General features: G+C 55.2%; 54 protein-coding genes, 1 tRNA gene and 5 pseudogenes (1 of these 60 running past the window's edge). 33 read left to right on the top strand and 27 right to left on the bottom strand.

The annotated features are described in order from the left end of the window. From ACIP1G_RS19295 to ACIP1G_RS19265, 7 genes are all read right to left on the bottom strand, one after another. On the bottom strand, positions 1–973 hold the 5' portion of the coding sequence (locus ACIP1G_RS19295; RefSeq protein WP_400740043.1) for a glycosyl transferase family protein. Its footprint begins 29 nt before the window's first position; the window shows 973 of its 1,002 coding nt (coding positions 1–973); it begins with the start codon at positions 971–973; its stop codon lies beyond the left edge, outside the window. An 11-nt stretch (positions 974–984) separates the two neighbouring features. Then, positions 985–1,320: a TusE/DsrC/DsvC family sulfur relay protein gene (locus ACIP1G_RS19290; protein ID WP_400739950.1), complete on the bottom strand. Its 336-nt coding sequence runs from the start codon at positions 1,318–1,320 to the stop codon at positions 985–987. Next, positions 1,317–1,613 (bottom strand): sulfurtransferase complex subunit TusB, encoded by a 297-nt coding sequence (gene tusB, locus ACIP1G_RS19285; protein WP_400739947.1) that lies wholly within the window; start codon positions 1,611–1,613, stop codon positions 1,317–1,319. Before tusB ends, ACIP1G_RS19290 begins: the two co-directional genes overlap by 4 nt. Beyond that, positions 1,613–1,972 (bottom strand): sulfurtransferase complex subunit TusC, encoded by a 360-nt coding sequence (gene tusC, locus ACIP1G_RS19280; RefSeq protein WP_400739946.1) that lies wholly within the window; start codon positions 1,970–1,972, stop codon positions 1,613–1,615. Before tusC ends, tusB begins: the two co-directional genes overlap by 1 nt. Before the next feature lies 1 nt (position 1,973). Then, on the bottom strand, positions 1,974–2,366 hold the full coding sequence (tusD, locus tag ACIP1G_RS19275; protein WP_110676046.1) for a sulfurtransferase complex subunit TusD: 393 nt from the start codon (positions 2,364–2,366) through the stop codon (positions 1,974–1,976). 213 nt (positions 2,367–2,579) lie between these two features. Continuing rightward, a complete protein-coding gene (locus tag ACIP1G_RS19270) occupies positions 2,580–3,959 on the bottom strand; it encodes a nucleobase:cation symporter-2 family protein (protein ID WP_400739943.1) in 1,380 nt (459 codons plus the stop codon). Positions 3,960–4,290: 331 nt separating this feature from the next. After that, a complete protein-coding gene (locus ACIP1G_RS19265; protein WP_003251184.1) occupies positions 4,291–4,962 on the bottom strand; it encodes a Bax inhibitor-1/YccA family protein in 672 nt (223 codons plus the stop codon). 254 nt (positions 4,963–5,216) lie between these two features. On the opposite strand from ACIP1G_RS19265, the gene ACIP1G_RS19260 reads away from it, so the two are divergent. Continuing rightward, positions 5,217–5,306 (top strand) — tRNA-Ser (locus tag ACIP1G_RS19260). Positions 5,307–5,670: 364 nt separating this feature from the next. Here the strand turns inward: ACIP1G_RS19260 and ACIP1G_RS19255 are convergent. Then, positions 5,671–6,135 (bottom strand): helix-turn-helix domain-containing protein, encoded by a 465-nt coding sequence (locus ACIP1G_RS19255; protein WP_400739941.1) that lies wholly within the window; start codon positions 6,133–6,135, stop codon positions 5,671–5,673. A 226-nt stretch (positions 6,136–6,361) separates the two neighbouring features. Here ACIP1G_RS19255 and ACIP1G_RS19250 point away from each other — a divergent pair, with 226 nt between their 5' ends. The 5 genes from ACIP1G_RS19250 (at position 6,362) to ACIP1G_RS19230 (ending at position 9,298) form a co-directional block, all read left to right on the top strand. Further along, positions 6,362–6,751 (top strand): hypothetical protein, encoded by a 390-nt coding sequence (locus ACIP1G_RS19250; RefSeq protein WP_400739939.1) that lies wholly within the window; start codon positions 6,362–6,364, stop codon positions 6,749–6,751. 320 nt (positions 6,752–7,071) lie between these two features. After that, positions 7,072–7,602: a hypothetical protein gene (locus ACIP1G_RS19245; protein WP_400739937.1), complete on the top strand. Its 531-nt coding sequence runs from the start codon at positions 7,072–7,074 to the stop codon at positions 7,600–7,602. A gap of 59 nt (positions 7,603–7,661) precedes the next feature. Continuing rightward, complete coding sequence (locus tag ACIP1G_RS19240; protein WP_400739935.1) at positions 7,662–7,901, top strand: hypothetical protein; 240 nt, start codon at positions 7,662–7,664, stop codon at positions 7,899–7,901. 255 nt (positions 7,902–8,156) lie between these two features. After that, the gene (locus ACIP1G_RS19235; protein WP_400739932.1) at positions 8,157–8,885 is read left to right on the top strand and encodes a metallophosphoesterase family protein; all 729 of its coding nucleotides are present in this window, start codon (positions 8,157–8,159) and stop codon (positions 8,883–8,885) included. 53 nt (positions 8,886–8,938) lie between these two features. Continuing rightward, positions 8,939–9,298: a hypothetical protein gene (locus tag ACIP1G_RS19230; RefSeq protein ID WP_400739930.1), complete on the top strand. Its 360-nt coding sequence runs from the start codon at positions 8,939–8,941 to the stop codon at positions 9,296–9,298. Between the two features lie 37 nt (positions 9,299–9,335). Here the strand turns inward: ACIP1G_RS19230 and ACIP1G_RS19225 are convergent, their stop codons facing one another. Then, positions 9,336–9,614 (bottom strand): hypothetical protein, encoded by a 279-nt coding sequence (locus ACIP1G_RS19225; protein WP_400739928.1) that lies wholly within the window; start codon positions 9,612–9,614, stop codon positions 9,336–9,338. A gap of 131 nt (positions 9,615–9,745) precedes the next feature. On the opposite strand from ACIP1G_RS19225, the gene ACIP1G_RS19220 reads away from it, so the two are divergent. Further along, positions 9,746–10,087 carry a hypothetical protein gene (locus ACIP1G_RS19220; protein WP_400739925.1) on the top strand — a complete coding sequence of 114 codons (342 nt, stop codon included), beginning with the start codon at positions 9,746–9,748 and terminating at the stop codon, positions 10,085–10,087. A 405-nt stretch (positions 10,088–10,492) separates the two neighbouring features. Here the strand turns inward: ACIP1G_RS19220 and ACIP1G_RS19215 are convergent, their stop codons facing one another. Next, on the bottom strand, positions 10,493–11,434 hold the full coding sequence (locus tag ACIP1G_RS19215; RefSeq protein ID WP_400739922.1) for an aromatic alcohol reductase: 942 nt from the start codon (positions 11,432–11,434) through the stop codon (positions 10,493–10,495). A 94-nt stretch (positions 11,435–11,528) separates the two neighbouring features. Between ACIP1G_RS19215 and ACIP1G_RS19210 the strand changes: the two genes are divergently transcribed. The 4 genes from ACIP1G_RS19210 to ACIP1G_RS19195 all read left to right on the top strand — a co-directional run bounded on the left by ACIP1G_RS19210 (position 11,529) and on the right by ACIP1G_RS19195 (position 15,334). Continuing rightward, on the top strand, positions 11,529–11,978 hold the full coding sequence (locus ACIP1G_RS19210; protein WP_400739919.1) for a winged helix-turn-helix transcriptional regulator: 450 nt from the start codon (positions 11,529–11,531) through the stop codon (positions 11,976–11,978). Between the two features lie 280 nt (positions 11,979–12,258). Next, positions 12,259–13,080, top strand: a complete 822-nt coding sequence (locus ACIP1G_RS19205; protein WP_309673689.1) for an ABC transporter substrate-binding protein — start codon at positions 12,259–12,261, stop codon at positions 13,078–13,080. Next, complete coding sequence (locus tag ACIP1G_RS19200; RefSeq protein ID WP_400739916.1) at positions 13,077–13,922, top strand: amino acid ABC transporter permease; 846 nt, start codon at positions 13,077–13,079, stop codon at positions 13,920–13,922. The genes ACIP1G_RS19205 and ACIP1G_RS19200 overlap by 4 nt, the downstream gene beginning before the upstream one ends. Positions 13,923–13,957: 35 nt before the next feature. Further along, a complete protein-coding gene (locus ACIP1G_RS19195; protein ID WP_400739913.1) occupies positions 13,958–15,334 on the top strand; it encodes an LLM class flavin-dependent oxidoreductase in 1,377 nt (458 codons plus the stop codon). A 473-nt stretch (positions 15,335–15,807) separates the two neighbouring features. Here ACIP1G_RS19195 and chrA read toward each other — a convergent pair whose 3' ends face one another. Together chrA and ACIP1G_RS19185 are read right to left on the bottom strand one after the other, a co-directional pair. Beyond that, entirely contained in the window at positions 15,808–17,178 is a 1,371-nt protein-coding gene (chrA, locus tag ACIP1G_RS19190; RefSeq protein ID WP_400739910.1) for a chromate efflux transporter, read from the bottom strand. Continuing rightward, a complete protein-coding gene (locus tag ACIP1G_RS19185; protein ID WP_400739908.1) occupies positions 17,171–18,112 on the bottom strand; it encodes a chromate resistance protein ChrB domain-containing protein in 942 nt (313 codons plus the stop codon). The genes chrA and ACIP1G_RS19185 overlap by 8 nt, the downstream gene beginning before the upstream one ends. Positions 18,113–18,235: 123 nt before the next feature. On the opposite strand from ACIP1G_RS19185, the pseudogene ACIP1G_RS19180 reads away from it, so the two are divergent. After that, a pseudogene (locus ACIP1G_RS19180) lies at positions 18,236–18,525 on the top strand (transposase); the annotation flags it as partial. Positions 18,526–18,549: 24 nt separating this feature from the next. On the opposite strand, the gene ACIP1G_RS19175 reads toward ACIP1G_RS19180, so the two are convergent. The 5 genes from ACIP1G_RS19175 to ACIP1G_RS19155 form a co-directional block, all read right to left on the bottom strand. After that, positions 18,550–19,794, bottom strand: a complete 1,245-nt coding sequence (locus ACIP1G_RS19175) for a multidrug effflux MFS transporter (protein ID WP_400739906.1) — start codon at positions 19,792–19,794, stop codon at positions 18,550–18,552. Continuing rightward, entirely contained in the window at positions 19,791–21,083 is a 1,293-nt protein-coding gene (gene fabF / locus ACIP1G_RS19170) for a beta-ketoacyl-ACP synthase II (RefSeq protein ID WP_400740041.1), read from the bottom strand. Before fabF ends, ACIP1G_RS19175 begins: the two co-directional genes overlap by 4 nt. Positions 21,084–21,156: 73 nt before the next feature. Continuing rightward, positions 21,157–24,249: an efflux RND transporter permease subunit gene (locus ACIP1G_RS19165; protein WP_400739903.1), complete on the bottom strand. Its 3,093-nt coding sequence runs from the start codon at positions 24,247–24,249 to the stop codon at positions 21,157–21,159. Next, complete coding sequence (locus tag ACIP1G_RS19160) at positions 24,246–25,349, bottom strand: efflux RND transporter periplasmic adaptor subunit (RefSeq protein WP_400739900.1); 1,104 nt, start codon at positions 25,347–25,349, stop codon at positions 24,246–24,248. Before ACIP1G_RS19160 ends, ACIP1G_RS19165 begins: the two co-directional genes overlap by 4 nt. A 76-nt stretch (positions 25,350–25,425) precedes the next feature. Beyond that, positions 25,426–26,040: a TetR/AcrR family transcriptional regulator gene (locus ACIP1G_RS19155; RefSeq protein WP_400739897.1), complete on the bottom strand. Its 615-nt coding sequence runs from the start codon at positions 26,038–26,040 to the stop codon at positions 25,426–25,428. Positions 26,041–26,123: 83 nt separating this feature from the next. Here ACIP1G_RS19155 and ACIP1G_RS19150 point away from each other — a divergent pair, with 83 nt between their 5' ends. From ACIP1G_RS19150 to ACIP1G_RS19140, 3 genes and pseudogenes are all read left to right on the top strand, one after another. Beyond that, positions 26,124–27,575, top strand: a complete 1,452-nt coding sequence (locus tag ACIP1G_RS19150) for an efflux transporter outer membrane subunit (RefSeq protein ID WP_400740039.1) — start codon at positions 26,124–26,126, stop codon at positions 27,573–27,575. Positions 27,576–27,675: 100 nt separating this feature from the next. Further along, a pseudogene (locus tag ACIP1G_RS19145) lies at positions 27,676–28,046 on the top strand (LysR family transcriptional regulator); the annotation flags it as partial. Between the two features lie 51 nt (positions 28,047–28,097). After that, positions 28,098–28,184, top strand: a pseudogene (locus ACIP1G_RS19140) (hypothetical protein); the annotation flags it as partial. A 257-nt stretch (positions 28,185–28,441) separates the two neighbouring features. On the opposite strand, the gene ACIP1G_RS19135 reads toward ACIP1G_RS19140, so the two are convergent. The 4 genes from ACIP1G_RS19135 to ACIP1G_RS19120 all read right to left on the bottom strand — a co-directional run bounded on the left by ACIP1G_RS19135 (position 28,442) and on the right by ACIP1G_RS19120 (position 32,464). After that, the gene (locus ACIP1G_RS19135) at positions 28,442–29,449 is read right to left on the bottom strand and encodes a transketolase family protein (RefSeq protein ID WP_400739896.1); all 1,008 of its coding nucleotides are present in this window, start codon (positions 29,447–29,449) and stop codon (positions 28,442–28,444) included. Beyond that, the gene (locus ACIP1G_RS19130) at positions 29,446–30,294 is read right to left on the bottom strand and encodes a transketolase (RefSeq protein WP_400739893.1); all 849 of its coding nucleotides are present in this window, start codon (positions 30,292–30,294) and stop codon (positions 29,446–29,448) included. Before ACIP1G_RS19130 ends, ACIP1G_RS19135 begins: the two co-directional genes overlap by 4 nt. 18 nt (positions 30,295–30,312) lie before the next feature. After that, the gene (locus ACIP1G_RS19125; RefSeq protein WP_400739890.1) at positions 30,313–31,614 is read right to left on the bottom strand and encodes an MFS transporter; all 1,302 of its coding nucleotides are present in this window, start codon (positions 31,612–31,614) and stop codon (positions 30,313–30,315) included. A gap of 100 nt (positions 31,615–31,714) precedes the next feature. Next, positions 31,715–32,464 (bottom strand): SDR family NAD(P)-dependent oxidoreductase, encoded by a 750-nt coding sequence (locus ACIP1G_RS19120; RefSeq protein WP_400739887.1) that lies wholly within the window; start codon positions 32,462–32,464, stop codon positions 31,715–31,717. 190 nt (positions 32,465–32,654) lie between these two features. Between ACIP1G_RS19120 and ACIP1G_RS19115 the strand changes: the two genes are divergently transcribed. After that, positions 32,655–33,572, top strand: a complete 918-nt coding sequence (locus ACIP1G_RS19115) for a LysR substrate-binding domain-containing protein (RefSeq protein WP_400739885.1) — start codon at positions 32,655–32,657, stop codon at positions 33,570–33,572. 533 nt (positions 33,573–34,105) lie between these two features. Here the strand turns inward: ACIP1G_RS19115 and ACIP1G_RS19110 are convergent. After that, positions 34,106–34,291 carry a hypothetical protein gene (locus ACIP1G_RS19110; RefSeq protein WP_400739883.1) on the bottom strand — a complete coding sequence of 62 codons (186 nt, stop codon included), beginning with the start codon at positions 34,289–34,291 and terminating at the stop codon, positions 34,106–34,108. A 200-nt stretch (positions 34,292–34,491) separates the two neighbouring features. Here ACIP1G_RS19110 and ACIP1G_RS19105 point away from each other — a divergent pair, with 200 nt between their 5' ends. Then, a complete protein-coding gene (locus ACIP1G_RS19105; RefSeq protein WP_400739880.1) occupies positions 34,492–35,259 on the top strand; it encodes an SDR family NAD(P)-dependent oxidoreductase in 768 nt (255 codons plus the stop codon). 35 nt (positions 35,260–35,294) lie between these two features. Here the strand turns inward: ACIP1G_RS19105 and ACIP1G_RS19100 are convergent, their stop codons facing one another. Continuing rightward, positions 35,295–36,173, bottom strand: coding sequence for a LysR substrate-binding domain-containing protein (locus ACIP1G_RS19100; protein ID WP_400739877.1), 879 nt, complete (start codon positions 36,171–36,173; stop codon positions 35,295–35,297). Positions 36,174–36,351: 178 nt separating this feature from the next. On the opposite strand from ACIP1G_RS19100, the gene ACIP1G_RS19095 reads away from it, so the two are divergent. The 7 genes from ACIP1G_RS19095 to gpmI all read left to right on the top strand — a co-directional run bounded on the left by ACIP1G_RS19095 (position 36,352) and on the right by gpmI (position 45,239). Beyond that, positions 36,352–37,629 carry a ribulose-bisphosphate carboxylase large subunit family protein gene (locus ACIP1G_RS19095; protein ID WP_400739874.1) on the top strand — a complete coding sequence of 426 codons (1,278 nt, stop codon included), beginning with the start codon at positions 36,352–36,354 and terminating at the stop codon, positions 37,627–37,629. 3 nt (positions 37,630–37,632) lie between these two features. Next, a complete protein-coding gene (locus tag ACIP1G_RS19090; RefSeq protein WP_400739872.1) occupies positions 37,633–39,024 on the top strand; it encodes a four-carbon acid sugar kinase family protein in 1,392 nt (463 codons plus the stop codon). Between the two features lie 60 nt (positions 39,025–39,084). Beyond that, positions 39,085–40,428: an MFS transporter gene (locus tag ACIP1G_RS19085; protein WP_064328530.1), complete on the top strand. Its 1,344-nt coding sequence runs from the start codon at positions 39,085–39,087 to the stop codon at positions 40,426–40,428. 140 nt (positions 40,429–40,568) lie between these two features. Beyond that, positions 40,569–42,005 (top strand): pyruvate kinase, encoded by a 1,437-nt coding sequence (gene pyk, locus ACIP1G_RS19080; RefSeq protein WP_400739869.1) that lies wholly within the window; start codon positions 40,569–40,571, stop codon positions 42,003–42,005. Positions 42,006–42,166: 161 nt separating this feature from the next. After that, a complete protein-coding gene (locus ACIP1G_RS19075) occupies positions 42,167–42,340 on the top strand; it encodes a hypothetical protein (RefSeq protein WP_400739866.1) in 174 nt (57 codons plus the stop codon). Further along, entirely contained in the window at positions 42,333–43,601 is a 1,269-nt protein-coding gene (gene eno / locus ACIP1G_RS19070) for a phosphopyruvate hydratase (RefSeq protein ID WP_400739864.1), read from the top strand. Before ACIP1G_RS19075 ends, eno begins: the two co-directional genes overlap by 8 nt. Before the next feature lie 108 nt (positions 43,602–43,709). Continuing rightward, positions 43,710–45,239 carry a 2,3-bisphosphoglycerate-independent phosphoglycerate mutase gene (gene gpmI / locus ACIP1G_RS19065; protein WP_400739861.1) on the top strand — a complete coding sequence of 510 codons (1,530 nt, stop codon included), beginning with the start codon at positions 43,710–43,712 and terminating at the stop codon, positions 45,237–45,239. A gap of 133 nt (positions 45,240–45,372) precedes the next feature. Here the strand turns inward: gpmI and ACIP1G_RS19060 are convergent, their stop codons facing one another. Then, the gene (locus tag ACIP1G_RS19060; protein WP_400739860.1) at positions 45,373–46,275 is read right to left on the bottom strand and encodes a LysR family transcriptional regulator; all 903 of its coding nucleotides are present in this window, start codon (positions 46,273–46,275) and stop codon (positions 45,373–45,375) included. A 130-nt stretch (positions 46,276–46,405) separates the two neighbouring features. Here ACIP1G_RS19060 and ACIP1G_RS19055 point away from each other — a divergent pair, with 130 nt between their 5' ends. The 3 genes from ACIP1G_RS19055 (at position 46,406) to ACIP1G_RS19045 (ending at position 48,762) form a co-directional block, all read left to right on the top strand. Then, positions 46,406–47,152, top strand: coding sequence for an SDR family oxidoreductase (locus ACIP1G_RS19055; protein ID WP_400739857.1), 747 nt, complete (start codon positions 46,406–46,408; stop codon positions 47,150–47,152). Between the two features lie 102 nt (positions 47,153–47,254). Continuing rightward, complete coding sequence (locus ACIP1G_RS19050) at positions 47,255–47,935, top strand: glutathione S-transferase family protein (RefSeq protein WP_400739855.1); 681 nt, start codon at positions 47,255–47,257, stop codon at positions 47,933–47,935. Positions 47,936–48,012: 77 nt separating this feature from the next. Continuing rightward, the gene (locus tag ACIP1G_RS19045) at positions 48,013–48,762 is read left to right on the top strand and encodes a YkgJ family cysteine cluster protein (protein WP_400739853.1); all 750 of its coding nucleotides are present in this window, start codon (positions 48,013–48,015) and stop codon (positions 48,760–48,762) included. Between the two features lie 522 nt (positions 48,763–49,284). Here the strand turns inward: ACIP1G_RS19045 and ACIP1G_RS19040 are convergent. Continuing rightward, the gene (locus ACIP1G_RS19040; RefSeq protein ID WP_400739850.1) at positions 49,285–49,839 is read right to left on the bottom strand and encodes a TetR/AcrR family transcriptional regulator; all 555 of its coding nucleotides are present in this window, start codon (positions 49,837–49,839) and stop codon (positions 49,285–49,287) included. An 81-nt stretch (positions 49,840–49,920) separates the two neighbouring features. On the opposite strand from ACIP1G_RS19040, the gene ACIP1G_RS19035 reads away from it, so the two are divergent. The 6 genes from ACIP1G_RS19035 (at position 49,921) to ACIP1G_RS19010 (ending at position 55,522) form a co-directional block, all read left to right on the top strand. Continuing rightward, positions 49,921–50,808, top strand: coding sequence for an alpha/beta fold hydrolase (locus ACIP1G_RS19035; RefSeq protein ID WP_400739847.1), 888 nt, complete (start codon positions 49,921–49,923; stop codon positions 50,806–50,808). An 89-nt stretch (positions 50,809–50,897) separates the two neighbouring features. After that, complete coding sequence (locus tag ACIP1G_RS19030; RefSeq protein WP_400739845.1) at positions 50,898–51,980, top strand: alkene reductase; 1,083 nt, start codon at positions 50,898–50,900, stop codon at positions 51,978–51,980. 36 nt (positions 51,981–52,016) lie between these two features. Next, entirely contained in the window at positions 52,017–52,850 is an 834-nt protein-coding gene (locus ACIP1G_RS19025; protein ID WP_400739842.1) for an alpha/beta fold hydrolase, read from the top strand. Positions 52,851–52,876: 26 nt separating this feature from the next. Next, the gene (locus ACIP1G_RS19020; RefSeq protein WP_400739839.1) at positions 52,877–53,620 is read left to right on the top strand and encodes an SDR family NAD(P)-dependent oxidoreductase; all 744 of its coding nucleotides are present in this window, start codon (positions 52,877–52,879) and stop codon (positions 53,618–53,620) included. A gap of 96 nt (positions 53,621–53,716) precedes the next feature. Next, complete coding sequence (locus ACIP1G_RS19015) at positions 53,717–54,718, top strand: NADP-dependent oxidoreductase (protein WP_400739837.1); 1,002 nt, start codon at positions 53,717–53,719, stop codon at positions 54,716–54,718. A 438-nt stretch (positions 54,719–55,156) separates the two neighbouring features. After that, positions 55,157–55,522, top strand: coding sequence for a histone-like nucleoid-structuring protein, MvaT/MvaU family (locus ACIP1G_RS19010; protein WP_400739834.1), 366 nt, complete (start codon positions 55,157–55,159; stop codon positions 55,520–55,522). 42 nt (positions 55,523–55,564) lie between these two features. Here ACIP1G_RS19010 and ACIP1G_RS19005 read toward each other — a convergent pair. Both ACIP1G_RS19005 and ACIP1G_RS19000 read right to left on the bottom strand, forming a co-directional pair. Beyond that, positions 55,565–55,719 (bottom strand): annotated as a pseudogene (locus ACIP1G_RS19005) (IS4 family transposase); the annotation flags it as partial. Further along, positions 55,703–55,834: pseudogene (locus ACIP1G_RS19000) on the bottom strand (transposase domain-containing protein); the annotation flags it as partial. The pseudogenes ACIP1G_RS19000 and ACIP1G_RS19005, both read right to left, overlap by 17 nt. Positions 55,835–56,207 lie beyond the last annotated feature (373 nt).

The following is a 56,207-nucleotide window of genomic DNA, read 5'->3' as shown; positions in this document are numbered from 1 at the left end:
AGCCTTGGGCTGTCGCGAACGCCTGCTCGCGGTCCTGTCCCAAGCCGCGCAGGGCCAGGGCCATGGTCGCGATCAGGGCCTTCTCGCCGTAGCTGTCTTCCACTTCACCCCGCCAGAACGCCAGCAAGTGTTCGGGCTGCAGGCTTGGCGGTTTGACATGGCGGCGTTCGCTCAGCGCCGGCCACTCTTCATCCCACGCTTCGCCCGCCGTCGTGCCGTAAAGGTGGCTGATGACATCGGGGTTGACCTCGATCTCGCCGCCATCGCCCTTGATCACCACGGCATGGTCGCCCAGCAGGCGGCTGGCCTCGCGGTGCACTGCCTGGTAACCGGGGTGGAAGATGCTCTGCAGGCCACAGCGTGCGCCCAGCGGGTTGAGCACCCGGGCCAGCGAGTGGATCGGCGAGCGCAGGCCGAGGGTGTTGCGCAGGTCGATCATGCGCTGCAGCTGCGGTGCCCAGTCGTGCAGCGGGAAGAACGCCAGCTGGTGCTGGTCCAGCGCGTTGCCGACCGCAGCCCAATCACGGCACAGCGGAATCTGCAGCAGGTCAAGCAGCTGCTCGGTGTACATGCGCCCGGCGGTATGCGCGCCGCCGCCGTGCATCAGGATGCGCACGCCATTGCCGGCCAGGCACTTGGCGGCCAGCAGGTACCAGGGCAGGTGGCGCTTCTTGCCGGCGTAGGTAGGCCAGTCCAGGTCCACGGCGATGCGCGGCGCCTGCAGGTGCGCACGCAGGGCCTCGGTGAAGCCGGCCAGCTCTTCGGCGCTTTCTTCCTTGTGCCGCAGCAGCATCAGGAAGGCACCCAGCTGGGTGTCTTCGACCTTGCCTTCCAGCAGCAGGGTCATGGCCGCGCGGGCTTCCTCTCGGGTCAGGCCGCGCGCGCCGCGCTTGCCTTTGCCGAGAATGCGCACGAATTCGGCAAACGGGTGTTCGGCCGGGGTTTCCAGGGTAAGCGGGCGAGCTTCATTCAAGGATGGCTGGGTCATATGCAATTGGTCGGCTTGGGCAGGCCCGCCAGCTTGGCGGCAAGTTTGGCGGGGGTGCCATTGAACAGACGGTTCAGGTGCGGGCTGTTGCCCTTGTCCGGGCCCAGCTTCAGGGCGGTGTACTTGATCAGCGGGCGCGTGGCCGGGGACAGCTGGAATTCCTGGTAGAACTGGCGCAGCAGTTCGAGGATTTCCCAGTGGTCCGCCGTCAGCGGAATACCTTCGCGCTCGGCCAGGGCCTCGGCGGCGGCGTGGGACCAGTCTTGCAGGTCGACCAGAAAGCCGTCCTTGTCCAGGGCGATCGCCTGATCGCCAACGGTGAGCGTATTCATAACCAGCTATTGACCTTATCGTAATGCAGCGACAACTCGACGAAACCGGCGTAGTCCACGGCCTTGGCCAGGTCGTTGCCGACAGCGCGGGCCTGTATGTCCTCGTCCAGGGCGAACAGGCGTTGGGCCAGGCCGGCCGCTTGCAGCTGGCGGTACGGTTCGCTGCCGCTACGCAGGCCATACACCGCATCGCCGCACAGCAGCACGGCGTCTTCGGCACCGAGCAGGCGTAGGCAGCTGGCCAGGCGCTCGTCGCCGAACGGGGAGTGGGCAATTACATGCAGGGTCGTCATCAGAGCGTTACCACCTGGTCGAAACGGGCGATCAGCGCAGTCAAAGCCGCGTCATCCAGCACTTGCACCGGCAGCGCCAGGCTGTCGGCGGCCAGACCACGACGGGCGAGGCTGTGGTTGCAGGCGAATAGTTCTTCGACGCCGAACATCGGCAGCGCCTGCAGGTTGGCGGCCAGGTTCTTCTGTTGCACGGCGGCAGGTTGCTGGTCTGGGGCGAGCTGGAGCACACCATCGTCGAGGAACAGCATGCCCAGCGGCAGATCGAACGCGCCGCCGGCCAGGGCGATGTCCAGGGCCTCGCGGGCCGATGGGCCATTCCACGGTGCCTGGCGGCTGATGATCAACAAGGATTTGGCCATTTCAGTCGCCTCCAAAGCAGACAAGGCGGTCGGCAACTTGCGCGGCCTCATGCAATTGGCCCAGGCCGGACAGCTCCCACGGTTTGGGCAGGTTCACGGCCGGGCGCTGGTAGCGGTTGGCCTCGGCCTCGTCGAGCACGCCACGGCGCAGGGCGGCGGCGATGCACACCACGGCGTCCAGCTGGTGGGTCTCGATAAAGGCACGCCACTGGGCGGCCACGTCCACTTCATCCTGGGGCGCGACCACGTTGGCCGAGGCACTGTGTACCCCGTCCTGATAGAAGAACAGCCGGGCAATCTCATGCCCGCCGGCCAGCACCGCCTCGGCATAGCGCAAGGCGCGCCGCGAGGAGGGCGCATGGGCCGGGGAGAACACCGCGATAGCGAATTTCATGGATAACTCATGCAAAGGAATGCTGCCATGATAAAGCAAAAAAGCCCGCGCCCGCTTGTGCATGCGGGTGCGGGCTTTCTATTCATCCGTCAAGCTGGCGCGCTCCTACAGGGATAGCGCAACGCCTGAAGCTTACGCGCTCGGTGTAGGAGCTGGCTTGCCTGCGAAGGGCTGCGTAGCAGCCCCATTGGCCCTACCAGAATAAATCTGGCCTCAAGCCTGCTCCTTACCCTCCGGCAAGAACCAGTTCAGCACCAGCGCACAAATCCCCCCGGTAGCCACCCCCGACTCCAGCACATTGCGAATCGCCGCCGGCATATGCGCCAGGAACTCCGGCACCTGCGCCACACCCAGGCCCAAAGCCAGGGAAACAGAGATAATCAGCAAAGCACGACGATCCAGCCGAGTACTGGCCAGAATATTGATCCCCGAAGCCGCAACCGCCCCGAACATCACCATGGCCGCACCACCCAGCACAGGCTCCGGCACTGCCTGAATCACCCCGGCAACACTCGGGAACAGCCCCAGCAGCACCAGCATCACGGCAATCCACATACCGATATGGCGGCTGGCAATACCGGTCAGCTGAATCACCCCATTGTTCTGGGCAAAGATCGAGCTAGGGAAGGTATTGAACAAACCCGCCAGCAGCGAGTTGGCGCCGTTGACCAGCACACCGCCCTTGATCCGCTGCATCCACACCGGCCCTTCGACCGGCTGGCGCGACACCTTGCTGGTGGCAGTCACGTCACCAATGGCTTCCAGCGAAGTCACCAGGTAGATCACCAGCATCGGAATGAACAGCGCCCACGAGAAGCTCAGGCCAAAGTGCAGTGGCGTCGGCACCTGGAACAGCGCGGCTTCGTGCATGCCGGTGAAGTCCAGGCGGCCCATGTAGCCAGCCAGTGCATAGCCGACCGCCAGGGCGATAACGATGGCGCAGCTGCGCATCCACACCACCGGAATGCGGTTGAGGATGACGATAATCGCCAGCACCACACCCGACAGCAGCAGGTTTTCGCCGTTGGCGAAGGTGCCATTGGCCATGGCGCCGAAGCCGCCGCCCATGCTGATCAGGCCGACCTTGATCAGCGTCAGGCCGATCATCAGCACGACAATGCCGGTCACCAGCGGGGTGATCAGGCGTTTGACGAAGGGCAGGATGCGCGAAACGCCCATCTCGACGAACGAGCCGGCAATCACCACACCAAAGATGGCCGCCATCACACCTTCAACCGGCGTGCCTTGCTTGACCATCAGCGCACCACCGGCAATCAGCGGACCGACGAAGTTGAAGCTGGTGCCCTGCACGATCAGCAGCCCGGCGCCAAATGGCCCGAAGCGCTTGCACTGCACGAAGGTGGCGATACCCGAGATCACCAGCGACATGGATACGATCAGGTTGGTATCCCGCGCCGAAACGCCCAGCGCCTGGCAGATCAGCAAGCCTGGTGTAACGATCGGCACGATGATCGCCAGCAGGTGCTGCAGGGCAGCCAGCAGGCCGATCAACAGCCGTGGCTTGTCCTCAAGTCCAAGCACCAGTTCATTGGCAGGCGCCGCCGCGCCTGGGCTGTGTTCGTGTGAGCTCATTACTGAAAGCTGCCCCGGAAGAAAAAAGGAGCGCATTCTACGGGGTGATGGCGGATTGGGGTAGAGAAAAGCACGATAGCGGCATGATCGGCGACCATTTGCTCAACTATCTGACTTTATGGTCAATTATTAGGCAGCATGTGCCGGAAATGACAAATTCATGAGCTGTGCCGCCGCCGCTCAGTGTAGGAGCGGGTTCACCCGCGAAGAATCCAGCGCGGAGCATGCCACCGGCTACGCCGGTGTTCGCGAGCAATCCCTCACACCCCAACCCCATTTCCAACACCCACAAAAAAGCCCGCCGAAGCGGGCTTTCCCAAACACCAATCAATCAGTCATCACGACCCATAATGCCAAACAGCTGCAGCAGGCTGACAAACAGGTTGTAGATCGACACATACAGGCTGATCGTCGCCATGATGTAGTTGCGCTCGCCACCATGAATGATCGCGCTGGTCTGGAACAGGATGCACACCGACGAGAACAGCACAAAGCCAGCGCTGATCGCCAGTTGCAGGCCGCTGATCTGGAAGAAGAAGCTGGCCACTACCGCACCCAGCAGCACAAAGAAGCCAGCAGTGATGAAGCCACTGAGGAAGCTCATGTCCTTGCGGGTAATCAGCACGTAAGCCGACAGACCACCAAACACCAGCGCCGTCATGGCAAACGCCGAGCTGACCACTTCAGCGCCACCGGCCATGCCCAGGTAACGGTTGAGGATAGGGCCGAGGATGAAGCCCATGAAGCCGGTGAGGGCAAAGGTAGACACCAGGCCCCAGGCCGAATCACGCAGTTTGTTGGTAAGGAAGAACAGCCCGTAGAAGCCGATCAGCACCACGAACACGTTCGGGTAGCCAACACGCATCTGCTGGGCAACGAAGGCCATGACACCGCTGAAGGCGAGGGTGAGCGCCAGCAGGCTGTACGTGTTGCGCAGGACCTTGCTGATCTCCTGCTGCTCGACCTGCTGGCCGTGGTGTACGGCGTAATCCTGTTCGCGCATGGCGACACTCCTTGGGTAAACCTGTGGTTTCGAACGTTCAGATGCTAGGAGTCTATCAGAGCCGCCGCAACCCGCGACACAGAGAGTTTGACAGCGTGTTTCATTACGGTATTATGGCGACCGCAAACGAGCTGGAAGCGTGGCCGAGTGGTTTAAGGCAACGGTCTTGAAAACCGTCGATGGGCAACTATCCTAGAGTTCTTATCTAAGGTAGTTCCCAGATGCATGCTTAAGGTCAGACCAGCGGATACATCGGGGAATTGGCAGAGTGGTTGAATGCACCGGTCTTGAAAACCGGCGAACGTGAGAGCGTTCCCAGGGTTCGAATCCCTGGTTCCCCGCCAGAATCAGTAAAGAAAGGGCTTGGAGAATATCTAAGCCCTTTTTTTGTGCTTGCGTAATGCGTTTTTGAGATGACGGTGGCAGCGATAGGCTCAGCATGCATTCCATTGGATGCCTTCTACTGCAAACTACTGCACGCTTCGTGGAGTGGGAAAGCCAACTGCATGCTTGGTGAGGGCCACTGAGATGTGTGCCCCTGGCCTCTAGAGCATCTGCATAGGATGTGAGCTTGGGGCGATTAGGTGGGGCGTTCATACGCCTAAGAGTTCTGGTTCGCCCGTAGCCGTTCCAGTCGTGTCAGCCCTGTACCCTCACAAGCCCACTACTTTCGAGGATCTGTGTGGGCAGTCAGGTCAACTTGAAACCTCAAACCTCTTGCCAGTAGCGTTGAACTGTAGATTTAGGCAGGCCTAGCGCACGTGCAGTTTCCGCTTGCGTCATGCCTTGACGCTTGAGGTCAATCACCGCACTGATCCTCTCTGCATTCGCTCGAATGCCTCGCTCGCGCTTCTTCAGAACGCCATTTTGGGTTTGAGCCTCCATGAGTTCCAGACCGCCTGACTCCATGAAGCTCTGGAGCTCAGCTTGCGCATCTAGCAATTCGCGCTCGGGTGTCTTGTGGTCACGGATCGCCAAGCACAATGCCATTATGGTCAAAAGGCTGACATCGAGCGTGTTGGCTATTTTGAGAAGGGTCGGCAACGTCGCCTGGATTTTCCCTTGCTCAAGCAAGCTTAGGTTGCTCTGGCTAATAGTCCCAGCGAGGGATTCATAGCCCATTCCTTTCATTCGGCGAATGGCACGCAGAGTAATAGCTAGCTCTTCCTTCACGGTCAGCCTTTCCAAAAGGAAGGATAGAGCCACAGTTGCGGCGACCCACTAAATATCATCTATTGTTATTGGTGGGCCTCTTGCTTATGATGTCATTTCAGCGGCCGGCATGCTGCCCCATGGATTGCATACACCTAGGCAGTGAGACTTCTCGACTGCAGAGGCATGTGCGGCGTTGATCGTTTGGGCTTGGCCGATCTCGGGATGGGCTAGAGATGGATAGGGTTTGACCACAGTGTTTGTGACCTATAGCAGCAATTTGCAGGGCCAGTTTAGGGCTCCAGAGAGTGTTCGGATGCTCTGGAATTCAGTTGACATTAGTCGGTGTGAATATTCGTTTCTGATCGAGGGTATGGGGTTGGAGGATGGCGACATTGGCCCGGTTGCACACGTTGTTAGTGATGTTGCCAGTCTCCAGATGATGCGCTCTGCGGAGCGAGGTAATTTCCTGAGCGTGAGTAATATTCACATCATCCTGTCGCCTGGAAAAAGGGAGCAAGGGGCTTACGCAATGGAGCTGCTTTCAGAGATTCGCATTCAAGCCGGGACAGCAGACAACCCTGTGTACGAGTTTGTCACCAGCGAAGGCCACGTCTATACGAGCGCTCCTAGCTGACAGATCAAATTCTGGAGGCCACGTGGTGACAGCTATAGGAGAGGCTGCTCAGCCTCGCCGACCAAGCTATCCCCGGGTAATCCTTTTGCCTCGTACCTCAGTTTCGCATGACCACCATTTCATGTTTGAGATCAACAGCACCGTCTGGCTACTGCTAGGTGATGGTCTTGGGAAGCAAGCGACACTGAATACCGTTTTTTTGTTTCGCGCGTAGCTGTCTCTGCACCTTAAGCACGCCGCCCTTCAGGTGGTGCGGTTGACTGCGCGCTCAATAATTGGAGCATATTTTGATTAGATTTGATTGCAGGCAGGTAACTGGGGTGATCGACAAGGTTCGTGTCACCGCTACCGAGCAGGGTACCGTAACTGCTCACGTGACCATCGATGGCCAGGTGCTGCCGAATATGCTTTTGCCAGGGAAGGTCTACGAAGAGATGGAGCCAGGGCAGCGCGTGACCCTATATGGCTTCTTCACCAAAAAGAAGAACAAGATGGAGAACAAGGCCACCATCTACGCCATGAAAGGTGAGAGTGGGCTGCTTATCGCGGCGAAGGAGCTTCAGGTCAAGGTGCCGATCTTGATCATGGTTTCCGCGATTCCTCTGATGATCCTCACCTTCGTCATTGGCTGCTTCGCGTCTCCATATTTGATCTATCTGGTGACGGGCAGCGAGGATCCGGACTACCTGGTGCCGACCACCTTCATCTGGGCATTCTGGGAAGGTATCGCTGCAGGCGTGTTTATGATCGGGTGTGCGATCAACTTCATCCGGAAGAGCAACGACCTTGAGAGCTGGGCGCCAATCGGAGTTGCTGAGCTTGCTCAGCGTTTCAGCAAAGCCCTCAAGTAAGGCTTGATAACCAGGCTTCCATTCCGATGGAGGCTTTGGCTAACCGACGTGGAGGTGCCATGGAGATTGATGAAATCGAGCGCGAGCGCCGTCGTGAAGCCGTGGCAGCAGAAATCGCTTGCCTAGCTCTCGATGGAGGGAAGCTTGCCGCTGAACGTCTGGCTCAGTTACAGGGCTATGTAGACGGCCACGTTAGTCTCGAAGAGCTTCGAGCAGAGCTAATTGAACGTATGCGACACGATACCTGGGGCATCGCAGACGAGGACGAAATGCGCCGAGCCTGGGGTGACTCGGAGTGACTTGAATCTTCCACCGCTAGCCGGCTAAAGCCGAATGAGCGAGCTTTTCTCCGGCGGCCCCACTTGGACTTCTCTTCTGGAAGCTCCGATCCTTCTCCAGTCGTTTGATCGGTGTTGAACAGCCGCACCATATTTCGATGGTTAACGCCGCTGCTCTTACCAGCGCTTCGCAAACCTTCCAGTACATATCAGTGGCCGGACTCCATGGAAGTACCGGAGGCATGATCAGCTCTCGAACAGGACTCTGCTGACTCGATGAAAATTTTGATTTACTCAGATCTGCACCTGGAGTTCGCGGACTTCCAGCCGCCCGCGAAAGAGTGCGATTTGGTCGTTCTAGCCGGCGACATCTCGGTGCGTGGGCGGGGAGTGACATGGGCGAACGACACCTTCGAATCCCCAGTGATCTACGTCTGCGGGAACCATGAGTTCTACAAGGGCCACATCGATCGGACGCTCACCAAAATGCGTGACGCCGCTGCTGAGCACGTGCACATCTTGGATAACCAGATCCTCATCATCGGTAACACGCGCTTTCTGGTAGCAACAGCCTGGACGGATTACACCGCTACTGGTGACTACAAGGCTGCGATGAGGGTATGTGCGGAGGGGATGAACGACTTCAAGCGTATCCGTATCGGAGAAGGCTACAGCAAGCTTCGTCCTGCTGACCTCATCGCTCGAAACATTACCACTCGTGATTTTCTGATGGCCGAGCTCGCCAGGGATTTCCAGGGAAAGACCGTGGTGATCACGCATCACTGTCCGATCCGAGAGGTTGCGGGTGACGGCCACGAAGGCCACCTAGGTGCAGCCTACTTCAATGAATGGCACGACCTGGTTGCCCAGGCTGACGTTTGGATTTTCGGTCATACGCATCATGCAGTCGACACAATCGTCTCGGGCTGTCGGGTCATTTCGAATCCGAGAGGCTATCCAGGAGAGCGCACTGGTTTTTCGCCGGATTTCACCTTAGCGCTTTGACAGGGTCACGCCTGCAGAGGCGGGCAATGTCAGTTTTGTAAAAGGAAGCACTGATGTCCTCTGAGATCAACATCGATTACCACTGCAAGAGCCCTTCCGATTTCCAGCTCAAACGGATCATACGAGCGATGGCTTATAGATACTCGCCACCTGTCACCGGCTACCTGAGTGATGTCTTCATCACATCGGAGTGCTCTGCCGGCATCGTTTTTGGTCACACCGATCCTGGGCAGTTTGAACAACGGGCGGATGGGCACATTCTGCGGACGTCTCGCATCGAGCATCTGAAGAAGGTAGGGCGTTACTGGGTGGTCACTACAGCAGAGGGACGGTTTGTGTTGACGTCGTTCAAGCGGGTATTGGGAAGGGCAAGTTTACGAGCGCTTATGGGAGCATTGATTAAGACAACGTAGCCAAGCGCTTCCGTGCGCTGGATGAACGATGCTGCGATCAAGCGTCCGAAAGCAATCTTCGGCGTCGGTGAATGCTACTCAGTATTATGAAATCGCGAATCCGGTCGTTGGATAGATGGCCGGCATCAACCAGTCCTCGAATGTAGCCTTCCGCTTTTCCCCGCGCCTCACGTAGATCATTCACAGAGGCGCTGTGGTGAATGTCATCAACTATCAGTTGCCAGCGCTGACTCTGGCGAGCACCAATCGGGTCGTCGGAGAAGTCGGGAGCAGCGAGAAGAGTTTCGTAGTAGCCAGAAATAGGTGGATTGCTCAAGTACAGCGCTCCTTGGGTTAAGCCTTCGTCAAGGCTAACACGCGCGGACTTAGTCACCTGTTGCTGGTCGGCCCATAGGTTGGCATCTCGTGTGTAAGGTTCCGAGGGCGTCACCGCCCAGGAGGTAAAACATGGTTAAACGGCCCGCGCCGCTTTCCACATACAAAATCGTCGATGTCTCGCCGTCAGCCATACCTAGCACGGTAGCCAAGGCGATGCAGACTGAATTCGAGTTGGAGATCACGGCGTACCTGTCCTCGGTTGAGTATGGGCCGCATGAGCTATTCCTGAGAGGGGTGGTCTTCGGTGACCGAGAGCGGCGTTTTGATGATGGAGATCCCATTCGCACCTCCAATGTCGTGACGTACGAAGAGATCCAGGACTACGTGGTAGCGCGTACCCTCAACAGCACCTATGTTGTCTGTGATTGGGCAGCAGGTGGTGGGAGAGGTGGCTCGAAGGCGCAGCACTAACATTGTTGGGCTACTCGAAATCAGCTCCCTTTGTTCGATGGCTTACTGGCCATTTACGACCTGACCATCAGGCCCTATGAAAATTCGATCATGCTTAAGTTCGGATGGGTAGCGTGGATGCTCAGCCGCAATAGAAGCGGAATGGCTTGCAGATCAGTTTGAATCGCCACTAAATTCGTAGGCACCTTCGAATGACCATTTCTGGCTGTTTGCTGCCCCCAGTAAATGGTGGCTTTGGGTCGATAGCCGCCGCTCGCGACCGATCGCTTCCGACCCATTGTGGACACTGAGGCTCTACGCTAAAAGTCTAGACAGCTTATCGTCATCTAAACGTTCAACCTCGGTTATCAGCGTCCACTGTCGAGCCGAGGAGTTTCTAGGCAAGTCAGCTATCTGTCGTCGCGCTCACTTGCCCCCAAGGTTCGCCCGAGCCCATTGTTCAGCGGTGGTTACTGGAATCGACTGCTGTTCGTTGAAGGTTCCCGCTTTAGGCCATGCCACCCCTCTGCCCTGTGCGAATACAGCACGGTACTTTTTGATGTGATGGGTAGGGTCTTTTCTCAGCTCATCCATCAGGTACGGAACAGTCCACACGTTAGTTTTGAACGGACGACCCAGCGCATGTTCGAGGATGTTCGCGACTTGTCCATACGACACCGTGTCGCCTGAGAGATAGACAATCTCGTTGCGGAAGCGAGGTGCGAAGAAGACGATTTCCGCCGTGAGAGCGCCGATGTCGTCTGGTGTAGTGAGCGTCACGCTGTTCTCGAGACTGCCGAGAGCGTTAACGGTGTCATTGTCGAAATCGACGACCTCAAATACGGGCTCGAAAAGGAAGCTGGTGAACATGCCCGTCGAGATAATTACCCATTCGGTTTTGTCTTGCGCGCGAAGCGCCTCGCGTACATCGAGTTGAGAATCGAAAAGATCTTGGGGGCTGCCTCGACCGATCACTTCGAAATCCACACCAAACTGCCATGGGAAGTAGCGCTTTACGCCCGACCTTAGCGCTGCTGTCGCCAGCTTCATGGGGGTTTCTCGACCCGCGACCATGCCGGCACAGCCTATGACGGTATCGAACCGGGCGAACACTTCAGCTAGCTGTTCAATTGAATCGTTCACCAGATCCGCAGCGACCATCTGAATGCCCAGTCCACGAAGCTCGTCGATTTCGGCCTTTTTCTCCGGTATCTGGGTGTTGATGGTCGACTCCCGGAGAAGAACGCTGATTTGGGAGCCGGGTGCGCGTTTGGCCACTCGCGCGAGATTGCGCAAAACCGGGAGACCAAGTTCCCCGGCGCCGAGAACAAGAATGGATTGAGGGGAAAGCGGGGTTGCTTCGGTCATGATTTCTCCTGAGGCTGCCTATAACATGAGCGAATGCTGGCATGATTAGACAGTACTCGTAAGAAGGCACACGCGTGATACCTAGGAGGAATAAATGACCAATCAGGACGCTCTGAGCCAGGCACAAGCCATGTGCCAAACGCTCCGGGAAGATGATGATGGCATCAGACGGGAAGTCCTCGCTCACGCGGGTAGCCGATGGTCATTGGGCGTCCTGCATGCCTTGGGCGTGTACGGCACGATGCGCCACGCCGAGATAAAAAGGCAGATGACTGGAGTGACCCAGCGAATGCTGACCAAGACGCTACGCGCCATGGAGCGGGATGGACTACTGTTTCGACGGGAGTTCGGGGAAATTCCGCCGCGCGTCGAATACGAGCTGACGCAACTGGGTATGGAACTGTTGGTTCGGATGTCCCCCATTTGGATGTGGGTGGTCGAAAACGCCGAGGTATTCCGCGAGGCGCGTCGCGCTTTCGACAGTCAAGATAATCAAAAACCCGCCTGGCAAATCCCAACCCCGGAGCCCTTTAAACCAAAGTAATCGATAGCGTGCACTTCTCGTTCAGATCAGTAGAACTCGATCTGACCTCGCCAAAATCAAAGGCCCGCTTTTGGCCTACAGCCGCCCTTCGCGGAGGGCAGCAAACGGCCAAAAGCACCCGTTCGATGTATCGGAGCGATTCAACCGCGAACCCATTCTCTGCACCCCTGGAACAGCAGGGATATAGCTGAGCAATCCATTTATATTCCATAATGTTATTACGAAAGGATTTTATATTGCGTTTTAATATTTAAATCCTTTGCTAACGGAGTATCTGTCGTTGAAAGCCATATCTCTCCTCCCTGCTGGCCTGGCGCTCCTTGTTGCCTGTTCCTCTGCCTTCGCTGGCTCGACCCTTGAACGCGTAGAAAACAAAGGCGAGCTCACCGGCGTACTGATGGAAAACTACCCGCCGTTCTCGTTCCTGAATGAACAGAACCAGCTCGACGGGTTCGACGTGGACGTCGCCAAGGCAGTGGCTAAACGGCTGGGGGTCAAGCTCAAGCTCGAAACACCTTCGTGGGATGTCATCGCCGCTGGACGCTGGAGTGGGCGCTACGACATTTGTGTTTGCTCCATGACGCCAAGCAAGGCGCGGGCAGAGGTATTCGATTTCCCTGTCGAGTATTACCAATCCCCTGCGGTGATCGTAGTCAATGCTAGAGACAGTGGCATTAGCTCCGGTAAAGACCTATCAGGGAAGAAGGTTGGCGTGATCAGTGCGTCCACCTATGAAGCCTATCTGAACAAGGATCTCGTCATTGAGGGGGCAGAGGATAAACCCCTGACGTACCCGTTTGACAGCGTCCAGATTGCACCCTATGACAACGAAACCGTGGCGTTCCAGGATTTGGCCCTAGGCACCGGAGTACGACTGGACGCCATGGTCACCAATCTGATTACAGCCAAAGAGCGTATCGCCCAAGATCCTCGCTTCAGGATTGCTGGCGATACCTTGTATGCCGAGCCCAACGTAGTCGCCGTTGAGAAAAACGATCCCCAGTGGAGTGAGAAAGTTGCCCAGGTTGTGACTGAACTCAAGGCGGATGGGACGCTGGCCAAGATCTCCGAAAAGTGGATTGGCGCCGATATCACCAAATGACAGCCCTCAATCCACATCCGGCCAAAACCGCGCTGCCGTCCAAGACGCAGAAGGATCGAATTCGACGAATATTCGGGTTCAAAACCCGTTTGTATCTGACCTGGGTAGCTTTGCTCGGCGCCTGCGTGCTTTTCTTCCTGAGCTTCGACCTCAAGTTCTCGATTATTCTCGATAAGCTGCCAAACCTGGTTGGACTCAAACTGGGGCCCAATGGATTCCTGCAGGGCGTAGCACTGACGTTGTTCCTGTGCTTTTGCTCGATCTGGCTTTCGCTGGTACTGGGGTTCGTAACAGCGCTAGCACGGCTTTCTCGAAGCGCTGTGGCCTTTGGAGTGGCGAGCTTCTACGCCTCCTTCTTCCGTGGCACGCCTTTGCTGATTCAGATTCTGCTTATTTACCTAGGGCTGCCACAGCTCGGCGTAGTGCCCGGCGCAATCAGTGCAGGCGTTATCGCACTGTCCCTCAACTACGGGGCCTACCTAAGCGAGATCTTTCGCGCCGGTATCATGGCTGTGCCACCTGGGCAGCGACAGGCAGCAGTGGCGCTGGGAATGACTCCGCCCGCGACGTTCTTTCACATCATCCTGCCTCAGGCGATGCGGACGATCATCCCTCCGACCACCAGCCAGTTCATCTCCATGCTCAAAGACTCATCGTTGATTTCGGTGATGGGGGTATGGGAAGTGATGTTCCTGGCGCAGTCCTACGGCCGCTCTTCTTACCGCTACATCGAGATGCTGGCCACCGCCGCACTCATCTATTGGGTTCTGTCCATTGGGCTGGAGCTTATCCAACACCGCCTCGAGCGCTACTACGGCAAAGGCTTTCAGGATCAGCGATAAGTTGAGCGCTGATATCAATGATTATAGGAACAGTGATGTCCGACCCTAAACCCCTATTGTTTGCCCTCTACGAACAAGCCAGCGTCGGTTGCGGTGGCGCGCCGAGCTTGTGGACACATCCGGCTGATGAACGTCTGGCCGCCAACACCTTCGAATTCTGGGCCAACCAGGCGCGCATCGCTGACCAGGCCAATCTCGACATGCTGTTCTTCGCAGATGTGTTGGGCTTCTATGATGTATTCGGCGGTAATGCGCAGGCAGCCGTGAATTGGGCTGTCGAGGCGCCTGCAAATGACCCGCTGATGATCATCCCGGGATTGGCTGCGATTACGAAGAATCTAGCGTTCGGCGCTACCGTGTCCACGACCTACGAGCATCCTTTTGCCCATGCCCGGCGCTTCAGCACGCTCGATCACATGACCAACGGCCGGATCGGTTGGAACATCGTCACCTCCTATCTTTCCAGTGCTGCGCGCAACTTCGGTCTGGAGGAAATGCTCAAGCATGGAGATCGATACGAGCGCGCCGAGGAGTTCATGGATGTGGTCTACAAACTTTGGGAGGGCAGTTGGGCAGACGACGCAGTGGTCGCCGACAAAACCCGCCAGGTGTACGCCCAAGGCGACCGGGTCAAGCCGATCGACCATGTAGGAGAACGCTATCGAGTGGCAGGGCCTCATCTGTCCGCTCCGTCGCCACAGCGAACGCCACTCCTGATTCAGGCGGGTTGGTCTGGAAGAGGGCGCGAGTTCGCAGCTAAACATGCCGAACTGATCTTCATAGCCAAGTCGAATCCACATGAAATCCGTCAAGGCTTGGAAGAAATCTGGACGATGGCTGAGGCGCGTGGTCGTGTTCGGGATGACGTACAGTCGCTGACAGTGCTGCGCATCGTTACGGCGAAAACTGAAATAGAAGCCCAGCGCAAGTACGACGAGCTCCAGAGCAACTATCACTTGGAAGCACAACTCGTCAGCTATGCCGGCGACACAGGCATTGACCTAAGCCGCTACGCAGATAGCGATGCGTTGTCGACACATACCGAGGGTCTTACTTCCTACATGATGCGACCCGACGGAAGTGGTAAGCCTTTAACCGCCGGGGACGTCAGAAAGCGCTTCGCCAACGTCACACGGGGTACCGATCTCATCCTGGTGGGCACTCCGGAGCAGGTCGCAGACAGAATCGAAGAGCATGCACGGATCTCAGGTACGAGCGGCTACATGCTCAACCCCTTGACGAGCCCTGGAACCCTGGAGGGCTTCGTAGAATTGGTGGTGCCAGAGCTGCAAAAGAGAGGGCTCTATCGAACCAGTCCTCAGAGCGGTAGCTTCCGATCCAGATTGAGAACTGACGGATCCAGCCGCTTGCCAGCGACTGCATACGGAGCTTCTTTCCGGTTTCCCGTATGACAGGCGTCATCGGGATACAAAAACATGCCGGCGTCTATCTCCTGTAACGGATGAGCGCAAGCTCCGGCGGAGCATAAGCGTCCGGGCAAGTCACCGTAAGCTCTTTATCACTGCCCGCTTTTGGCCGTGAAATGCCCTTCGCCAACGGCAGCTTTGGGTTCAGGCTGTGTGAAAACTCCAAGGCCAAGTCGGACAACGCGCTTCTATGCGAATTCTGGATAAGCTCGGCGACTCAACTGACCAGAATTCACGCAGAAGCGCGATTTTTAGGTTGTTTTTTAATCAGCCAGAGTCCGCTTGGAGTTTTCACACAGCCTGGGTTGAAAAGGGTCATCCTCGAATGACCGCTTGTGGCCCAAAGCAGACGTTGGCGAGAGAAAATCCGACCTCTGCATTTTTGCAGTTTTCGGTAAGGCTGGTTGGACAAGGGCTCGTCGTACACTGTGAAGCCCTGCTGGGCACATCCTCTGATTTCATACCCGCAACATGTGAACTGCCAGGCCGGCCAGTGCGCAGGCGAATAGCACCTGAATGACACCTCGCTTGAAGCGGAACAAAGCAATCGCCGCTGCAACCGCGATCATCGCCGAAGGCCAGTCAAAAGCCCCACTGAAGCCCTTTGGCCAAAGCACGTGGTAACCGAAGAACATGGCGAGGTTCAGGATCACCCCCACCACAGCGGCGGTGATGCCTGTCAGCGGGGCGGTGAATTTCATCTCGTTGTGAGTCGACTCCACCACCGGGCCTCCGGCAAGGATTAAGATGAATGACGGCAGGAAGGTGAACCAGGTGACGAGGCTAGCCGCGATTGCGCCGGCGAGGAATGGATGCTCTGCACCGAACATCGGATGCACGTAACCTCCAATGAATCCGACGAAAGCAACCACCATGATCAGTGGCCCTGGCGTGGTCTCTCCCAAGGCAAGGCCATCGATCATCTGGGTTGGCGTCAGCCAGCCGTAATGCCCAACAGCTCCCTGATAAACATAGGGCAGCACAGCATAGGCACCGCCGAAGGTCATCAGGGCGGCCTTGGTGAAGAACCAGCCCATCTGCGTCAGGGTGCCATCCCAACCAAACGACAACGTCAGCAACCCCATAGGCAAAACCCAGAGGCCAGCACCGATCGCCAGCAGCCGTACTAGGTGACCCCATCTGAAACGGGCATGTCCAGGGGGTGGAGTGTCGTCATCTATCAGGGCTGGGCCATAACTGTTTTTCGCCGCACCATGACCGCCACCGATCAAAAATTTGCTTGGGGCGAAGCGACCACCCACATAGCCAATGATGGCGGCCACCAGCACGATCAGTGGGAAAGGCGCGTTGAGGGCGAAGATGGCTACGAACGAGGCTCCGGCCATGGCCCACAGCCAGCCATTCTTCAGGGCTCGTGAACCAATCCGGTGGGCGGCGTGGACGACAATAGCCGTGACCGCCGGCTTGATGCCATAGAAGATCCCAGCGACTACCGGTAACTCGCCAAAGGCGACATAGACCCAGGACAAACCGATCAGGATGAACAGCGAAGGCAGCACGAACAATGCGCCGGCAATCACCCCTCCCCAGCTGCGGTGCATGAGCCAACCGATATACGTGGCGAGCTGCTGAGCCTCGGGGCCGGGCAGCAACATGCAGTAGTTCAACGCGTGCAGAAACCGCTTCTCGCTGATCCACCGCCTACGCTCGACCAGTTCCTGGTGCATGATCGAGATCTGCCCGGCGGGCCCACCAAAGCTGATGAAACCTAACTTGAGCCAGAACAGGAAAGCTTCATACAAGCCGATAGGCTGCTGAGTCGCTTGCGACGGCGGCTGCTCATTCACTGCGGAGGTGGTATCAACCATTTTGGGCTTCCTCACTTGCAAAAGCCGTCAACAGGCCATCGAAGATGCTCCCGGCGACCATGTTCAGTTGATCGTCATCGCCAATGCTTTCTCTCAAGCCTGCGAGGACACGCTCGATACCTGGTGCCTCGGAAGGTTGATTGCCTCCTACATCCAGGTAGTGAATGACGCCTGCCAGACGTGCCAAGCCTGGTTGCTGAACGGCAAAGCTCTCGATGAGAGTTTCGAAGGAAACCCGTTGGCCAACGTGGCTGAATCTGGCCCCATCAAAATCGAAGCCAAGCGCATTGCTTGGGCAGTCGCTGGGGTTCTCTAGCCACAAGAATTGGGCGTCGGCATCGATGAAGCGACGGATCAGCCAGGCACATGCCAACCGATCCACCCAGGGGCGCTTTCGGGTTGCCCATATGCGCCCCTGGTAATCGCTGCGCTCCAGCCGATTGATTACCTCGTCGTGCGAACTCGGCTCGTCGGAGGACAGTGCACGGCTAATCGCTGTCTCAAGCTCCTGCAGAGCTGAGTCGGCTTGAGCCTTGAGCACACCAGGGAAGAAATCGATGGTCGTCAGCTGGCCGAAGGCCTTCCTGAGTTTGCGCACCTGCCGTGCTATTTGCAGCGCATTATCAGGCGACAGGTCAGCCCTGCAGCCCGCAATTTCCTCCAACAGCTTGGCGTACTCGTCGCTTCTGTCGAATAGCCCGCTGAAGCGCTCTTTGCGTTCAGGCAGCGACAGCAGAAATGCCGTGCCGTTGATGGCCAGCACATCTCGCTCCACGGCTTCGAAGGTTTCTCGGCCTACGCTTTGTTCTGGCAGCAGGTATACACCATCACGCAGGGCTGCGGCGCCAGAGGCCTTCAGTGTTCTCCAAGCGCGCATTCGCTCGGTAGCATTCGCCGTAGGCAAACCAAGGATCAATAGAGACCAATGGGTCATGTAGAAGACTCAACATAAAGTGTATCTTAATCTACATTATACGAAATCCATCCAAAAGCAATGAATCGCCCTTGGTTTGTAGACACCTCCAAGCCTCACAATGATGCCCAGATAGGAGGTGCCATGAGTCGTCAGCATTACCCTGAAGAATTCAAGATTGAAGCGGTCAAGCAAGTGACTGAGACAGATTAAACCCTTCGCCGGTGTTTTCCTGCGCCGCCTGGGCATGTCCTTATACAGCCTCTACGCCTGGGTTAAGCTGTACAGCAAACTCCATAGAGTAGCGTCAGCAAAACGATGGCCAGCAAGTCGTGCTGCCTTGGCCTCGCGCTGAACTCAAGCGTGTGACTGAAGTGCGAGACATCAAAAAAAGACCGCTGCGGACTTTGCAAGGAGTGCAGTTGAAATACGCCACACTCACTTCCATTGAGGAGGTGTCACTCATCCTTGAGTGGTGCCTTTCGTTTGACATATCCAGCGAACAGCGCCATTGCTAGCAAACACACCGCAGTTTGGGTCGCTCCCAGTACGGCCACAGTGGGAAACTTCGACGTGGAAACGATCCAGGTCGACACTGCTCCGATCGCCATGGTCAGAAATCCCAGGAGTGCTGACGCCAGACCTGCTTCTTTGCCGAATGGTGTCATGGTCAAAGCCGTCCCAAGCGGATTTGCGATGCCCATGCCCCACAGGAAAAGCACCATCGACAATGAGTACCAGCCCAACCCTGGATTGCTTGGGCCTAGTGACAACAGTACACCCGCCAAACACGCAGTCGCCAGACCTGCCAAGGTCATGGCACGGCTACCAAAGCGGTGAGCCAAGCGAGGAGCAGCTAAGCCTGCGGCAAACACCACGAAGACGGTTGACGCGAAATACAGGCCGATCTGGAGCGAGCTGAGGCCCATGCCTTCCATCAAGATTGACGGCGCAGCTGCGAACGACGCGAACAAGCCGCTCATCAGCAGACTGGTCGCGAGCGCTGGCAAAATGAAGATGCCGTTGGACACCAGTTTGCCGTATGCGATAAGAATCGCAGGTATCGATTGCGCAACTCGACGATGGTGGGGAAGGGTTTCACCTATCCCTCTGACGTAGAACAGAGCGATAAGGATTGCCGAGACTCCGACGGCGATAAAAAGTGCGCGCCAACCCAACATCGTGTTCAGCATACTGCCGATCAAAGGCGAGAAGCCTGGCGCCGTGGCGGTAGCGATCATCGTCAGCGATAACGCGCGTGCCAGGCTCTCACCCTCATAAAGATCCCGTGCGATGGCTCGGGCCAGAACCGCAGCTGAACATACCCCGATAGCCTGGATGACTCGTCCAAGGATCAGCATGTCCAGGTTGGCTGCGTTGGCGGCCCAGAACGTGCCCACTACAAAAATCATCAATCCACCGACCACTAGCCACTTGCGTCCATAGCGATCAGCAAGAGGCCCAACAACTAATTGGGCGAAGGCAAAGGTGATGAAAAAGCTAGAAAGGGTCAGTCCCAGCTCTTGGGGTGAAACGTTGAGTTGATGAGCAATGTCGGGAAATGCCGGCAGGATGATATTGGTGGATAAGTTGCTGATGGCAGCGAGTCCAGCCAGTAGAAGGATCACTTTAGCCGTGAGGCTGGTTGCCTCTCGTACCACGCCGTTATCCGTATCGGGTTTCGCTTCGAATCGGCTATTCATACGTTGGCCTTCCATCGACGGAACAGTACGCTTGCGTTGACACCGCCGAAGCCGAAACCATTGGATAACGCATATTCGATGGTCTTTTCACGGGCTTTTAGTGCTACTAGATCAAGGCCGGTCGCAGCATCATCGACTTGAGTCAAGTTCAGCGTGGGCGGCACGATCTGATCTTGCAGAGCCAATACCGTGAAGATAGCTTCGATACCACCTGCCGCACCCAGGAGGTGGCCAGTGGCCGATTTGGTCGACGTTACCGCGACGCCGCTCTCAGTACCGAACACTGCTCGAATCGCTGCCAGTTCGCTGCTGTCGCCAACCTGCGTCGAGGTCGCGTGTGCATTGATATGATCCACCGCCCCAGGCGCTACCGCCGCCTGTTGCAGGGCCAGTTGCATGGCACGCCTGGCTCCGCTCCCGTCTTCGGGGCCAGCGGTCAGATGGTAGGCGTCAGCGCTCGTTCCGTAGCCGACCAGCTCGGCCAGTGGCTTTGCGCCACGGGCCAGTGCATGTTCTAGCGACTCGATCACCAGCAAGCCTGCCCCCTCAGCCATGACAAATCCGTCGCGTTGGCTGTCGAATGGGCGGGAGGCTTCCTGGGGCTTGTCCGAAAAGCCCGTGCAAAGCGCTCGTGCAGCTGCAAAGCAGCCCAATGTGACGCGATCAATTGCCGCTTCGGTGCCGCCACAGATCGCGATTTCCGCTTCACCGCTTCTGATCAGTCGAGCCGCGTCGCCGATAGCCTGCACCCCCGCTGCGCACGCTGTGACGGGCGCTCCGAGCGGCCCCTCGAAACCGTGGCGTATTGAGACATGACCTGCCGCCATATTGGCCAGGAAGGATGGAGCGGTGAAGGGAGACAACTTGCGCGGGCCACGCGTGTCTGTGGTGCGTACCGCGTCTGCGATGGCACCGAAGCCACCTACGCCGGAGGCTATAATTGTGGCGGTACGCGAGCGTTCAGCCTGGCTTACGGGATGCCAGCCCGCTTGCTGCAATGCTTCATCGGCAGCGACCAAAGCAAACTCGATGAACCGATCCATCTTCTTGCGTTCTTTGGCGGGGATGATTTGCTCGGGTTGGTAGCCTGCCACTGCATCCTCATCCAGCGTGGGCACGCGCCCTCCCACCCACACGCCAGTGCCTTCGACGACGTCACATGGCAAGACGCGAATCCCGGAATGGCCGGCCAGCAGTCTACGCCACACTTCCTTGACGCCGCAGCCCAGCGGGCTGACAACGCCAGTACCGGTCACCACGATTCGCTTTTGAGAAACATCAGGAGTCATTACGACCTCTCGTTTGATCATGCGCACGCCCTGATATTCCTCTGGGCGTGCGTGGGTTGAAGAGAATTCGCGCTCAAGCGGGTTGCGCGGCTTCTGGCTTACCCATGCGGCTTTTGGGGCGGATCTTGAACCAGATGGAATACATCGCCGGCAGGAATACCAAGGTCATGATCGTGCCCACGAACGTGCCCCCGATCAGGGTATAGGCCAAGGTGCCCCAGAATACCGAGTGGGTGAGGGGGATGAAGGCTAGGATGGCTGCCAATGCCGTGAGCAAGACTGGGCGTGCGCGTTGCACAGTCGCCTCGACTACGGCGTCGAAAGGCTCAAGACCTTCGACCTGGTTGTGGTGAATCTGTCCAATCAGGATCAGGGTGTTGCGCATCAGAATCCCCGAAAGCGCGATCAAGCCAACTAGAGCATTGATCCCGAACGGCTGTCCGAACAGCAACAACACAGGCACTACGCCAATCAAGCCCAGCGGCGAGGTCAGAAACACCATCACCATGGCGGAGATCGAGCGCACCTGCAAAATGATGATCAACAAAGTCAGGGCGATCATGATCGGCAAGAGCGGAACAATTGCTTGGCTTGCCTTGCCCGACTCCTCAATGGAGCCTGCCATTTCGATTTTGTAGCCGGCTGGCAGCTTTGTGATGATGGGCTGGAGGTCTTTCCATATTGCCGTGGATACATCAGGCGGCTGCAGCCCTTCCGCGATGTCACCGCGCACTATCATGGTGGGCGTTCGGTCGCGACGACGGAGGATGGGATCCTCCATACGAACACTCACTTCACCGATCTGCGAAACCGGAACACGCTGACCCTTCGTGCCTACCAGGGTGAAATTCTCGATCTGGGCAGGATCGAGTCTGATTTGGCCAGCGGCACGGCCGACAACCTGGACAGAGCGGATATCTTCCCTGACCGACGTGATCGGCACACCGGTCAGCAGGAACTGAAGCTGCTGAGACACCGAGATGGAAGTCAGGCCAACCGATTGCAGGCGATCTTGATCCAGGGAGAAATGAAGAGTGGGCACGAGCGGGCCCCAGTCAGTATTGACGGTCTTCATCATGGAGCTGGCCTGCAACACACTTTGGACGCTTGCAGCAATCTGGCGCAGTTGCGAGGCGTCCGGGCCCATCACCCGATAGGCGACCGGGTATGGGGAGTAGGGGCCAAAAACCAATTGTGTTACCCGCACCTGAGCTTCGGGCGCTAGACCCTCGGAGGCCGCCTCCCTGAGACGATGCTTGAGGGTCTCACGAGCCTCCTGGTTTTCGGTCAGGACGACAATCTTGGCAAAAGACGGGTCGGGCAATTCAGGCGCCATTGCCAGGAAGAAGCGAGGCGGGCCCTGGCCGATGTAAGTGGTGACAATCTTTGCTTCCTCTTGCCTGCGCAGCCAGGACTCAACCTTGATTGCAGTGGCATTTGTCTGTTCGATGGAGGTGCCATAAGGCATCTGCAACTCCACCAGCACTTCTGGACGGTCGGAGGTCGGGAAGAACTGTTTCTTTACCAATCCCATGGCTAGGACGGCAGCCACAAATGTTGAAACAACGGTGCCTGCTACGAGCCACTTGTGGGAGATCACCCAGCTCAACAAAGAGCGAAATCGGTTGTAATGACGGGTGTTGTAAATAGCGGTGTGACCACCTTCAATCATCTTGATCTGAGGCAACAACTTCACACCCAGATAGGGCGTAAACGCTACTGCCACCACCCAGGAAGCGATCAAGGCGATGCCAACAATCCAGAACATGTTGCTCGTGTATTCGCCAGCAGTTGACTGGGCGAAGCCGTTTGGCATGAATCCGATGGCGGTTACCAGGGTGCCAGAAAGCATTGGGGCAGCCGTATGGCTCCAGGCATACGCCGAAGCCTTGATACGGTCGTAACCCTCTTCCATCTTCACCACCATCATCTCGATGGCGATGATCGCATCGTCGACCAGTAGCCCTAGCGCCAAGATCAGCGAACCGAGGGTGATACGGTCAAAGTTCTTGCCAGTCGCGGCCATGACTACGAATACAATCGCCAGTGTCAATGGCACAGCTGCAGCGACAACTACTCCAACGTGCCAGCCCATGCTGACGAAGCAAACCAACATCACAACCAGCAAGGCAACGAAGAATTTGACCATGAACTCGTCGACGGATGACGTAATGTTCACCGCTTGATCAGTGACCTTGTTGAGCGTCATGCCCAAGGGCATGTTTTCGTTGATTTTGTCTGTTTCGGTCTCCAGGGCTTTGCCAAGGTCGAGGCCGTTCCAACCTTCGCGCATAACGATGCCGAGAAGTAGGGCTGGCTCGCCATCGTTGCGTACCAGGAATGTCGCGGGATCTTCGTAGCCGCGTTCAACGTCGGCTACATCCGACAGTTTCAAAGTGCGGCCCTTTGCGACCACGGGTGTTTCACGAATCTTTGCCAGTTGATCGAAAGCACCATCGACCCTGACCACGACTTGCGGCCCTTGTGTTTCGACCGACCCAGCCGGTGACAGGGCGTTCTGGTTGTCCAGGGCCAAAAAAATGTCCTGTGGCGTTATCCCGAGCGTGGCCAGGCGGTCATGGGAAAAGGACACGAATATCCGTTCAGCCTGTTCCCCGATGATGTTGATTTTCTTGACGCCGGGCACGTGCAGCAACTGCTGACGCAGTGTTTCGGCATCGCGTACCAGTTGGCGCTGCGGTTCGCCTTTGGCTTTCAGCGCGTAGACGGCAAATGTCACGTCCGAGAATTCGTCATTGATCATTGGGCCAACTACACCAGCCGGCATGAGCTTGGCTTGATCACCGACTTTCTTACGGGCTTGGTAGAACTCCTCCTGAACCGCCGAAGGTGGGGTCTTGTCCTGTAGCGAAACCATCGTAAATGCCAACCCAGGCCTAGTGTAGGTTTCGGTACGGTCATACCAACGCAGCTCCTGCATGCGTTTTTCCAACGGCTCGGCAACCAGATCCTGCATCTCTTGAGCAGTGGCGCCGGGCCAGGCAGTGATTATCGTCATCTGCTTAACGGTGAAAGGAGGATCCTCTGCACGACCCAGCTTGAAGAAGGCCAGCGTTCCGGCGAAGGCGATCAGCAAAATGAGAAAGAGGGTGATTGATCGCTCGCGTACCGCGAGCGCAGACAAATTGAAACGCAGTTGGCTCATGGCTGGCGCTCCGTGGCCTGAGCGGTTTGAACCTGCTCCATGACCTCAGCACCATCGCGCAGCAGATGCGCACCCAACGCCACGACCCGATCGCCAATGTTCAGGTCACCTTTCACAACAGCTTTATCGTCACTGACCCCCATAACTTCGACAGCGCGCCATGACACCTTGGCCGGCTCGCCGGCGATCACCCATACGCCGGCTCCGCTACCCGGATCAAAGAGTGCGCCGATGGGGATCTGCCTGGCTTGGGAATGCGTGTTTGCCTTTGGAATATCCAGCGTGATGGTTGCACCCAATGGCGCGCTCGCCAAAGGCCCAGTGAGCACGTACCTAGCTTCGAAAGTGCGCGTTGTGGGGTCTGCTGCATCTGAAAGCAGGCGCAGTCTGGCGGGCATTGTTTGCGAAGGCTTGCCAAAGAGCGTGGCGAGCGCAGTCGAGCCAGGCGCGGGTCGAAGCGTTTCTGGCAAGTGGACGACGGCTTCTCGTTGGCCGGCCTGGGCCAGTCGTACAACCGCCTGGCCAGCACTGACGACCTGACCCGGTTCGGCCAATGTGTCCATCACTACACCATCGGCATCGGCCACTAAGACCGCATATTCGGTGGCGTTTCTGGCAACGTTGGCCTGGGCCTGGGCGGCACTGAGCTGCGCCTTGGCTGAATCAGCCGCCGCCTTAATCTGATCATAGGACGATGCCGAGACCGCGCCCTCGGCCACCAATCCGCGATAGCGAGCTTCGTCGTCAGCGGTCTGTTTGGCACGAGCTCGCGCCGAAGCTACGGCCTCCTGTTGAGTACGTGCCTGCAGGTTCAGATCCACTGGATCCAGGCGCATCAGGGGCTGGCCGCGTGTGACTGTTTCTCCGGTATCGACCAGGCGCTGCAAGATTTTTCCGGATACTCGGAAGCCGAGGTCACTCTGCGTGCGAGCTACCACAACCCCGGAAAACGAACGTGCAAGATCCAAGGCGTCCTGCACCGAGGCCGCTTTCACGACCGGTGGATTGTCTCTTGGGCCTTTTGCGGGTGAAGAGTCCCCGCAAGCGACGAGGGCGAGTGGGAGTAAGCAACCGACTAAGGCGGCAGGACGCAGGCGCATGGGATCCCTTTCTCAAAGGCGATATAGGAATCCCATTTTTATACTGGTGACCAAATCTGTCAATGGTCACGAATTGCTAGGGGGCGAGACTTCTGAGTATCAGGGCCGGCAGTTGGATGATCGCATCCTGCAGCGTATCCAGGTTGTGCTGAAGGAGCGCGGCATTTACGTAAGGCCTCATGATCAGAAATATGGCCAGCGTCGATTCGTCCAGCGGGGTCTTCCGCTCAAACTCTCCCGCGTCTCGGCCTTGTGTCAGGATCTCCAGAATCACCTTACTGATATTGGCTTCATGAGATTTTACCGACGACCACTGGTCGCGCGAGGCCACTGCTGCTATGTCATAGAGCTTTCGCTCATGGAAGAAAAGGTCAGAACCGCCCTCTGCAATCGTTCGGAATAGACGCCTTAGCTTTTCCGATGCGGTGGGGGCGTCGCTGGTCGCCGTCTCAATGCGCTGCATGATGAGTGCAAGCCGGCTGGAACAAATCACCTCACCGATAGCTTGTTTGGATTCGAAGAATTTATAGATGTAGGCCTTTGAAAATCCGATTGATTTGGCCAAGTCCGAGACGGTGGTCTTGTCGTACCCATAGTGGGCGAAGTGCTCCATGGCAGCCTGGATGATCTGATCCCTCACATCGTGGTCGGCTGGCCCTCGCGCAGGCGAGGGTGGAGAAGATTTACTCATTTTTGAAGCGTCCTGGAACTGATTGACAGGTTGTGACCAAAATATAATATGGTCACAACCCCTCTTGGTCTATGAGAATCATCATGCTTCCCTACCGAACGATTGCTCTGCTGTTGAGCTCCAGTCTCACTGCAGGGTGCATGGTTGGCCCGGATTATAAACAGCCAGAGGTTTCGCTGGCCGATCATTACGTCACGAGTTCACAGGCGGTGGCCGCGGTCGGTAGCCCATCCAGGAACTTCGACACCTGGTGGGAAGGATTTGGAGATCCTTTGTTGAGCAGACTTGTGACCGAGGCGCTGGGGCAAAACCTGCAGCTAGCACAAACACAGGCCCGAGTAGCTCAGGCTCGCGCGGCACTGGGCTCCGCGACAGCTGCGCTTGTGCCGTCAGCGGGCCTCAATGGTCAAGCTGCACGCGCACGTCAATCAGTTGAAACGCCATTAGGCCAGGTGCTGAATTCAACGCCTGACTATGACCGCTACGGCAACAGCTATGAACTCAATCTGGAAGCAACCTGGGAAATAGACTTGTTTGGAGGGCTTCGTCGTGATCGACAAGCCGCCATTGGTGAGTACCAGGCTTCCGAAGCGGGGGCAGTCGCGACTCGTCTTTCCGTTGCCGCGCAAACAGCAGATATCTACACCACTGTGAGGGGGCTGCAGACGCGTCTGGCCATCGCGCAGAAGCAGGTGCAGACACAGCAAGACCTCCTAGCCAAAGTCAACCTGCTCAACCGCAAAGGTCTGGCGCCTGACTACGAGGTTCGTCAAACCGAAGGCGAACTGTCTCAGGTCGAAGCAACCGTTCCGGTTTTGCGTGCGGGGCTAGATGCTGCTCTCAACGCTTTGGACGTCATGCTTGGTACTGCGCCAGGTACTCACCGATCCCAAATGGCCACGGCCTCGCCAATCCCTCTAGTGCCTCCGCTTGCGCAAATCGGCAAACCTTCTGATCTGCTCCGCCGTCGACCCGACCTGATCGCTGCAGAGCGCAGGCTTATGATTGCCAATGCCATGATCGGCAGTGCGATCAGTGAGTATTACCCAAAATTCTCAATTGGCGGCCTGATCGGCAGTGCATCTACCTCTGGCGAAACATTTTTCACGGGCGATGCCAACCAATCAGCCGTGTTGCTCGGCTTGAGGTGGCGACTCTTTGATTTTGGCCGCATTAACGCGCAGATAGATCAGGCCAAAGGACGTGAAGCCGAAGCGCTGGCCTTCTACCGGCAGTCTGTGTTGAGTGCTTCGGAAGATGTTGAAACAACTTTGTCGGCATTGATAAATCGGCAAGCGCAGGCCCAGTCACTCACAAGCGGTGAGGCATCCCTAGAGCGGGCTCGACGGTCGTCCTTCGTAGCATTCCAGAACGGCGTAGCAAGTTTGATAAACGTTTTAAACGCAGATCAGCAACTCCTCAGGGCATCAGACTCTCGAGCAGTTGCTCAAACTGAAGCTACGCGTGCAGCGATTGCTGCCTACCTCGCTCTGGGGGGCGGGTGGTCACCTAACTCAGATGTGGCACAGCGATGATGGGACTGCGTAAATGCCTTGGCTGTGTGAAAACGCGCTAAGCACGTCGAAAACTGAAGTCGCGAGATAACTGCCGATCGTAGACTGCCTTCGACGAAGGGTGGTCTGGGTAGGCTCTCCCTCGTTTGAACTCTGGAAGAGAGATCCAGTGCCAATCGCCGTTTACGATAAAGAAAGTCTTGCCCGCCGCAATGCCGTCCGCTCCCTGACGCTCCAGGGGCGAGACTTCAAGGTCGTCTATCACAGCTCAAGTCTTGCCGGGCAGGTCGCTGCTGTTGAAGGTGGGCTTGCAATCGCGGCAGTCACTCAGTGCAGCGTCCCTGCGTCGCTCAGCGTGCTCACCAAAGAGCATGGCGTGGGTCATATAGAGCCCATGCAGGTCGCCGTGATTCGGAGCAAGGCTTCCGGTGGCTCATGGCAGTGGATAGTCTGCACAAATTCATCATCGGTGCACTTAGGCAGGCTCGTTAGCACTGCATGCCTCAATCAGACATGCAAGGTGTAACGGCCAGACGCTTACTCTGGCGCAACGCTTCGCTGCGTTCCAACTATCAGCGCGATATTGATGAAAACCGGTTGATTCTGACTTATACGCTGCCATTGCTCTAGACATCAAAGCCATGTGCGAGGAATGACCGCTAATCATTGGCGGTAAGGCCTGCAAGGAGTTGTCGGCCTTTTTTGTTTTCACTATGCCAGCGGACGGGCGTGAAAAGGGAGCTCCTGCATGTGTGAGGGGGCTCTGATTTGATATGAGCAGAGTAGACAAGCCGCTGCTCGGATGTCAGCACCTTGTTCGTTGGCGTAGCAGCGCCATGCTCTGAATGGCGAAGAATAGGAGGGCTGAGTTGCCCTCCTTTGCGTCGTCACATCCAGCTTTTAATCTGAGTGCAAACCGCCTCTGTAGATATGCCGTACCGATCATGCAACGTCGGCAGTGCTCCGGCATCGAGGAAAGCATCCGGCAGGGCAATTTGACGGAAGGTGGGTGCCACCCCGTTGCGCAGCAGCAAACCTGCAACCGCTTCGCCAAGGCCGCCGATGATTGAGTGGTTCTCGGCGGTTACCACCAAGCGCCCGGATTTACGGGCCTCGCTGAGAATTGCTTGTTCATCCAAAGGCTTGATCGTCGGTACATGCAGCACGGCCACGTCAATCCCGTCCTTTTGTAACTGTGCTGCCGCTTCTAGCGAGCGCATTGTCATCAAACCGGTTGAAATAATCAGCACGTCCCTGCCAGTGCGTAGCGTCTTGGCCTTGCCTACCTCGAATTTGTAGCCGTACTCGTCGAGCACCAGCGGCACGTTACCACGCAGCAAGCGCATGTACACGGGGCCCTGATGCTCGGCAATTGCTGGCACCGCTTGTTCGATTTCCAAGGCATCACAGGGATCGACAATCATCAGGTTTGGCATGGCGCGGAAGATCGCCAGATCGTCGGTCGCTTGGTGGCTTGGCCCATAACCGGTGGTAAGGCCTGGCAGCCCGCAGACGATTTTCACGTTCAGGTTTTCTTCGGCGATCGCCATGCAGATAAAGTCATAGGCGCGCCGTGAAGCGAAAACAGCGTATGTCGTTGCAAATGGTACGCAACCTTCACGCGCCATACCGGCAGCAGCGCTCATGAGCAATTGTTCGGCCATACCCATCTGATAGAAGCGTTCCGGGTGGGCCTTGGCGAAAATATGAAGGTCAGTGTACTTCGACAAGTCAGCCGACAGGCCGACGATATCCGAGCGCTGATCTGCAAGCGAAGCCAGCGCATGCCCGAATGGCGCAGAGCGCGTTGCCTGACCTTCGGCGGCGATAGAGGCAATCATTGCCGATGTCGTCAGTCGTTTCTTACCGGTCTCGGTAGTGTTTACGCGGCTCATACGGTTCTCCCGACCTTCAGATTTTTCAGTGCCAGATCCCATTCGTTCTCATCAACGCGGATGAAATGCGTCTTTTCACGGTTTTCAAGGAAGTCCACGCCTTTGCCCATTTTGGTATCGCAGATAATGACGCGAGGCTGCGGGCCTTGATGGCTGCGTGCTGCATCGAAGGCTGTGACCAATGCGCCGATGTCATTGCCATCCACACGCTGAGTGAACCATCCAAAGGCTTGCCAACGGTTGACAATCGGCTCGAAGGCCAACACCTCACTCGAATGCCCGTCGGCTTGCTGGTTGTTGACGTCGATGATCGCGATCAGGTTATCGAGCTTCCAGTGCGAGGCCGACATTGCAGCTTCCCAGGTCGAGCCCTCGTTCAGCTCACCATCAGACAACAGGTTGTAGACAAACGAATCGGATTTTTTGCGTTTCAGACCCAGGCAAGCACCAACGGCAATACCCAGTCCGTGGCCGAGGGAGCCACCGGTGATTTCCATGCCTGGCGTGTAGGCCGCCATGCCTGACATCGGCAAGCGGCTGTCATCTGAACCGTAGGTTTCCAGTTCGTCGAGGGGGATGACCTGGGCCTCGATCAGCGCTGCATACAGGGCAATGGCGTAGTGACCGATCGACAGATAAAAACGGTCGCGCCCTTCCCATTCAGGATTTTGCGGCTGATAGCGCAGTGCGTGAAAGTACGACACTGCCAGCAGATCGGCAGCTCCAAGCGCTTGGCCGACGTAGCCTTGGCCTTGCACTTGGCCCATGCGCAGAGCATGGCGGCGAATGTTGAAGGCGCGCTCGGCCAAAGCCGAGAGCCCGGTGTTTGAGGCATTGACAGCCATGGTGATAACTCCGAGTAGTTAACGATTGACCGAAGCAGCTGGAATACGCAGCACCAGGCACGCGCCGATGCACAGCACCCCGGTGATCAGGTACATGCCGATGGCGCTCGAACCGGTCGTGGTGGTAATCCAGCCGATCAAGTAGGGTGAACAGAAGCCCGCGAGGTTGGCAAAACTGTTGATGCCGGCAATGCCTGCCGCCGCAGAGACTCCGCCAAGCAGAGTGGTTGGCAGCATCCAGAACAGTGACGACGCCGAAAGCACGCCGGCGGCGGCCACGCAGAGGCTCAGCACTGACAGCAGCAGGTTACCGCCAAGCATTGCCGCAAGCGTCAGGCTGACGGCCCCTGCGAGCATCGGCAGGATCAGGTGCCAGCGACGCTCGCGATGCTTGTCGCCGCTGCGTCCCATAAGCAACATTGTGGCGATGGCGCACATGTAGGGCAGGCTGGTCAGCAAGCCGATGTGCAATGGGTCGGAAACCCCGGCATTGCGGATGAGGGTTGGTAGCCAGAAGGTGATTGCGTACTGGCCCATGACGACGCAGAAGTAGATAGATGCCAGTAGCCATAGGCGGCTGTCACGGATGAACTCGCGTGGCGATCCATGAGTGACCTTATGACTGTTGTCTTCGGCCAATTCTTTATTGATCAGCGCTTTTTCTTCATCAGTTAACCAGGTGGCCTGATGCACGCCGTCTTTGAGGTAGCTCAGTACCAGCAGTCCGACGATTACCGTAGGAATCGCTTCCAGCACGAACATCCATTGCCAACCTGCCCAGCCGTGAACACCCGCGAACTGATTCATGATCCAGCCTGACAGCGGGCCGCCGATCATGCCCGACAGCGGGATAGCCACAAACCAGAGCACGGTCATTTTGGCGCGCCGGTAGGAAGGGAACCAGTAAGTCAGGTACAGCAGTAGGCCGGGGGCCAGGCCTGCTTCGGCGATCCCCAGCAGAAAACGCAGTGCATAGAACTGCCAGGCGGTCTCAACGAAAGCGAAGAGGGCAGAGATGATGCCCCAGGAAATCATGATTCTGGCAATCCAGCGCCGCGCGCCGACTTTGTGCAGGATCAGATTGCTGGGTACCTCACAGAGGAAGTAACCGATGAAGAACATACCCGCGCCCAAACCGTAAACGGTTTCGCTCAGCGAAAGGTCGTTCATCATCTGCAGCTTGGCAAAGCCGACATTCACCCGATCCAAATACGCGCACAGGTAGCACAGCATCAAGAATGGCATGAGTCGCCAGGCGGTTTTGCGGTAAGCATTCGAACGCACGGTCGAGGCCGCGTCGAGTGGCATTGTGGTAATCATGACAGTCTGATCTCTTGTTTTTATAGACCACCCAGCGGTAACGCCGAGTGGGTCATCGATTCAGAACAGGGCGGGCCGTTAACAACCCACGTACTTCAACTCAATGAATAAGCATCCCGCCATTCACGTCTAGGGTGATACCGGTGAGGTAGGAGGACAGGTCACTGGCAAGGAACAATGCAGCGTTGGCCACGTCCTGGGCTGCACCCAGGCGGCCGAGCGGGATGCCTTCGATGATTGCGTGTCGACGCTCGTCTTGCATGAGGCCACCTGTGATGTCGGTGTGTATCAAGCCTGGGGTGATGGAGTTGACGCGAATCTGGTCAGGGCCAAACTCTCGGGCGATGGCCTTACCCAGGCCCAACACGCCGGCTTTGGCCGCACTGTAGTGTGGGCCGCCAAAAATGCCGCCCCCACGTTGGGCGGAAACGGAAGACATGCACACAATGCTGCCTGCCGATTGGGCTCGCATGGTCGGAATTACGGCCTGCGACATGAGGAGGGTGCCTCGCAAGCTAACATCCAGCACCTTGTCGTAATCGGAGGGGCGAATATCCAGCGTCTTGATAGGCTGGGTAATCCCTGCGTTATTGACCAGCACGTCGATACGTCCGAAGTGTTCAAGAACCTTAGCCACCGCGGATTTCACTTGCGCTTCATCAGCGACGTTGGCTCCCAGCCCCAGATGGCCTTCGCCCAGCGCCTCAGCAGCATCACGTGCCGAGGACTCATCGAGATCCACGATTACCACTTTGGCGCCATGTTTAGCGAAGGTGATGGCCGTGGCGCGACCGATCCCTCGCTCCGATGCAGCGCCAGTGATGATGGCAACTTTACCTTGAAGCAGCATGAAGAGTACCTCTGATTGTTTTTATGGTTCGACTCGATGATCGATGATTCAGAGTGTTCCCTTGCAGCTGCTCGAGCAATTATGTAAACGTCACTAGTGGGTGAATAAATTTCACCTCTCGCCAATTCGCACATCCGGTGGTTGAATCCGATGTGGCCTGGACAGCAATAAAAACCGAGTGAGAGCAGCTATGCGCCAAGACGACCGTGCACCCATTGACCTCCCACCGTTGAGATCTATTCAAGCCTTCGAGCAAACTGCTCGATTCGGAAATCTGGCAAGGGCGGCAGAAGTGCTTGATCTGACACCTTCCGCCGTCAGTCACCAACTGGCCAAACTCGAAGCGCTGATAGGTCGTCAGCTGTTCGTTCGGGCAGCACGTGGTGTGACACTGACTCCGGTAGGTGAGCAGTATCTGAAAGATATTTCGGGGCTGTTGCATAGCCTGGAGATGGCCACTGAGCGCGCAGCCAGTGATGTAAGCCTGGATTGCCTGCGACTGCATTCGTCACCTAGTTTCGGCTTGCTCTGGTTGATGCCCCGTCTGCAAGCGTTTCGCAATAGCCACCCTGATATTCAGATAAATCTTTCCTGCTCCTATGAATCGTTGCATTTCAGCAGAGACAAGATTGACGTCGACATCCGTCACGGGCATCCCAATTGGCCGAGCTATGAGGTGCGTACCGTTCGACACGAAACGTTTGCGGTTTTGGCAGCTCCCTCGTTGCTTGCTCGGAATCCGGTTACCCAGGCTGCGGATCTCTTTGAGCGGGACTTGATTCTGTCGGAAGCCACACTGCTTAAATGGCCCGCGTGGTTCGCTCAGCACGGCCTGGCGCGTCCGGAGCATCCCTACGCGTTGAGTTTTGATCGCTCGTACATGACGCTTGAGGCGGCAAGCCATGGTCTGGGCTTTGCCCTGGAAAGTACTTTGCTTGCCCAGAAATATTTAGCATCAGGAGCGCTCGTAGAGGTAGCGCCCGAGCGCTTGACAGCCCCAGTGGCAGCGCATCACTTGGTATTTCCCAAGGCTCACTCAAGCTTTCCTCGCGTCAGAAGGTTTTTGGAGTGGATGGAGAGCGAGCTAGGGCATAACTTTGTCTTCTGAAGGTGCGTCTGAACGCTAGCTTAAGTCTTGCCCTTATCTTTCAACTGAGGAATGCAAAGTTGTGGTGATCAAGCGTTATTTAACCTTGTGGGATTTATTTAGCCCTGAATTAGGCGCGAGGCTTTAACGGAAATTTGTCAGGAATTGGCGACAATTTTGAATTCCGCTAAATATTATGAGGATGAAGTTGGCGTCTGGCCTCCAGGCCAACCCAGGACATCCACTAGCATTGAATCGATTAAGTGAAAACGTGCGTCTTGTTCTGTTGCAATGGTACTCATGTTGTCTTGAGTATAATGTTTTAGGCGCTGAAAACGACGTAAGCATCATCAGATTTTATATTGCACCATTCCCTAGCAAAAATTCTTAGCGTTTTGGCAGACCAGATTCAGCTTAGCCGGTGGTCGGCAACCTGCCACGAGCTGAATCGATAAAGTTCAGAAACCGATAAAGTTTTGATTCTCAGGGAATGGTAGGAGTAGGGGCCGGCGCTTGCCCTGGTAGCTAGAAGCTGACAAGACTAGGGGCCCAGATCAAATCCAGTTGACTAGGATGATGCCGTCGCCTTTCATCCTCCAGTAAGCAGCGGAATGAATATTCTTGACGCCACCCCAAATGTCCTTGCCCGCATGCCCCAGCACGATGATTTGCAGGTTGGAGCTGGAGCACCAGATGCCTTGCGTATGTAAAGAGTTAATAGATTTGTCTGGGGTCGGCATGGCCACTATTTACTTTTGGCGAAGACCAGGCTCAGAACGTAATCGTTGAATGAGGCTTCAGGTGGTTCAGTTGCTCGTGCTGGCTTGTGTGAGCTTTCCTGTCCTGGCTGCGAGTTTTTATCCATTGCGCAAAGACCTTGGCAGTCCTAGCCTTCAGCGATCCAATAAGCCTTTGGCGATCACAACAAGAGAGGGTTTCGATGAAGTACGCAGACAAGAAAATCGCCGTGGTTACAGGCGGTGCGATGGGTATCGGTGCTGAAGCTGCCGCTTCACTGGCAAAGGACGGGCATCATGTCGTCATTTGTGACATCAACGTCGACGCGGCTGAGCAATTTTCGCGACAGCTCCGTGCGGAAGGCTTCACAGCTGACGCGTGCCAAGTAGATGTAGCCTCGGCGGAGTCTGTAAGGGATGCATTTTCTTGGATCGATAGCGAGTTCGGCAGATGCGATGTGCTGGTGAATTCCGCAGGCATCGCCAAGACCATGCCGTTCCTAGAGTTTGACCTAGACGTTTTCAACAAGACCATGCACATCAACGTCACTGGCACGTTCATGTGCTGCCAGCTCGCCGCTCAAATCATGCGGAAAAATGGGTTCGGCAGAATCATCAACATCGCGTCGGTCGCTGGTATGCGTGCCGTGGGCAAGGGTCGAACCGCTTACGGTACCTCTAAGGGTGCAGTCATTGCGTTGACCCGGCAGATGGCTGTGGAACTCAGCGAATACGGGATCACTGCTAACGCTATTGCGCCGGGCCCGGTCGATACCCCGATGACCAAGGAGTTGCACAGCGACACCTTCCGCCAGGCTTATAGCAATGCTATTCCGGCTAAGCGCTACGGAACGACTCAAGAAATTGCCGGCGCAGTTAGCTATCTGGCATCTGACGTAGCCGCTTACGTGAATGGTGTTGTTCTGCCTGTGGATGGCGGGTTCCTGGCCTGGGGCGCAGGCGACCTGTAATCGGCACTATTGCAAGCGCCCAAGCGGGCGCTTGTCTAGCTTTGCGCCATCTCTTTTTTTATCCACTTTTCCAAATCTGTTGTATCGGGGCGTAGCCTTGCATTGGGTGAAACCCACAGAACCAACTTTGCTGCCCCTTGTGCAAAGCCAAACGGGGCCACCAAGGCGCCACTCTCAAGCTCTGCCTCCACCAGCATGCGTGGAACACAGGCGAACCCCAAGCCAAGCTTGGCTGCCTGAATGAGTAAGTAGAAGTGCTCGAAATACTCCATCTCAAGCAGCTCACCAGGTTCTTGCTCAATAGACGCATACCAGTCCTTCCACGCGTGGGGACGGGTTTTTGTGGTCAGCAAGCGCTCCTTGGTTAAGTCGCTCACCTCTGTGACGCCGGACGCAGCCAGATAAGCAGGCGAACAAATTGCACCTACCCATTCGCTGGTTAGGAGTATCGGCTCGATCCCAGGAGGTGGTTCGATGCTGTCTAGGCGTATCGCTACGCTGACGCCTTCGTGGGCGAAATCAATGGGGCCGTGACCCGTTTTTAAGCCTAATTCCATCGTGGGGAAGCTGCTGTGGAGCTTGGCGAGTCGAGGTAGCAGCCAATGCATCATGATCGACGCCGAGCAGGAGAGCTCAAGCGGGCGAGGGCGAACCTCATCAATGCTTTCTTGTATCAAGGCAAAAGCCCTGGCCAAGCCTGAGGCGAGGCGTGCTCCCTCTGGGGTGAGTTTGGTGCCATGTGCATTTCGGGTCAGCAAAATTACACCTAGGGAGTCTTCCAGGCTTCGGACATGACGGCTGATAGCTCCGTGAGTCACGCACAGAGCATCCGCTGCATCGCTGAACGATCCTTTGCGCGCGATCATTTCAAACGCTCGTAGGGCATTGAGCGAAGGCCTGACTGGCGACGTCATAAACGCACCTCCGTAAGACCGAAGCTTCGGCCATAGCTAGGATTCTAGTGTGATTTTTTCTCACACTCGAAGGAAATCATATCGGTTGGATTGATACAGGGTCAATGTATATTGATTTGAAACTGCCTTGGGCATTTCGGGCAGATTCACAATAACAAATAGATTTGAGGCACCCATCATGGTCGATCACAAGGCCGGGCGAGAGGAGTTTACTGCCCGATTTTTTGTAGAGAGCAGCTACCCGATTGAACGGGTTAGCGAGGTAATCGCAGGGGAGCAATCCAGCGGTACCTTCCTCTCACTTCCTGGCGAATCGGCGGAGCTTAAAGAACGCTCTCGTGCTCGTGTCGTAGCTATCGAGCCGCTGCCGTCCGTTTCCAGCCCTTCTCTGCACAGCGACTACCTGGCTCGCCACAATCCCTCTGAGACCTACCATCGAGGTGAGGTCACTATCGCGTTCCCTACAGCCAATATCGGAACGAATATCCCTGCGTTGCTCACCACCATTGCCGGCAATCTCTTTGAGATCGGCGAGGTGAGTGGGCTGAGGGTGCTAGATCTGGAGCTTCCCGAGCGGTTTGCATCGGGATTCATTGGCCCTCAATTCGGAATTGAGGGCACCAGGGCGCTAGCCGGTGTTCATGACCGACCGATCATTGGAACCATCGTCAAGCCGAGTATCGGCCTTACTCCAGAGCAGACAGCTTCTGTGGTCGATGAGCTCTGCGCCGGAGGTATCGATTTCATCAAGGATGATGAGTTGCTCATCGATCCTACCTACGCTTCGTTCGATGCTCGTCTCGGTGCTGTGATGCCTGTGCTTCACAAGCATGCAGATCGCCTCGGACGCATGCCTATGTACGCTATCAACATCTCGGGCAGCATCGACGAGATGATGCGCCGTCAAGATGCAGTGCTTGAGGCGGGTGGTACCTGCGTGATGCTTTGCCTGAATTGGGTTGGGCATTCGGCGGTTGAGCATATTCGAAAGCATGCGCAGTTGCCTATTCATGGTCATCGTAATGGCTGGGGAGCTCTGACTCGTTATCCCCAGCTAGGTTTCTCATTCGAGGTGTATCAGAAGATCTGGCGGCTGGCCGGGATCGACCATCTGCATGTGAATGGTATTCAGGGCAAGTTCTACGAGGCGGACGACTCCGTAATCTCCTCTGCCAAGAGCTGCCTTACTCCATTTGCCGGCATGCGCCCCTTGATGCCTGTCTTCTCCTCCGGTCAATGGGCGGGCCAGGCGCCTGAGCTTTTCAACAGGCTTCAATCTGTTGACCTGATGCACCTCGCTGGCGGCGGCATCATCGGTCATCCGATGGGTATCGAAGCAGGCGTGCAAAGCATGCGTGAAGGCTGGGAAGCTGCTGTACAGCATGTGCCTCTTGAGCGTTACGCAGAGGGTAGGCCAGCCCTGTCAGCGGCCCTCCAGAAGTTTGGAGGCAAATAAGTCATGACCTCCCATCACGTTACCAAGCTGCCGTTGGTCTTTTATGGTGATGACTTCACTGGCTCGACCGATGCTCTAGAGGTTCTGACGGCTGCTGGACTTAAATGTGCGCTGTTCCTCGCTCCTCCGACCCCAGAACGCCTGGCGGAACTCGGCGAATTTGACGCCATCGGCATCGCTGGTGATAGCCGTGCTTTGTCCAATGGCGAGATGGATGCGGTGTTGCCCGGGATTTTTGAGGGCATCAAACGTCTATCGCCAGCGTTGATTCACTACAAGGTTTGCTCGACTTTTGACAGTGCCGACTCCGTGGGCAGCATTGGGCACGTCATTGAGCTGGCATCTCGCATCTATGATGTCAAAGGGATCCCGATCATTGCAGGCAATCCCGCATTGGGCCGCTACTGCGTTTTCGGCAACCTCTATGCCTTGTCCAAGACAGATCACAAGGTTCACAGGATTGACCGGCACCCTATCATGAGTGCCCACCCGATTACCCCGATGCATGAAGCGGACTTGAGTATCCATATCGGCAAGCAAAAGAACTTGTCGATTGGCAAAGTGGATATTCGCCAGCTCGAAAAGAGTGCAGAGCTCAGCCGATTAGTCGACGAGATGTCACAGCACCACGATGCAGTGCTGTTTGATGGTACCGACGACTCTCATATGACCACCGCTGGCCAAGTATTGACCGAGCTTTCATCAGGCGCAGCTCCAGTTTTTGTCGTCGGTTCTTCCGGCGTGGAGTACGGCCTCACACAATATTGGCGTACCGCTGGGGTGTTTCCGCCACGAGCGTCGCTGGCCGTACCTCTGAAACCTGCAGACCAGGTACTGGTTATCTCAGGCAGTGCTTCGCCGTTGAGTCAGGCCCAGATTGAAACGGCAATCGATTACGGGTTTGTGGAGCTTGAAGTCGATGCTGCCGCTTTGATTACTGAGTCCCGAAAAAGCGCCGCAATACGAGATGTGGTAATGGCCGCTGTATCCCACCTCGAAGAGGGGCGGTCGGTGCTGATTCACACTGCCAAAGGCCCTGGCGACTCTCGGATCGAGCAGATGATCGAGGCAATGCTGCAAAAAGGCCTGCCTAGGGATGAGGCGAGGGTTCAGGGAGGGAAGCAGCTAGCGATGGAGGTAGGCCAGGTTGCACTTGAAATTCTCAAGGCATTCCCGTTGAAACGATTAGTGGTGTCAGGTGGCGACACATCGAGCCAAGTGACCAAAGTGCTTGCCCCTGACGCTCTGGTTATCAAGTCTGATATTTCTCCTGGCGCTCCTCTGTGCCAAATGCACTCTCGCGAGCCGTACCTGAAGGATGTGGAGATTGCTCTCAAAGGTGGGCAGATGGGAGATCGTGATTATTTCGTCAAAGCACTCAGAGGCCTTGAATAATCCCTGAGAGTTTTTCAGCAAGAAAATACTTGCATATCTACAATAACAAAAGGTGAAACCATGCATACCTCTATATCGAGCCCTGTCGAAAGTGACCTCGATCACATGGATCATGACGAGAAAAAATCCATGAAGAATGTTGTGGCCGGAAGCCTGTTCGGAACAGCATTAGAAACCTACGATCTCTACCTCTATGGCACTGCTGCTGCCCTTATTTTTGGGCCTCTGTTTTTCCCAGGGACTGACGAGACAGTATCCCGGCTGGCCTCTCTAGCGTCATTCGCAATTTCTTTCGTGGCGCGTCCACTAGGGTCGCTTGTACTTGGTCATTTCGGGGACAGGATTGGCCGTAAAAAGCTGCTGTATCTCACTCTTATCATTATGGGCTTGAGCACTGTAGGTATTGGTCTTTTGCCTACCTATGCCAGCATTGGCATCTGGGCACCTATCATGCTCTGCGTGCTCCGCTTCATCCAGGGCTTCGCTTTTGCGGGTGAGTACAGTGGCGCTGTGCTGATGCTCTTAGAGCATGCCCCAAGAAGAAGGAGGGGATTCTATGCGGCGATCAATAACATCGGCCCAGTCTTTGGTTTCATCGCATCCGCTGGCATGCTTTTGATCGTCAGTGCCTTGCTTTCTAAAGAGGATTTCACAGCTTGGGGATGGCGTATTCCTTTCATCGCAAGCCTTGCGCTGCTGATAGTAGGGGTGTTTGTCCGCTCCAAAGTTCCTGAGTCTCCAGTGTTTGAAAAAACTGCTGAGAAGAGGGCTGCAACCCCAGGCGATTCGCAATCTCCAGCGCTCCGCTTGTTCACTCGCTATCCTAAGCAACTGATGTTGGTTGCAGGCGCTAACATCTGCCACTTCTCGACCTTCTACCTCTTCACTGTATTTGCCCTGAGCTATGGCCAGCGAGAGCTAGGCCTGTCCAATGCCTTCGTGTTGTCAGTCGCAATGGTTGCAATCTGTACTCACCTGGTAGTCGTACCCTTTGCAGGGGCGCTGGCAGATCGTATTGGCCGCCGTACCATGATGCTGATTGGTTTTGTCGTGACTGCACTTGCAGCCTTTCCTTTCTGGCACCTCTTTTCAACCGGTGAGTTCTGGCCGATGGTCGCTGGATCCTGCATGTTCATGACTGGATATGGCTTGGTATACGGTGCAGTGCCATCGTTCACTGGCGAAGCTTTCGGGCCTAGTGCTCGCTTCACAGGTTTCGCAATGTCTACTAACGTTGGTGGAATCGTAGGCGGTGGTACTGCTCCAATTGTAGGGGCATTCCTCCTCAGCCATTACGGTACGCCTTACGCGATCTCGATGCTCACGATAGCTCTCGCGGCGTTCTCTGGACTCTGTGTATACCTGTCTGCTGAGACAAAAGACGTGGACATCGTCGACGAGTGACCCTGGCATTTGCGTGCCTCCCCGGGGGCACGCAGTCTCTGCTGTAAATCCCACCTTGTATTGCTAAGTGCTCAGCCAGCAATAACTTTTCGAACTTACTCAGTGAGAAGAGGGAATCCTCGTCCCTGGAAGGTATCGGTATGACTATTCGTAGAACAAAAATTGTTGCAACTCTAGGCCCTGCTAGTAATTCACCGCAGGTTATTGAAGAACTAATCTTGGCCGGGTTAGATGTGGCACGTTTGAATTTTTCTCATGGCACTCCAAGTGAGCACATTGCTCGCGCTCGCTTGATTCGTGAGATCGCTGCCAAACACGGTAGGCATGTGGCTTTGTTGGGCGATTTGCAGGGCCCTAAAATTCGTATTGCGAAATTCACTAACAAACGGATCGAGTTGAAGGTTGGCGATACCTTCTCGTTCTCCACGAGTCATCCCCTCACATCAGGCAATGAGCAGGTTGTGGGCATTGACTACCCCGACCTGGTGAAGGATTGTGGTGTCGGCGACGAGCTCCTGCTTGATGATGGGCGAGTGGTTATGCGTGTTGAGTCGACTACGCCAGAAGCCTTGCATTGCATCGTCACTGTGGGCGGGCCTCTGTCAGATCACAAGGGGATCAACCGCAAGGGGGGCGGGCTCACTGCTCCTGCCCTTACCGAAAAAGACAAAGCTGATATCAAACTCGCTGCGGAAATGGATCTCGACTACTTGGCCGTTTCATTCCCTCGGGATGCCAAGGACATGGAGTACGCCCGCAAGCTGCGTGATGAGTCAGGAGGGACAGCCTGGCTGGTGTCGAAATTCGAACGAGCCGAGGCTGTTGCCGATGATCAGACGCTCGATGAGCTGATCGCCGCTAGCGATGCGGTCATGGTCGCTCGGGGAGATCTTGGTGTTGAGATTGGAGATGCGGAGCTAATCGCTATCCAAAAGAAGATTATTCTGCATGCCCGGCGCAACAACAAAGCGGTGATCGTTGCGACCCAGATGATGGAGTCGATGATCTCCAGTCCGATGCCTACCCGCGCTGAAGTGTCAGACGTGGCCAATGCGGTACTCGACAATACTGACGCCGTAATGCTGTCCGCTGAAAGCGCTGCCGGGGCATACCCTGTCGAGGCAGTACGTGCCATGGCTCGTATTTGCAGCGGGGCTGAAAAGCATCCAACCAATGTAAAGTCTAGTCATCGATTGCATACGACCTTTGGGCGTTGTGACGAAAGCATTGCGCTGGCCGCGCTCTACACCGCAAACCACTTTCCTGGTGTTAAGGCAATCATCTCGCTCACCGAGAGTGGCTTCACGCCCTTGATTATGTCTCGGCTTCGTTCTCATGTGCCGATCTATGCGCTTTCGCCTCATCGCGCTACCCAGGCTCGTTCCTCGCTGTTCCGTGGTGTTTATCCGATAGCGTTTGATCCTGCCGCACTGCCCTCTGAGACAGTAAGCGAAGCCGCCATCGGCGAATTGCTGAAGCGTGATTTGGTACAGCCTGGAGACTGGATCATTCTCACTAAGGGAGACAGTTACAATGTGGTGGGTGGTACGAACGGCATGAAAATTCTCCAAGTATAACTCTCAGTTAATTGAAATAATTCTAGAGGCGGATGCATCAGCTTTGATGCTTATAAGGATCTGCCTCTAATCCTTGTCGGATATATGCGGCGGCGCCACGCAATCGGTACTTACCTAGGTGTAGCTCCGGGGTGTGGTCGCTATTGTCAGGGAGTTTCCAAATGATTGTTCAACAGAAAATTGTTGGGTCTGCTTTGGATCAAAATTTGAAGCCTGATGACTGGCCACGCGATTTTGATATTCGAGCTGAGTTTGCCGAACAACAAGAGTTGCTGGGCGCTAACTATCAATATGCTGGATGTGCATCGCAATTGGAGGAAAGTAGTGATGAGTGAGTTCACTCGCATCAAGAAGGTCTTCGCCCGCGAGATCTTGGACTCTCGAGGCAACCCTACCGTAGAGGCTGTGGTTACTTTAGGTTGTGGAGTAACAGGTGAGGCAAGCGTACCGTCAGGCGCTTCCACCGGCTGCCGTGAAGCCCTTGAATTGCGTGATGGCTCATGGCGTTACAAAGGAAAAGGCGTAATGCGTGCCGTCGAAAATGTGAATGTCGCGATCCACGAGCGCATTCTAGGCCTGGACGCACTGGATCAGCGAGTAGTTGATCAAGCAATGATCTCTCTTGATGGTACGGACTCGAAATCTATTCTTGGTGCTAACGCAATTCTCGCTGTTTCTTTGGCCACTGCTAAAGCTGCCGCAGCATCCCAAGGTATTCCATTGTACGAACACCTTGCGAAACTATTCAGTGCGAACCCCACTTACTCTATGCCTGTGCCGATGATGAATATCCTCAACGGTGGTGAGCATGCGGATAATAATATCGACATCCAAGAGTTCATGATTCAGCCAATTTCAGCTCCGAATTTTAGGGAGGGTTTGCGAATTGGTGCTGAAATATTTCATACCTTGAAGGCCGTGCTTTCAGAGCGTGGTCTAAGTACCTCTGTTGGTGATGAGGGAGGCTTCGCACCCTCCTTGGCCTCGAATGAAGAAGCGCTCGTTGTTATTGCCGAAGCTGTTAGTCGCGCAGGCTACGAGTTAGGGCGAGACGTAACATTGGCATTAGATTGCGCGGCCTCCGAGTTTTACAAGGACGGTAAATACAAGTTGGCAGGTGAGGGGAGGTCTCTGACTTCCGAGCAGTTTGTTGACTATCTAGCTGATCTCTGTGGTAAATATCCGATTGCGTCTATCGAAGATGGTCTGGATGAGAGTGATTGGGATGGGTGGGCATACTTAACCGCTCAGCTGGGCCAGAAGGTTCAACTGGTGGGGGATGACCTTTTCGTCACTAATCCAAAAATTCTGCGCAGGGGTATTGAACAAGGAGTTGCCAATTCCATTTTGATTAAACTTAATCAAATCGGAACTCTAAGTGAGACGTTTGATGCCATACGTATGGCGCAAGAGGCAGGTTATGCTGCTGTGATTTCCCATCGATCCGGGGAAACGGAGGATACAACGATTGCCGATTTGGCCGTAGCGACTAACGCCGGGCAGATAAAAACCGGCTCGCTGTGTCGTTCAGATCGTGTTGGGAAGTACAACCGCTTGCTTCGTATTGAAGAGGCTCTTGAAGGCCAGGCATCCTAAGGTGCTGGGACGATCCTCGTAGATGCCGACTGACCATTGCGCGCACGGTTTAGCTCTAGGTAGATGTATGAGCCGTGCGCGCCAGGAATATTATTCAGAGGTTCTCATATGACAACCTGCACTCTAATTGTTTTGGATGGAATTGGACTGAGGTCTCAGCAGGAAGCCAATGCAGTAGCTGCTGCCAACACTCCGACCCTGGACTACCTTTTCGAAAATTACCCTCACAGTGAGATTGCGACGTCCGGTATGGCTGTAGGGCTTCCTGATGGCCAAATGGGAAATTCCGAGGTCGGTCATATGAACCTCGGAGCGGGCCGGATCGTTTATCAAAATTTTTCGCGGATCAACAAAAGTATCGAAGATGGCTCATTCTATGAGAACGATGCTTTTCTGGAGGTTGTGAAACGTACAAGGCAACGAGGTGGTTCAGTTCATCTGCTTGGCTTATTGTCACCTGGCGGTGTTCATAGTCACTTGGATCATTTTGTTGCAGCAGCCAGTTTGGTTGCGGCGAATGGTATCGAACAATGCTATGTTCATGCGTTCCTTGATGGGCGAGATACCCCACCCAAAAGCGCTTCGGAATCTATTTCTGCCCTTGAGCTTGAATTGGCTAACAATGGCGGAGGTAGAATTGCGTCGTTAGTAGGGCGTTACTATGCGATGGATCGCGACAACCGCTGGAGTCGGGTAGAGGCGGCCTACAGGTTAATTGTTCAAGGGCAAAGCAAGTTTCACTACGAAACTGCGCAGGAGGCTCTTCAAGAAGCCTATGCACGTGGCGAAAGCGATGAGTTTGTCCAGGCAACATCGGTTGGCAGCCCTGTTGTAATTAGTGAAGACGATGCAGTAATGCTATTGAATTTCAGGCCTGATCGATCTCGTCAAATTTGTAGAGCGCTCACTGATTCTAATTTCTCTGAATTTAAGAGACCTCTTGTCATGGGCAAAGAGCAGATGCTCACTATGACGCGCTACGCAGAAGAGTTTGATGTATTGTGTGCTTTTCCGCCGGAGCCTATTAGGAACAGTCTGGGTGAGTACATGGCCCAGCTGGGAAGGTCTCAACTTAGAATTGCCGAAACAGAAAAGTATGCCCACGTTACGTTTTTCTTTAATGGGGGGCAGGAAGAGCCATTCTCACTGGAAAAAAGGATTCTTGTTAAATCTCCGCTGGTGGAATCCTACGATCTTCAGCCCGAGATGAGTGCCTTTGAGTTGACGGATAATTTAGTCGCAGAAATTTTAAGTGCCAATCATGACTTAATCGTATGTAATTATGCAAATGGGGACATGGTTGGTCATAGTGGTGTTTTTGAAGCTGCTGTAAAAGCTGTGGAGGCCGTCGATCAATGCCTACGGCGTGTTGTAGACGCAGTGCTTGTGTCGGGTGGCAATTGCCTGATAACTGCAGATCACGGCAACGTCGAGCAGATGTGGGATCCTGAGGCCGGACAAGTTCACACTGCCCATACTCTTAATGCTGTTCCTCTCATCTACATTTCCGGCGGGAGTAAATTCGACCTAAGTAATGGACGGCTGTGTGATATTGCTCCAACCATTCTAGATGTCCTAGATCTTCCGCAGCCCAAAGAGATGACCGGTGTTTCGTTATTGAAGTCCAGGGTTAAATAATATTTAGGTTGTCTGTGTTCGAGTTGTTAAGGCTTGGTGTATAAAGCTCCCAAGCCTATAGCTCAAGTCACCACTTAGGACTAACAGCCGGTAGCGAGTTCGGTCAGAGGTAGCAGGCTCGGAGACACATTAGCTAGGGTGAGGCATGGCAATCGTCAATCACGGAGCTGTTGGCGAATGCTTTCGCTATAAACTCCATGAATACCAGCGCTCTTTTAGACATTATCCGATCCGCAATGTAAACAAACTGGATAGGTACGGGAGGCGGATAAAATTCCTGAAGTATCAGTTTAAGATTTCCATTGCTCAAGCCCGCCTCGTATAGCCATTGGGGCCCTTGTGCTATCCCCACACCCGCATTGACCAACTCTCGGGTAGCTTCTGGAGAGTTTACTCTGAGCTTTCCAGTGACAGCTATGTCCACATTACGAAAACGCCATGTGGCCCCAGTGCTTAACAATGTATAAATTATACAGTCATGATTTTCGAGATCTTCTGGCGTCGAAGGGGTGCCACGCTTGGCCAAATAATCTAAACTAGCGACGCATACGCGCTTGAATGAACCTAATTGTTTAGTTCTAAGTGTCTTGTCATCGAAGTGACCGATTCGCAGTGCTAGGTCAGCACCCTCATCTACAAGGTTTACGAAGCGATCATTAATCTGCAGGTCTAGGGTCATTTCCGGATAAAGGCTTAGAAATCTGGGTATTTCAGGAACGATAAAGGTATGTGCCAGAGCAGTAGGGCAGGCCACCCTCAGCAACCCAGAAGGCGTAACGTCGTTCTTCAGTGCCGATTCCGATTCAGCAACAGCATCGAGGATTCGACGTGCATCCGCATAGTACCGCTCTCCTTCCGGCGTAAGGGACAGTTTCCTGGTGGATCTGTGAAGTAACCGGGTCTTCAGATGATCTTCCAAGGCGGCTACATAGCGGCTTACGTTCGGTTGGCCAAGGCCTAAATCTCGACCTGCCGACGAGAAGCTACCCGTTTCCACAGTACGTACAAAGCATGTCATCAGTAGCAGACGATCCACCTTCCATTCTCCGATCTATGCTTGTGAGGCATGAATGCTATTCAATTTCGCCATCTTATCAATCATCTGGCATAGGTACATAGTACCCCTAACCGGGGCATGACGGCCTCGCACACCAGGAGAATTTCCAATGGCAAGATTGCAAGGCAAACGCGCACTGATCACCGGTGGCACCAGCGGTATTGGTCTTGAGACCGCTAAACATTTCCTGAATGAGGGGGCCAGAGTTGTCGTTACAGGTGTGAACCCAGATTCAATCGCTAAAGCTAAGGATCAGCTAGGGAATGAGGTACTGGTACTCCAGGCTGACTCCGCTCACGTGGAAGCCCAGAAAAAACTCGCTCTCGATATCCGTGATCATTTTGGACAGCTTGATATCGCTTTCCTCAATGCTGGTGTTTCGGTATGGATGCCTATGGAGGCGTGGACTGAAGAGATGTTTGATCGGTCTTTTGACATCAATGTCAAAGGCCCTTACTTCCTGATCCAAGCACTCCTGCCGGTGTTCGCAAATCCGGCCTCGGTAGTATTGAATACTTCCGTGAGTGCTCACGTAGGGGATGCTAATTCTTCGGTTTACGCGGCTACCAAAGCAGCGCTGCTGAACATGTCGAAAACACTTTCGACAGAGCTGCTTGGGCGCGGTGTTCGTCTGAATGCTGTAAGTCCTGGCCCTGTGGGTACCCCACTTTATGACAAACTCGGTATTCCAGTTGAATACAGGGAGCAGGTAAACGCTGAAATCGTTTCCTCCATTCCCGCAGGTCGTTTCGGCACGCCAGATGAGATCGCCAAAGCGGTAGTGTACCTAGCGTCTGATGAGTCCAAATGGACGATTGGATCTGAAATTATCGTAGACGGCGGACGTCGACTGTAAAAGTCCCTTACTTATCACTTCAGCGCTTGTGCGGGGCAGTGTAGGGCTTAGTAGGCCTAGATGTACTCGCTGTCTCGCCTCCTTTCAACGTAGGCCTAAGAAATGTCCAATAACCTCAAGCTCGTGAGCCATGGTTTGTGTCCGTTTGTCCAGCGTGTCGCAATTGCGATGCTCGAGAAAAATATTGCCTTCGAGCGTGAAACCATCGATTTGGCTAACAAGCCAGAATGGTTCCTCGCAATCTCTCCGTCCGGCAAGGTACCGCTGTTGATCGTAGGTGAGGAGGAAAGTCAAACTGTTTTATTTGAAAGCTTTCCGATATGTGAATTTATTGAAGACGAGTATCGTCAGGTACCATTACACCCGACTGTGCCTTTGAAGCGAGCTAAACATCGAGCATGGATGGAGTTTGCCACAGCGGCCATGGGGGATGCTTGGGGAATGATTAACTCTCCCGATAAAGAGGGTTTCGTTAATAAGGCTTCCGAGCTTCGTGGAAAACTAATTAAACTTGATTCTGCCTTGGTCGCCGGGCCCTATTTTGAAGGGGCTGAATTCAGTATGGTCGATGTTGTAATGGCACCTATTTTCAGGTTTTTTGAAGTGCTGAACTCTTCAGCCCAGAATATTGTGCTGGAGGGGCTCCCTCGAGTTGAAGCTTGGAGGCAATCGCTAATGACTCGCCCAAGCGTGCGTCAGGCTGTATCTGCGGACTATTCTGAAAATTTAAGAAAATTTCTGATTGGTAAAAGTGCGTTCGTGGTCAGTGATTGCCCCGCTTAGTTAATTTTGCTTGAAAGGCGCTGCCTTGCTAGGTCAATTTTGCAAATGGTGCGCCAAGAGCACTTTCGAGTTTTTCTATGGAAAACAACGCTATCCGATTTGGCTGCAACGGGTGTGGGGTTTGCTGCAAAGGTCGGCTGATTCCACTCACGCTGTATGAAACGAGGCAGTGGCTAAAGAGAGGGCATGAGGTCGCAATTCTACTTGAGGCATTTGATGAGCTTAATTGGAGTTCAAACGAGCAGGAGTTAGCTCATGCTAAAGGCAGGGCCGTTGAGGTCATCTGTGGTGATGCCTCTATCCATGTCATTGCAGTATTCGCGGGCAATGCCCTAAATAGCTGTCAGAATCTGGATGCAAACAATCTTTGCGGCATCTATGATGAGCGCCCATTGGTGTGTCGAATCTATCCTGCGGAAATAAATCCATTCATCACTCTGGATCCTGCGAGCAAAATTTGTCCGCCTGAGGTATGGGATGATGGTGAAGTGTTATTTACTGACCGTATCATTGACCCCATTCTGGAGAATCAGATTGAGCGCTCTCGAAAGGCAGATAGGGAGGATGCTCGCGCTAAAATCGCTCTATGCGAAATCTTGGGGCTCAATGTTGCTGCGTGGAAAGGCAACGCACTTACTGTATACCTGCTTGATCGAGAACAGCTGCTCGATGCCTTTGCTGTCTACGACACACTCCTGAGAGCTAGCCAAGTTCGAACGGATTGGAAAGTCCGGGTCGATACTCCAGTTCTGCGGCAGAAACTTAAGCAGTTTGGTGTGGAATTGGATGGCCAAGAGGGAGCTGACTATGTCTTCCATCCACTATAGCGCTTTGAAAAGCATCAATGCCTATGTGTTCTGAGCGTGCCTTGAGTTGGCCATCTGAGGCAATCGAATCAGCTTCTTCGAACCCCGAACAGTTCCATGTTAACAGCCCATATTGACGGCTTATTCACCTTGAATTCAGGTAGTCGTGTTCGGATCTAGCGGTCTGGCCATGCCAGCCACCTCATCAGGAACAGCTACTATCGCATCCAATGATTATGGTTGACATCAAAGGGTTGACTTTAATGATGATGATCATAATCATTGTCCTTGTGGTTTCTGACTCTAAGGATGCTCGATGCAAAAGCCTGTACCTGGGGCTACCGAATGTGTAGATGCCCTCGATTCGACTGAACTGCCTGCTGGTCAGTCATCTGTTGAAGGCGGGGAAAAGGTTGCGCCTAGGGAAGTGGCCGAGGACGCCGCAGGTGCGGGCGGCCTGATCTCCATACCAGGGAACCCACCATTCAAGTGGAAAGGACTCATGCTCGAGCAGTAACGCTCATGGGGAATGGATGCCCTGCCTCAGGGCGCCAATTTGTCCAGGATTTGCTCACGGCACACGCTGAGCACTTCATCAGCAAGTGGTGAGTCGTCCGGACAAGCGCGAGACAGAATCAAGGCGCCGAGGGCGTGTGCGAAGGTATCAATGATTTGCGCACGACTTGCTTTCGGCTCGTCATCCTTGCCCTGTAAAACCTCCAGCAGCTTTTCAATCCCAGCCTCGTAAGCTGCTTTGATGTCATCGGACTGTCGAGCGGCGTCTCCGCCCAGTGCTGCTAGGGTGCAACCTTTCCCTTTCTCATCGCGGTGCTTGCGGGACAGGTAGAAATTGACGAAGTCAGTGAGGTCGATGCCCTGCATCTGCTCGACCGTCTTGTTGATTCCGCACGTCGCGGATTCACCTATCAAATCCGCCTTGGATTTGAAGTGCTTGTAAAAGCCGCCATGGGTGAAGCCGGCAGCTCCCATGAGGTCTGCAACACCCACGCCGTCGTAGCCGCGCTCACGGAATAGCGTGGAGGACGTTTCCACGATATGGGCCCGGTTAGCTTGTGCCTGGGCCTTGGTGACCTTCATTTCTCTGCTCTCTTCGCTATCAAGCCAACCAATATCATACATTGATGACGTTCATAATCAAAGTTGTTGACTGGAATGATGATGATCATCATCATTAGGTCATGTCTTCCGCTGAGAGAGCAAAACGTCATGAGCTATACCCATCTCACCGTTCCAACCCGCACGGTAGAAGTAGGCGGCGACACCTTCACCTACCGTCGCTGGGGTAATCCTTCTGGTGTTCCCCTGGTCTTCATCGCCCACTTCCGTGGCGGGCTTGATCACTGGGATCCGATCATCACTGATGGTCTGGCTGCGGGACGTGAAGTGATCCTGCTGAACGGTAGGGGTGTAGCGTCGTCGTCGGGTACTCCGGCCACGACCATTGAGCAAATGGCGGATGACATTGCAGCAGCCATCAAGGCTTTGGGACTGACCCAGGTCGACCTGCTGGGCTTCTCCATCGGTGGTCTGCAGGTTCAGGAGGTGGCTCTTCGTCACCCTGAGTTGGTACGCAAGCTTTTGCTGCTAGGCACTGGTCTGCGCGGTGGTGATCCAACCATGGCGGAGGGTGTGAGGGAGGCCGCTTCGAACCCCGTTCCGGCCATCGAAAACTTCCTGTTCCTCTTCTTCGGTCGTTCGGAAGCAGCCAAGAAGGCGGGCCTGGCGTTCTGGGAGCGCCGTAACCAGCGCGCCGATCAAGACACCCCAAGCTCGATTGATGTCGCCATGGCACAGGGCGCTGCTTTTGCAGCCTATGTCCAGTCGGCACAGGGCGAGAACCGCTTCTCTTACCTCAACGAGCTCAAGCAGCCTACCTTGGTAGTCAATGGCGTCGACGACGTCATGATTCCTTCGATCAATTCATGGAGCCTGGTGCAGAACATCCCGAATGCCCAGCTGCTGATCTACCCGGACTCCGGTCACGCCGCTCACTTCCAATACCCCGAGCGCTTCCTGAAACACGCTCTCCAATTCTTGGAAGAGTAAGGCCACTCTCACCTGGGCTGCTGGGGGCGCGTAAGCGTCTTCAACAGCCGTGTGTTTGAAATCTAATTCGTAGCATCGGAATGTTGAGAATGACTGAGAAATCCGTATTTGAGCCCTACACGCTTGGGGCAATCACCCTTTCCAACCGTATCGTGATGGCGCCGCTGACGCGCAACCGAGCGGAGGAGGGCCTGCTACCGAGCCAGTTCGCCGCTGCCTATTACAGCCAGCGCGCTTCTGCAGGGTTATTGATCACTGAAGCTACCCAAGTTTCAAAGCAAGCTCAGGGCTACCAGAACACGCCCGGCATCTTCACCCAAGAACAGGTGAACGCTTGGCGCGAAGTGACCGACGCCGTCCATGCTGAGGGTGGTCGTATCTTCCTTCAGATCTGGCACGTTGGCCGGGTATCGCACGTCGTCTACCAGGACGGCCAACCGCCTGTAGCACCTTCTGCAATTCGAGCTGCTACCAAGGTCTCCGTGAATAACGAACTCGTGGATGTCTCCGAGCCTCGTGCGCTTCTTGTCGAAGAGCTTCCAGGCATTGTCGAAGACTTCCGACAGTCTGCAGCTAATGCCATCAAGGCCGGCTTCGATGGGGTCGAGATCCATGCAGCCAACGGCTACCTGCTGGATCAGTTCCTGAAGGACAGCGCGAACAAACGTACCGACGCTTATGGTGGTTCGGTAGCCAACCGAGCACGGCTCGTTCTGGAAATTGCCCAGGCGGTGGCATCAGAAATTGGCGCCGAGCGCACGGGCATCCGCATTTCGCCTGTCTCCCCGTTTAATGATGTTTCCAGCACCAACGCTCAAGAGCAGTACGACTACTTGGTCGACAAGCTCAATGAGCTTGGCCTGGTGTACCTCCACGTTATTGAAGGCGTAGCGGGTGGCCCACGTGATATTGCTCCGTTCGATTACGCCAGCCTGCGCAAGCGCTTTACAAACACAGTGATGGTCAACAACGGCTATGACGTGGAGCTGGCTTCTTCTCAATTGGCAGCAGGGCAAGCAGATCTGTTTGCGATTGGTCGGCCCTTTATCGCAAACCCTGACTTGGTCGAGCGATTGAACTCCGGTGCTGCGTTGGCCAGCTTCGACTCCGCGACCCTCTACGGCGGCGGTGCAGCGGGTTACATCGATTACCCGACACTGGAAAACGCTTAAGCCCAGCGCGTCCATCTTCAATTCGAGATCATTGATATGACCCAGTACATCGCCGCACCCAACCAGACCCTCGAGATCGATGGTGTTGCCTTCGCTTACCGTGAGCTCGGGCGCAAAGGTGGCGTTCCCCTCATCCTCCTGAATCATTGGGGAGCCATTCTCGACAACTTCGATCCACGCATCGTCGACGAGCTGGCTAAGCATTACCATGTGATCGCTACGGACTATCGCGGCATTGGTTTGTCTGGTGGTGTTGCGCCGCTCACCGTCGCAGAAATGGCCCGCGATTCCGTGGCGTTTATCAAGGCCCTGGGTTTCGACAAGGCCGACCTCTTCGGCTTCTCGTTGGGTGGCTTCGTTGCCCAGGAGATCGCGATCACCCAGCCTGGTCTGGTACGGAAACTGATCCTGACCGGCACCGGCCCTGCCGGGGGCAAGGACATTGACCAAGTCGCCGTGGTTTCCATGCCGCTGATCCAGAAAGCGATGTCCGAAGGAATTGATCCGAAGACCTATCTCTTCTTCACGTCGAGCGAGGCGAGCCAGCAGGCTGCTAATGCTTTTCTGAATGCCATGCTTGAACGCCAGAGCGACCGCGATGTTCCTGTCACTCAGGAAGTCTTCGGTCGCCAGCTTCAAGCCATTCAGGCCTGGGGGCAGCAAGCTCCACAGGACTTGTCTAGCCTGGATATTCCGGTGCTTATCGCCAACGGCGACCAAGACATCATGGTTCCGTCCGCACTTAGCAGCGATATGGCAGAGCGCATTTCTGGCTCTACGCTGGTTATCTACGAGGATGCTGGTCACGGAGGGATTTTCCAGAACCATGCTGACTTCTCTTCGAAAGCTCTCGCATTTCTTCGTGACTAAGACAACCGCTGCCAGGAGTCGGACAAATGAGTCAGCCTACTGCAATCGTGTTCGGTGTTGGCACTACCCGAGGTGTCGGTGGAGCGGTCTGTAAGCGTTTTGCCCAAGAGGGGTATCACGTCATTGTCACAGGCCGAACCTTGGAAAAGATCGAGGAAGTCGTTGCAGGCATTTGGAGTTCCGGCATCGGGAGCGCTGAAGCGTTGCAGACTGATGTCACCGTCGAAGAGCAAGTCATCGCAGCGTTTGATCTTGCGATGTCTCCAGGCGCGGGCCGAGCCCCTGCCGACGTCGTGGTGTTCAATGCGGGCAATAACGCCCTGATCGATTTCACTCAGCTCACGGCCAGCCAGTTCGAGGACTTTTGGCGAGTAGGCTGCTACTCGGGCTTCCTCGTTGGCAGAGAAGCAGCCAGGCGGCTGGTTCCTCTGGGCCGAGGCACCGTAATTTTTACCGGTGCTTCTGGAAGCTTGAGGGGCAAGCCTGGCTTTGCCCACTTTGCCGCCGCCAAGGCGGGCTTGCGAATGATTTCCCAGAGCATGGCACGCGAGTATGGGCCTAAGGGCATTCATGTTGCTCACGTCGTGATCGATGGCGGCATCCTGGGTGACCGACTGCGAAATGCCGCCCCGGCCAGGGTGGAGAGCCTCGGGGAAGAAGGGCTGTTGGGATACGAGGCGATTGCTGAGAACTACTGGACGTTGCATCGCCAGCCACGATCCGCCTGGACTCAAGAACTCGACCTCAGGCCGTTCAAAGAAAGCTGGTAATTCTTGTTTTATGTGTATGTCCAGACCGTAGAGCGACTTAGAAGGCGTTTTTCGGCTCGATGACAAATATCAAAGAGTAATTGGAATTTTATTGATATGAGAGCTTTGACTTTTAAGCGCTACGGGAAATTACCAGGCATTGGATTTACGGAAGTCGCTAGGCCTTCGATAAAGCCGGACGAGATTCTGGTTAAGGTTTATGCGGTAGGGCTAAATCCTATTGATAACATGATTCCTACTGGGATCTTCAAGGAAGTCTTGAAGTTTGAAATGCCAGGCACCATGGGCAGCGACGTTGCGGGTGTCGTTGTAGGTGTGGGCAGTGCCGTCACGAAATTCAAGGTTGGCGACCAAGTTTTTGCCAGCGTATTCGACCTGGGCGTGGGCACCCTTGCTGACTTTGCAGCTGTTCCGGAGTTTGCAGCTGCTCATAAACCAGAGAGCCTGAGCTTTGTTCAAGCAGCTTCTCTTCCTATGGTCGGCCTGACTTCATGGCAAGCACTGAGAGAGCGCGCCAATCTGGAGTCTGGACAGAAGATATTCATCCCTGCAGGGTCAGGAGGTATTGGTACTTTCGCTATCCAGCTTGCAAAATACATCGGTGCTAAAGTCGCAACAACTACCATTGCTGCAAACTCTTACCTAGTACGTAGCTTGGGAGCTGATGAGGTAATCGATTACAAAGCGCAGAAATTTGAGAATGTTTTGACTTCCTATGATTTGGTTCTGGGTACTCTCAGAGGCGATGAAGTTGAACGGTCTGTAAGTGTCCTTAAGCCTGGTGGTAAAATCGTCTCCCTTATCGGCCCGCTGGACAAGGCCTTCGCTGAAAAGCGTGGGATGAATTTTATCTTCAAAGTGATCTTTTCTCTAATGAGCAGGAAGATTAAGAGCCTTGCCAAAAGGCACGGGGTAAGTTATTCCTTTTTGTTTGTTCGCCCCGATGGTGCTCAGCTTAAAGAAATCGCTGATGTTATCAGTGCCGGCTCAATCAAGCCGGTCATTGATAAGGTATTTTCGTTCGAAGACGCTAAGGAGGCGCTAGCGTATCTGGCGCAGGGGCGAGCGAAAGGCAAGGTTGTTGTCCAGATGAAGTGAGTGGAGCGGCCAGGTGCCCTCAGGGTGGCGTCAGCCCGAGCCGGAAGCGGATCGCACCCTTCCATAGGACTCGGTACGTGAAGCACAAAGGGGAACGAAAGCTCCCCTTTTTTTAGGCTGCAGTTTAGTCCAGCTGCGGTTTGTTCAGCCGTTCCGCCTTGGTAGTGATTCGGCAGTCAATAAGCACACGAACGCAGTAGCCATCGCGCCCACGAGCATGACCCCAAGCACCGTATACGGGGGGGCAGGGCGAGCAGGGTGCCGCAGGTGATGGCCAGGTAGGTGATTGAAAAAGGCGAGACTTGAGTCTACGGCTTCGAAATAGTCAAAGGCTAATTAAACCGAACGAAGATCCAGCACCAACGTCATATGAAAGGACATCGTTAGCGGGATGCTTTAGGATGTTCCGCCTGTTTCCCTTCACTTTGAGGATCTAATATGTCCCGCTTGGCCGAATTCCGTCAGCTCGAACAGCAACTGGCAGCACAGCTCGCTGAGCTCGAAGCACTCAAAGGTAGCTCCGAGCTGCAAGCTGAAATTCAATTTGAGACCAAACTGCGTGACTTGCTGGCCGAGTACGGCTACAGCCTGCGTGACATCATAAGCATCCTAGATCCTCAAGCCAGCCGTCGTGCTGCTCCTACCGCTGCCGAGAAGACTCCCCGCCGTGCTCGCCAGGTGAAGCAGTACAAGAATCCGCACAACGGCGAGATCATTGAGACCAAAGGCGGCAATCACAAGCTGCTGAAAGAGTGGAAAGCGCAGTACGGGGCCGATGTGGTTGAGGGTTGGCTGGCTAAGTAAGCTGCTTGTCTTGCAAAAGCCTCCTTATTAGCGCAATGCTGTTCACTTAAGCGGAGCAGCATTACGCTCCACTGGATACCGGGTCTTTGACATTTTCACCGCCCTGGGCCTCGCTGGCCTGGGGCGTTTTTTATGAACAGCACACCGATGCTCCCGCGCAACTCCTCTAATTGTCTGGGCGTGTGCGACGGGGATATTCAATCGACGAGCGACCTCCACGATTGGCTCGCCCCTGAAGAGCGCCATGCCGACCACCAGCCAAAGAACCATGTCAGCAGGCAGGCGCCGACGGCGGATCGTGGCCTTAGAGGCATGCCCCTGCGCCACGATGAGAGTCGCGCCTAGCGATCCTTAAAAGTAGTGCGGATTCGAGAGCCTCTTTTCGTACCAGGTTCTTCGTTAGGCCGGTGAGCCCAAGCCGGGTTGGCCACGGCTGGCTTGAGCTTGGGACGCAGCGTCACTCCAAACACCCTTGGACATGGGCTGGTGGTGCAGATGCAGGTGAATGTTGCCCTTGATGTGGTAGTTTCACCCACTTAATAGGCCACGTATGCAAAGGAATTCGTGTGGACAAGGATTGGATCATAGATTGTTGGCGCTGATTGAAAGTTGACCCACCCTGCCGATTGAAAAATGACCCAGGGCTGCTTGCCGATTTTGACCCCGGCAATTGTGGATAAGCCTA

It is taken from the genome of Pseudomonas sp. NPDC089392 (assembly GCF_044749595.1).
GTDB lineage: Bacteria > Pseudomonadota > Gammaproteobacteria > Pseudomonadales > Pseudomonadaceae > Aquipseudomonas.
This window is presented reverse-complemented; position numbering and strand designations above follow the sequence as displayed.

Coding starts and splice junctions, on each gene's coding strand:
- ACIP1G_RS19290 (WP_400739950.1), bottom strand. CDS start 1,320: ATGAATACGCTCACCGTTGGCGATCAGGCGATCGCCCTGGACAAGGAC.
- tusB (WP_400739947.1), bottom strand. CDS start 1,613: ATGACGACCCTGCATGTAATTGCCCACTCCCCGTTCGGCGACGAGCGC.
- tusC (WP_400739946.1), bottom strand. CDS start 1,972: ATGGCCAAATCCTTGTTGATCATCAGCCGCCAGGCACCGTGGAATGGC.
- tusD (WP_110676046.1), bottom strand. CDS start 2,366: ATGAAATTCGCTATCGCGGTGTTCTCCCCGGCCCATGCGCCCTCCTCG.
- ACIP1G_RS19270 (WP_400739943.1), bottom strand. CDS start 3,959: ATGAGCTCACACGAACACAGCCCAGGCGCGGCGGCGCCTGCCAATGAA.
- ACIP1G_RS19265 (WP_003251184.1), bottom strand. CDS start 4,962: ATGCGCGAACAGGATTACGCCGTACACCACGGCCAGCAGGTCGAGCAG.
- ACIP1G_RS19240 (WP_400739935.1), top strand. CDS start 7,662: ATGGAGATTGATGAAATCGAGCGCGAGCGCCGTCGTGAAGCCGTGGCA.
- ACIP1G_RS19235 (WP_400739932.1), top strand. CDS start 8,157: ATGAAAATTTTGATTTACTCAGATCTGCACCTGGAGTTCGCGGACTTC.
- ACIP1G_RS19230 (WP_400739930.1), top strand. CDS start 8,939: ATGTCCTCTGAGATCAACATCGATTACCACTGCAAGAGCCCTTCCGAT.
- ACIP1G_RS19220 (WP_400739925.1), top strand. CDS start 9,746: ATGGTTAAACGGCCCGCGCCGCTTTCCACATACAAAATCGTCGATGTC.
- ACIP1G_RS19215 (WP_400739922.1), bottom strand. CDS start 11,434: ATGACCGAAGCAACCCCGCTTTCCCCTCAATCCATTCTTGTTCTCGGC.
- ACIP1G_RS19210 (WP_400739919.1), top strand. CDS start 11,529: ATGACCAATCAGGACGCTCTGAGCCAGGCACAAGCCATGTGCCAAACG.
- ACIP1G_RS19200 (WP_400739916.1), top strand. CDS start 13,077: ATGACAGCCCTCAATCCACATCCGGCCAAAACCGCGCTGCCGTCCAAG.
- ACIP1G_RS19195 (WP_400739913.1), top strand. CDS start 13,958: ATGTCCGACCCTAAACCCCTATTGTTTGCCCTCTACGAACAAGCCAGC.
- chrA (WP_400739910.1), bottom strand. CDS start 17,178: ATGGTTGATACCACCTCCGCAGTGAATGAGCAGCCGCCGTCGCAAGCG.
- ACIP1G_RS19185 (WP_400739908.1), bottom strand. CDS start 18,112: ATGACCCATTGGTCTCTATTGATCCTTGGTTTGCCTACGGCGAATGCT.
- ACIP1G_RS19175 (WP_400739906.1), bottom strand. CDS start 19,794: ATGAATAGCCGATTCGAAGCGAAACCCGATACGGATAACGGCGTGGTA.
- fabF (WP_400740041.1), bottom strand. CDS start 21,083: ATGACTCCTGATGTTTCTCAAAAGCGAATCGTGGTGACCGGTACTGGC.
- ACIP1G_RS19165 (WP_400739903.1), bottom strand. CDS start 24,249: ATGAGCCAACTGCGTTTCAATTTGTCTGCGCTCGCGGTACGCGAGCGA.
- ACIP1G_RS19160 (WP_400739900.1), bottom strand. CDS start 25,349: ATGCGCCTGCGTCCTGCCGCCTTAGTCGGTTGCTTACTCCCACTCGCC.
- ACIP1G_RS19155 (WP_400739897.1), bottom strand. CDS start 26,040: ATGAGTAAATCTTCTCCACCCTCGCCTGCGCGAGGGCCAGCCGACCAC.
- ACIP1G_RS19150 (WP_400740039.1), top strand. CDS start 26,124: ATGCTTCCCTACCGAACGATTGCTCTGCTGTTGAGCTCCAGTCTCACT.
- ACIP1G_RS19135 (WP_400739896.1), bottom strand. CDS start 29,449: ATGAGCCGCGTAAACACTACCGAGACCGGTAAGAAACGACTGACGACA.
- ACIP1G_RS19130 (WP_400739893.1), bottom strand. CDS start 30,294: ATGGCTGTCAATGCCTCAAACACCGGGCTCTCGGCTTTGGCCGAGCGC.
- ACIP1G_RS19125 (WP_400739890.1), bottom strand. CDS start 31,614: ATGATTACCACAATGCCACTCGACGCGGCCTCGACCGTGCGTTCGAAT.
- ACIP1G_RS19120 (WP_400739887.1), bottom strand. CDS start 32,464: ATGCTGCTTCAAGGTAAAGTTGCCATCATCACTGGCGCTGCATCGGAG.
- ACIP1G_RS19115 (WP_400739885.1), top strand. CDS start 32,655: ATGCGCCAAGACGACCGTGCACCCATTGACCTCCCACCGTTGAGATCT.
- ACIP1G_RS19110 (WP_400739883.1), bottom strand. CDS start 34,291: ATGCCGACCCCAGACAAATCTATTAACTCTTTACATACGCAAGGCATC.
- ACIP1G_RS19105 (WP_400739880.1), top strand. CDS start 34,492: ATGAAGTACGCAGACAAGAAAATCGCCGTGGTTACAGGCGGTGCGATG.
- ACIP1G_RS19100 (WP_400739877.1), bottom strand. CDS start 36,173: ATGACGTCGCCAGTCAGGCCTTCGCTCAATGCCCTACGAGCGTTTGAA.
- ACIP1G_RS19095 (WP_400739874.1), top strand. CDS start 36,352: ATGGTCGATCACAAGGCCGGGCGAGAGGAGTTTACTGCCCGATTTTTT.
- ACIP1G_RS19090 (WP_400739872.1), top strand. CDS start 37,633: ATGACCTCCCATCACGTTACCAAGCTGCCGTTGGTCTTTTATGGTGAT.
- ACIP1G_RS19085 (WP_064328530.1), top strand. CDS start 39,085: ATGCATACCTCTATATCGAGCCCTGTCGAAAGTGACCTCGATCACATG.
- pyk (WP_400739869.1), top strand. CDS start 40,569: ATGACTATTCGTAGAACAAAAATTGTTGCAACTCTAGGCCCTGCTAGT.
- ACIP1G_RS19075 (WP_400739866.1), top strand. CDS start 42,167: ATGATTGTTCAACAGAAAATTGTTGGGTCTGCTTTGGATCAAAATTTG.
- eno (WP_400739864.1), top strand. CDS start 42,333: ATGAGTGAGTTCACTCGCATCAAGAAGGTCTTCGCCCGCGAGATCTTG.
- gpmI (WP_400739861.1), top strand. CDS start 43,710: ATGACAACCTGCACTCTAATTGTTTTGGATGGAATTGGACTGAGGTCT.
- ACIP1G_RS19055 (WP_400739857.1), top strand. CDS start 46,406: ATGGCAAGATTGCAAGGCAAACGCGCACTGATCACCGGTGGCACCAGC.
- ACIP1G_RS19050 (WP_400739855.1), top strand. CDS start 47,255: ATGTCCAATAACCTCAAGCTCGTGAGCCATGGTTTGTGTCCGTTTGTC.
- ACIP1G_RS19045 (WP_400739853.1), top strand. CDS start 48,013: ATGGAAAACAACGCTATCCGATTTGGCTGCAACGGGTGTGGGGTTTGC.
- ACIP1G_RS19040 (WP_400739850.1), bottom strand. CDS start 49,839: ATGAAGGTCACCAAGGCCCAGGCACAAGCTAACCGGGCCCATATCGTG.
- ACIP1G_RS19035 (WP_400739847.1), top strand. CDS start 49,921: ATGATCATCATCATTAGGTCATGTCTTCCGCTGAGAGAGCAAAACGTC.
- ACIP1G_RS19030 (WP_400739845.1), top strand. CDS start 50,898: ATGACTGAGAAATCCGTATTTGAGCCCTACACGCTTGGGGCAATCACC.
- ACIP1G_RS19025 (WP_400739842.1), top strand. CDS start 52,017: ATGACCCAGTACATCGCCGCACCCAACCAGACCCTCGAGATCGATGGT.
- ACIP1G_RS19020 (WP_400739839.1), top strand. CDS start 52,877: ATGAGTCAGCCTACTGCAATCGTGTTCGGTGTTGGCACTACCCGAGGT.
- ACIP1G_RS19015 (WP_400739837.1), top strand. CDS start 53,717: ATGAGAGCTTTGACTTTTAAGCGCTACGGGAAATTACCAGGCATTGGA.
- ACIP1G_RS19010 (WP_400739834.1), top strand. CDS start 55,157: ATGTCCCGCTTGGCCGAATTCCGTCAGCTCGAACAGCAACTGGCAGCA.